Genomic DNA, 48,932 nt, shown 5'->3' on the forward strand with positions numbered 1-48,932 from the left:
GGGGCGGCTATCGACCCACCCCCCGGCCCGGCGTCCTCGGTGCGGTTCGTGTGGACCACCCTGGGATGTTTCCGGGGGGGGGTGCGGGGGGGGGGGGGGGGCGCCCCCCCCCCCCCCCACCGCCGCGTGCTGTGACCGGCACCTGTCTGTGATCGGCCGGTCCTCCGTGGGTGATCACAGCCAATTGCATAAACCTGCGTCTGAACGTATAGTCATGCCGTCTAGAGGAGGATTCCATGGCGGTACGTGCGGCAGTGGCCGGAGCGAGCGGATACGCGGGCGGGGAACTGCTGCGTCTGCTCCTGGCGCACCCCGAGATCGAGACAGGCGCCCTGACCGGCAACTCGAACGCCGGGCAGCGGCTCGGTGCGCTCCAGCCGCACCTGCTGCCGCTCGCCGACCGGGTGCTTCAGGAGACCACGGCCGAGGTGCTGGCGGGGCACGACGTCGTCTTCCTCGCCCTGCCGCACGGGCAGTCCGCCGCCGTCGCCGAGCAGCTCGGCCCGGATGTGCTGGTCGTCGACATGGGCGCCGACTTCCGGCTGAAGGACGCCGGCGACTGGGAGCGGTTCTACGGCTCCCCGCACGCCGGCACCTGGCCGTACGGCCTCCCCGAACTTCCGGGTGCCCGCGCCGCGCTGGAGGGGTCCAAGCGCATCGCGGTGCCCGGTTGCTACCCGACCGCCGTCTCGCTGGCCCTCTTCCCGGCCTACACCGCCGCCCTCGCCGAGCCCGAGGCCGTGATCGTCGCCGCCTCCGGCACGTCCGGCGCGGGCAAGGCGCCCAAGCCGCATCTGCTGGGCAGCGAGGTCATGGGCTCCATGACGCCGTACGGCGTCGGCGGCGGCCACCGGCACACCCCCGAGATGATCCAGAACCTCAGCGCGGCCGCGGGGGAGACCGTGAGCGTCTCCTTCACACCGACCCTCGCCCCGATGCCCCGCGGCATCCTCGCCACCTGCACCGCCAAGGCGAAGCCCGGCGTCACCGCCGAGTCCGTCCGGGCCGCCTACGAGAAGGCCTTCGCCGACGAGCCCTTCGTCCGCCTCCTCCCCGAGGGGCAGTGGCCGGCCACGGCGTCCGTCTACGGTTCGAACGCCGTTCAGGTGCAGGTCGCGTTCGACGCCGCCGCGCACCGCATCATCGCGATCAGCGCCATCGACAACCTCACCAAGGGAACGGCCGGCGGCGCCGTCCAGAGCATGAACATCGCCCTCGGGTTCCACGAGAACACCGGGCTTTCCACGATCGGAGTCGCACCGTGAGCGTCACGGCAGCCAAGGGGTTCCGGGCGGCGGGTATCGCCGCCGGGATCAAGGAGAACGGCAACCCGGACCTGGCCCTCGTGGTCAACGACGGGCCCCGCCGCGCCGCCGCGGGCGTCTTCACCTCCAACCGTGTCAAGGCCGCACCGGTCCTGTGGTCCGAGCAGGTCCTCAAGAGCGGCCAGGTCTCCACGGTCGTCCTCAACTCCGGTGGCGCCAACGCCTGTACGGGACCGAAGGGCTTCCAGGACACCCACGCCACCGCCGAGAAGGTGGCCGAGGTGCTCGACCGGGGCGCCATCGAGGTCGCCGTCTGCTCCACCGGGCTCATCGGCGTCCTGCTCCCCATGGACAAGCTGCTCCCGGGCGTCGAGACCGCCGCGGCCCAGCTCTCCGAGCACGGCGGCGAGAAGGCCGCCATCGCCATCAAGACCACCGACACCGTCCACAAGACGTCCGTCGTGACGAAGGACGGCTGGACCGTCGGCGGCATGGCCAAGGGCGCGGGCATGCTCGCGCCGGGCCTGGCCACCATGCTGGTCGTCCTCACCACCGACGCGGCCCTCGACGACGACGTACTGGACAGCGCGCTCCGGGCGGCGACGCGCACGACCTTCGACCGCGTCGACTCCGACGGCTGCATGTCCACCAACGACACCGTGCTGCTGCTCGCCTCCGGCTCCTCCGGGGTCACCCCGGAGTACGCGGAGTTCGCCGAGGCCGTACGGAGCGTCTGCGACGACCTCGGTCAGCAGCTCATCCGGGACGCCGAGGGCGCCAGCAAGGACATCAAGGTCGAGGTGATCAACGCCGCGAGCGAGGACGACGCCGTAGAGGTGGGCCGCTCCATCGCCCGCAACAACCTCCTCAAGTGCGCCATCCATGGCGAGGACCCCAACTGGGGCCGCGTCCTGTCCGCCATCGGCACCACGTCCGCCGCCTTCGAGCCGGACCAGCTCAACGTGGCCATCAACGGCGTCTGGGTCTGCAAGAACGGCGGCGTCGGCGAGGACCGCGAGAAGGTCGACATGCGCTACCGCGAGGTGCACATCGTCGCCGACCTCGCGGCCGGCGCCGAGACCGCCACCATCTGGACCAACGACCTGACCGCCGACTACGTCCACGAGAACAGCGCGTACTCCTCATGAGCAACACACCCGCGCGGAAGCACACCGCGCTCCCCAAGGCCCAGATCCTCATCGAGGCGCTGCCCTGGCTGGTCCGGCACAACGGCAAGACCGTCGTCATCAAGTTCGGCGGCAACGCCATGGTCGACGAGGAGCTGAAGGCCGCCTTCGCCCAGGACGTCGTCTTCCTGCACCACGCCGGGCTCAAGCCGGTCGTCGTGCACGGCGGCGGCCCGCAGATCAGCGCCGCCCTCGACAAGCACGGCATCGTCAGCGAGTTCAAGGCGGGCCTGAGGGTCACGACCGAGGACGCCATGGACGTCGTACGGATGGTGCTGGCCGGGCAGGTGCAGCGGGAGCTGGTCAACCTGCTCAACGAGCACGGGCCGCTCGCCGTCGGCCTCACCGGCGAGGACGCGCACACCATCACCGCCACCAAGCACCAGCCCGAGATCGACGGCGAGCTGGTCGACATCGGTCGGGTGGGCGAGATCACCGACATCGACACGGGCGCGATCGAGGCCCTGCTCGCCGACGGCCGGATCCCGGTCGTCTCGTCGATCGCCCGGAGCCAGGACGACGGACATGTCTACAACGTCAATGCTGATACGGCGGCTGCGGCACTCGCTGCCGCGCTGGGTGCCGAAACCCTCATGGTCCTCACGGACGTCGAGGGCCTCTACGAGGACTGGCCCCACTCCGACGAGGTGATCAGCCGCCTCACGGCTTCCCAACTGGAGAAGCTGCTGCCGGAGTTGAGCTCCGGCATGGTGCCGAAGATGGAGGGCTGTCTGCACGCCGTGCGGGGCGGCGTGACCACGGCCCGGGTCATCGACGGCCGGGTCCAGCACTCGATCCTGCTGGAGATCTTCACGGATGAAGGGATCGGCACGATGGTCGTGCCGGACGCGCCGGAGGGGGACGCGCCATGACCGCGAACCAGGAGTACGCCCAGCGGTGGCAGGGCTCGCTGATGAACAACTACGGCACCCCGCGGCTCCCTCTCGTACGCGGTGCGGGCCTGAAGGTCTGGGACGCCGAGGACAGGCAGTACTTCGACTGGGTCGGCGGCATCGCGACCAACGCGCTCGGCCACGCCCACCCGGCGATCGTCGAGGCCGTGACGCGGCAGATCGGTTCCCTCGGCCACATCTCCAACTTCTTCATGGCCGAGCCGACCGTCGCCCTCGCCGAACGGCTGCTCCAGCTCTTCGGCCGGGACGGCAAGGTCTTCTTCTGCAACTCCGGCGCCGAGGCCAACGAGGCCGCGTTCAAGATCGGCCGGCTGACCGGGCGGACGCATGTGGTGGCCACCGAGGGCGCCTTCCACGGCCGCACGATGGGCGCCCTCGCGATGACCGGCCAGCCCGGCAAGCGGGAGCCGTTCCTGCCGCTGCCCGGGGACGTCACCCACGTGCCGTTCGGCGACGCGCAGGCGCTGGCCGCCGCGGTCACGGAGGAGACGGCTCTGGTGATCATCGAGCCGATCCAGGGCGAGCTCGGCGTCGTGGTGCCGCCCGCCGGCTATCTGAAGGCGGCGCGGGCGATCACGGCCTCGACGGGGGCGCTGCTCGTCCTCGACGAGGTGCAGACCGGCATCGGCCGTACCGGGCACTGGTTCGAGTACCAGGCCCACGAGGGCGTGCTGCCGGACGTCGTCACCCTCGCCAAGCAGCTCGGCGGCGGGCTGCCGCTGGGTGCGACGGTCGCCTTCGGGCGGGCGGCGGAGCTGCTGCAGCCCGGCCACCACGGGACCACCTTCGGTGGGAACCCGGTCGCGTGTGCCGCGGGGCTGGCGGTGCTGGACACCGTCGCGGACGAGGGGCTGCTGGAGAACGTCAAGCGGCAGAGCGAGAAGCTGCGCGACGGGATCGAGGCCCTTGGGCACCCGCTGATCGACCATGTCCGGGGTGCGGGGCTGCTCCTGGGTATCGTGCTCACCGAGCCGCTCGCCGCCAAGGTGCAGCAGGCGGCTCAGGACGCCGGTTTCCTGGTGAACGCGCCCGCCCCCGATGTCGTACGGCTCATGCCGCCGCTGAACCTCGGTGACGACGAAGTGGAGGCGCTTCTTCACGGGCTTCCCGGCATCCTTGACGTGGCCGACGGGGACGGATGATCCGGGGAATGAGACGACGATGAGTCAGGCGCAGGACCACGAGCACAACGGGGCCGCCGGGGCTGCCGTGCCGCAGACCCGGACCGCGCGCCACCGCCGGATCGTGGACATCCTCAACCGGCAGCCGGTGCGGTCGCAGAGCCAGCTCGCGAAGCTGCTCGCCGACGACGGGCTGAGCGTCACGCAGGCGACGCTCTCCCGGGATCTGGACGAGCTGAACGCGGTGAAGATCCGCAACAACGACGGTGACCTCATCTACGCGGTGCCGAGCGAGGGCGGGTTCCGTACGCCGCGGGCGCCGCTGGGGGAGTCGGCGAAGGAGGAGCGGATGCGGCGGCTGTCGCAGGAGCTGCTCATCTCGGCGGAGGCTTCGGCGAATCTCGTGGTCCTGCGTACCCCTCCGGGGGCGGCGCAGTTTCTGGCCTCGGCCATTGACCAGGCCGAACTGCACGACATCTTGGGGACGATCGCCGGTGACGACACGTTGCTGCTGATCAGCCGGAATCCTACGGGGGGTCAGGCTTTGGCCGATCATTTGTTGAGGTTGGCTCAGAACGGCCACTGAGTGGGGTGGTGGGGGTTGTTTGCCGACTGCGGGTGGTTCGTGGCTGGTCGCGCAGTTCCCCGCGCCCCTTGGGGCATTGCCCTGCCCCCTGCTCACCCGAGCCGCGCCGCCAGTCCCCCCGTGCACCGCACCTCGTCGCCCGCCGTGATCAGCAGGGCCTCCACCCCGGGCAGTGACTCCAGCCACCGCAACCCCTGTCGTGAACCCATCGCGAAGGCCGCTGTCGCCCAGCAGTCCGCCCAGGTCAGTTCGGGGGCCACCACCGTCACGGCCACCAGGTCCGTCACCGCGGAGCGGCCCGTGCGGGGGTCGACGATGTGGGTGCCGCGTTCTGCCGTGCCGGAGGTGGCCACCGCCAGTTCGGCCAGGCCGGCGGCGGAGATGACCGCCGCAAGACCGCCGGGGCGCTGCGGGTCGGAGATGCCGACCCGCCAGGGGCGCTGCGGGCCCGGCACGCCGAGGAGCTGCACGTCGCCGCCGCCGTTCACGCTCACGCCCGTCACACCGGGGACGTCCGCCAGGCGGCGGGCCGCGCGTTCGACCGACCAGCCCTTGACGATGCCGGTCGGGTCGAGGCGGCCCTCGTACGTCGTACTGAACCAGCCCTCGCTGCGCCGCTCCGCCTCCGCGCCCAGGTCGAGGACCTCGGCGACCTCCGGGGCACAGTCGTCGACGGTCAGCTCGCCGCGGACCAGCCGGGAGATCTGGCTGTCGTCGCGGTATGTGCTGAACACCTCGTCGACCCGGTGCAGCCCGGCGACCGCCTCTTCCAGTGCCGAGCGCACGGCACCGGGATCCCCGCCGCGGACGTCAAAGGAGAAGACCGTCCCCATGACCTCCTCCGCATGACGTACCGCGGCGGGAGCTTGTGTCGGTTCCGCCACCGTGTCAGCCACCGGCCTGGTCCAGCGCGGCCTGGAGGGATTCCTTGTAGCCGGCGCTGGTGTACGTGGCTCCGGAGACAGCGTCGATGTCGGCGCTGCCGGCGGTCACGGCGGCTTGGTTGAGCTTGGGTACGGCGTCGGCGGTGATCTGGTCGCTGCGGCCGCCCTTGGGGGCCTGGATGGTCTCGGCCTTGGTGATCTTCCCGCCGCTGACGGTGATCCGGACCTGGACCGGCCCGTACTGGGTCTGCGCGACGCTGCCGTTGACGACGGTGGCCTGGGCGCCGCCCGAATCCTGGGCGCCGCCGCCCGAACCCTGCGAACCGGAACCCTGCGAGGAGCCGGCGCTCGCCTTCATCTTGTCGATCGCCGACTGGAGGGATTCCTTGTAGCCGGCGCTGGTGTACGTGGCTCCGGAGACGGCGTCGATGTCGGCGCTGCCGGCGGTCACGGCGGCTTGGTTGAGCTTGGGTACGGCGTTGGCGGTGATCTGGTCGCTGCGGCCGCCCTTGGGCGCCTGGACGGCCTCCGCCTGGGCGATCTTGCCGTTGTTCATGGTCAGCCGTACCTGCACGGCCCCGTACTGGGTCTGCGCCGCGTCACCGGTGACCGTGCCGGACCCGGCCGCCTGGGCGCCGCCCTGGGGCGAGGCCGCCGCCGGGGGTGCCGCGCCGCCCGCCGCCTGCGCGGAGCCCGGGTCGGACGCCGGCTTCAGCGACAGCAGCAGCACGATCCCGGACACGGTGGCGGCACCCGCCAGCACGACCCGCCGGATGGGGTGACTCTTCCTCATGGCTTCTACAGCTCCCGAAGTCTTGAAGTCCCGTCGCTCACATCTCGAACGACTCGTGATGGATGCGGCGGGCAGGCACACCCGCGCCGCGCAGTGCTTCGTAGACGGACTGCGCGAAGCCGGCCGGCCCGCACATGAACACGTCGTGCTTGTCGATGTCCGGCAGCTTCTGGCGCAGCCGGTCCGCCGAGATGTCGGGCCGCTCGCCGTCCGGGCTGTTGACCGCGTACATCAGCCGGGCCCCGCGCTCGTCGGCGATCGCCGCGAGCTCGTCCCACAGCGCCAGGTCCTGGGTGCTGTTGGCCCGGTAGAGCAGGGTGATGTCACCGGCCGCCCCCGGCAGCGTCTCGAACAGGGCCCGCATCGGCGTGATGCCGACCCCGCCCGCCACCAGCAGCACCTTGCCCCGGCTGCGGCGCTGGGCGGTCATGGCGCCGTAGGGGCCCTCCGCCCACACCTTGGTGCCGGGCTTGAGGTCGCGCAGCCGGGAGGTGTGGTCGCCGATCGCCTTGACGGTGATCCGCAGCATGTCGGGGCGGGGCGCCGCCGACAGAGAGTACGGGTGCGAGCTGAACCGCATGCCCGGCGCCTTGAACCGCCACCGGAAGAAGTGCCCGGCCTGGGCGCCCATGCGGTGCAGCTTGCGCCCGCCGATCAGCACCGAGACGATGCCCGGCGTCTCCTCGATGACCGCCTCGACGTACATCCGGTGCCGCAGGTTGAGGCGGATCGGGGTGAGGATCCGGTACCAGACGACGGCCGCGGTCACGGCGCCGTACAGGCCGTACCAGAAGGTCTTCGCGGCGGGCTCGACGGCGAACTCGTTACCGGTGCTGATCTGGTGCCAGAACGTCAGGAACACGGCCGCGTACGTCAGCAGGTGCACGTGGTACCAGGTGTCGTACGGGATCCGGCGGCGGATGCCCCCGATCGAGATGAACGCGATGAGGAACAGCAGGCCGGTGCCGATGGCCGCCTTGCCCATGTCCGGCAGGGTGTTGACCGAGTCGATGGTCTGCTGGACGACGTCGCCGAGCGTCTTGCCGGCCTGGAGCGCGTACGCCCACATCGTGAGGAAGACATGCGCGATGACCAGGCAGACCGTGTAGCGCCCGCTCATCGCGTGCCAGCGTGCCACCCGGTCCGAGCCGACCCGCCGCTCCAGCGCGGGCACCCGCGCCATCTGGAGCACCACGAGCGCCATCAGATACCCGGCGAGCAGACCGGTGATCCGGCCCGCGGCCAGGATCTTGGCCGTGTTGTCGGCGAGGGACGGAGTGTTGTCCCACCACAGCCACAGCACCGCCGCCGCGCCCGCCCATAGGGCGACGACCAGCGGAACGGCCGGGGAGCGGCGCGGGCGGATGCGGCGCATCGTCTGGCGTCGAGCGGCACGGCCGCCCGCGAGCGTGGTGGTCACGGTTCCTCCGGGAGCGGGAGCAAGGGGGGTGGCGTGGTCCCTTGGCCCAGAGATACGTGTGAGGAGGTCCGTGTGTTCAGTGGTGCGCGCTCAGTACCGGGTGATGGCCGTCGGCCCGTTCGCCGTCCCGATCGCGATGTGCGGTTTGTGCCGCGGATCGGCCCATGTGAGGATCCGCCGCATCGCGTCCCGCGACACCGACACACACCCGGCCGTCGCCCCGCGCCCCTTCACATGGAGGAAGATCCCGGCCCCGCGGCCCTTCACCGGGCGGTCGTAGTTGAAGCCGATGACGAGGGCGTGCGCGTACAGCGCGCCGTAGGAGACGAGGTGCTCGGACTCGGCGGCCCGGCAGTCGCGGGCCCGCGGTTCGCTCCACCGGTTGTACGCGCGGGAGTCGTTGTCCTGGCACCACCAGGAGTCCTTGTGGACACGGCGGTACTTGTACCTCGTCCCGCGTGGCGCCGCCTCGATGCCGAAGGCGTACGGCAGTCCGTACAGCCCCGTCGGCGTCGTGTTCGTGCCCTGCTTGCGCCTGCTGCCCTCGGCGAGCCCCTTCGCGCCGAAGCGGGCCCGCGCCGAACCGGTCTTCACCCAGCGCCCGTCGACCCGGTCCCACCACGTGACCGTCCCCGACGTCGAGCCGGCCTTCGGCGCGACCGCGGTGATGAGCTGGGCGCCGCCCCCGGTGTCGGCCATCCGCGCGGGCAGCGGCTTCGGTGGCGCACCGCCGGGCGCGGCACCGAGGACGAGCAGGGACGCGGACGCGAGGGCGAGGACACCGGGGCGCATGGCTCAGACGCTAGACGGCGGCAGCGGCAACGGCAGCCCGGGTAGGCCATCCAGGCTGGTCGCGATGTGCTCCTTCTTGGCGAAGTACGCGCTGAGCGAGTCGTCGTCCTCCCGGGCGAACCGCTTGCCGTGCAGGTCGCGGTCCTCGTCGTACGTCATCAGGGGCACCGCGTACCCGCAGGAGTCACGAATGAGTTCGGCCCGCACCACGATGATCGCGCGCAGGCCGTGCTGGGAGGGGTCGATGTCGGGGAAGTGGCCGAGCAGTTCCGTGAACCGCGGGTCGTCCCGGAAGACGGCCTCCCCGCGGCCGTGCACCCGGACGATGTTGGGCGGTCCCTGGAAGGCGCACCACATGAGGGTGATCCGGCCGTTCTCCCGCAGATGCGCGACGGTCTCGGCGTTGGAGCCGGCGAAGTCGAGGTAGGCCAGCGTGAGTTCGTCGAGGACGGCGAACGAACCCCTCAGGCCCTTGGGGGAGAGGTTGACCGTGCCGTCGGCGGCCAGGGGAGCGGTCGCGGTGAAGAAGAGCGGCTGCTCTTCGATGAACGTGCGGAGCCTGCCGTCTATGCGTTCGTAAGTCTTTCCCACGTCCACCGAGTATGGACGCGGGTCGTTCGTTTGTCTAAGGAATTACCCGGGTGATTCCGAGTGTCTTGCGAGTGTCCTCCGATGAGTGTCTTTCGGGTGACCAGGGCCGCCCCGGCCGGCGTGCCAACAGGGCGGCCCTGGCTGCCTGTCACGTCACTGGGTGAGCGTGCAGGCGGCGAAGGCCTCCAGCCCTTCGGGCTTGGCTGCGGCGCGGCCGATGGCGGTCTCGATGCGGTTGAGGGCGGCGACGCGCTTGTCTTCCAGGGGGCCGAGGATGGCGTTCTGGACGAAGTTGGGTCCGCCTTGGCCGACGGTGTCGACGAGGCGCTGGTTGGCCTCGTTGATCTGGGTCTGGAGCTGGGCGAGGTTGCGGTCGACCTCGGCCTGTGCGGACGCCGGGATCGCCGGCAGCTGGCCGGTCACGTCCGGGCACGAGATGGTGCCGACACCGGCGTTCCCCGCGTTGCCCGCGCCGTTTCCGGCGTTGCCCGCGTCGTTCCCGGTCTCCTCGCCCGCGGCGCCGCCCGCACCGGCACCGGCTCCTTGGCCGGCGCCCGCCTCCGCGCCGGCCCCGGCTTCCTCGCCTGCGCCTGCGTCCGCCTCCGCGCCGCCGTCGGCGTTGAGGCTGCACGCGGCGAAGGCCTCCAGCCCTTCGGGCTTGGCTGCGGCGCGGCCGATGGCGGTCTCGATGCGGTTGAGGGCGGCGACGCGCTTGTCTTCCAGGGGGCCGAGGATGGCGTTCTGGACGAAGTTGGGTCCGCCTTGGCCGACGGTGTCGACGAGGCGCTGGTTGGCCTCGTTGATCTGGGTCTGGAGCTGGGCGAGGTTGCGGTCGACCTCGGCCTGTGCGGACGCCGGGATCGCCGGCAGCTGGCCGGTCACGTCCGGGCACGAGATGGTGCCGGGGCCGGCCAGTGTGCGGGCGCTGGTGTCGCCGCTCTTCGAAGACGCCGTCGTCTCTCCGGCGAGTGCGAAGCCGGCGATCACCGTGCCGGACAGCGCCACCGCGGCGGCGCCGCCGATGAACGCGACGCGACGCTTGTTGTACTTCGGAAGAGCCCTGGACATGCGGATGCCTCACTCGGGTTCGGGAGTGTCGTCGTTTACAAACGCGGCGCCTGCGTTCGGCGAGAGGTACGGGTAAGCGATTTCCCGCGTTCAATGGAGGCTCGGATTTCCGCAGCCGCGGGCCCAGATTGACGAATCATGCAGGGCTCTGCATAATCATGCATGTCGATGTGGCGAGTGCGCGCACTGGCCTGACGACCGCCTCCCCGTTCACGCCACGGGGAGGCGGTGCCACACCCGGACCCTCCCGAGGAGCACAGCGAGTGAGCAGCAACAGCGGTGACGTACGGCTCTGGGGCGGCCGTTTCGCCGACGGTCCCGCCGAGGCCCTGGCCAAGCTGTCGGCCTCCGTCCACTTCGACTGGCGGCTGGCGCCGTACGACATCGCCGGTTCCCGCGCCCACGCGCGCGTGCTGCACAAGGCGGGTCTGCTCACGACGGACGAGCTGACCCGGATGATCGCCGGGCTCGACCAGCTCGAAGCGGACGTCGCCGACGGCTCCTTCGTGGGCACGATCGCCGACGAGGACGTGCACACCGCGCTGGAGCGGGGCCTGCTGGAGCGACTCGGCCCCGACCTCGGCGGCAAGCTGCGCGCCGGCCGCTCCCGCAACGACCAGGTCGCGACCCTCTTCCGGATGTACCTGCGTGACCACGCCCGCATCATCGGCGGCCTGATCGCCGACCTCCAGGACGCGCTGATCGGTCTCGCGGAGGCCCACCCGGACGTGGCGATGCCCGGCCGCACCCACCTCCAGCACGCCCAGCCGGTGCTCTTCGCCCACCATGTCCTGGCGCATGTGCAGTCCCTGTCCCGGGACGCCGAGCGCCTGCGCCAGTGGGACGAGCGCACGGCGGTCTCCCCGTACGGCTCGGGCGCCCTGGCCGGCTCCTCCCTCGGCCTGGACCCGGAGGCGGTGGCCAAGGACCTCGGCTTCGAGCACGGGTCGGCGGGCAACTCGATCGACGGGACGGCGTCGCGCGACTTCGTCGCCGAGTTCGCCTTCATCACCGCGATGATCGGCGTGAACCTCTCCCGGATCGCCGAGGAGGTCATCATCTGGAACACGAAGGAGTTCTCCTTCGTGACCTTGCACGACGCGTTCTCCACGGGCTCGTCGATCATGCCGCAGAAGAAGAACCCGGACATCGCTGAGCTGGCCCGCGGCAAGAGCGGCCGCCTCATCGGCAATCTGACGGGCCTGATGGCGACCCTGAAGGCGCTGCCCCTCGCCTACAACCGCGACCTCCAGGAGGACAAGGAGCCGGTCTTCGACTCCTGCGACCAGCTCGAGATCCTGCTGCCCGCCTTCACCGGCATGATGGCCACCCTCACCGTCAACCGCGAGCGCATGGAGGAACTGGCCCCCGCCGGCTTCTCCCTGGCCACCGACATCGCCGAGTGGCTGGTCAAGCAGGGCGTTCCGTTCCGCGTCGCGCACGAGGTCGCCGGCGAGTGCGTGAAGGTCGCCGAGGCGGAGGGCAAGGAGCTGGACGACCTGACGGACGAGCAGTTCGCGAAGATCTCGGCTCACTTGACGCCGGAGGTGCGGACGGTCCTGAACGTGCCGGGGGCGCTGGCGTCGCGGAACGGCCGGGGTGGTACCGCGCCGAGCGCGGTCGCGGTGCAGTTGGCGGAGGTCAAAGCGGACGTGGCGGCCCAGCACGAGTGGGCGGCCGCCAAGAAGCAGGGCTGAGGGCAACAACGCCCTTCACCCCGACCCCTGAGGCGAAGGTCATCACGGGTTACGTTGGTCGCAAGCCGTACCGGAACCGACCGAACGGAGCCCGCGATGCCCTTCGCCCGACTGGCAACAGCGACTACCCCCACCTGCCACATCGGCCTCGGCCTCGCCGCGATCGGTCGCCCCGGCTACATCAACCTCGGCCGAGACGAAGACCTCGGAGAGAACCGCAGCGTCGAAACGCTGCGCACCCGCACCCACGAACTCCTCGACGCCGCCTACGCCCAGGGCGTCCGCTACTTCGACGCGGCCCGCTCCTACGGCCGCTCCGAGGAGTTCCTGGCCGACTGGCTGAACACTCGCCCCGACGTCGACGACGTGGTCATCGGCAGCAAATGGGGCTACACCTACACCGCCGACTGGACCACCGACGCCGAGAAGCACGAGGTCAAGGACCACAGCCTCCAGGCGTACGAGCGTCAGCGCGCCGAGTCCGACGCCCTGCTCGGCGACCGGCTCGACCTCTACCAGATCCACTCGGTGACCCCGGACAGCCCCGCCCTCACCGACAAGGACCTGCACGCGAGGCTCGCCGAGGCCGCCGCCCAGGGCCTCACCGTCGGCTTCTCCACCAGCGGCCCCGCCCAGGCCGACGCCATCCGCGCCGCCCTCGCCGTGACCGTCGACGGCGAGCCCCTCTTCCGTACCGTCCAGTCGACGTACAACGTCCTGGAGACCTCGGCCGCCCCCGCCCTCGCCGAGGCCCATGACGCCGGGCTCACGGTGATCGTCAAGGAGGGCATGGCCAACGGCCGCCTCGCGGACCCGCACGCGCCGGACGCGCTGAAGGCCGTGGCCGAGGAGACGTCCCTGGGCTGCGACGCCGTCGCCCTCGCGCTGATCCTGCGCCAACCCTGGGCCGGTGTGGTCCTGTCCGGCGCGGCGACGACCGTACAGCTCGCGTCCAACCTGCACGCCGCCGTCGTCGACCTCGACGAGGAGCAGGTGGAGCGGCTCGCGGCGCTCGTGGAGGAGCCGGGCGCGTACTGGGAGCGGCGCGGGCAGTTGCCCTGGCACTGACGTACACCCCCCGCAGATCGGCGGAGACGCACCAGCTCTGAGTCACGCGCGCCCAGCCTGAGACATGAATGTCTCACATGCGCTACTCTCGTCTCATGGCCGTCGATCGTGACCACGTACTGCGCACCGCCGCAGCCCTGCTGACCCGCAAATCCACCGCGACCATGGACGAGGTCGCCAAGGCGGCCGGGATCAGCAGGGCCACGCTGCACCGGCACTTCGCCGGGCGCGACGCGCTCGTGCGGGCGCTGGAGTCGCTCGGCATCGCGGAGTGCGAGGCCGCACTGGACGCGGCCCGCCTGGACGAGGGTGCGGCGCGGGACGCCGTGCACCGGCTGGTCCGCGAGATCGAGCCCTCGGCCGCACTGCTCGCCTTCCTCTACACCGAGAACCAGCTCTTCGAGGGCGAGGAGCAGAACGCGGGCTGGGCGCGCATCGACGACCGCGTCGCCGCGCTGTTCCGGCGCGGCCAGCAGAGCGGCGAGTTCCGCATCGACCTCACCCCGGCCTGGCTCACCGAGGCGCTCTACGGCCTGCTCGGCTCCGGCGCCTGGGCGGTCGCCGAGGGCCGGGTCGCCCGCAACGACTTCACCCACATGATCGTCGAGCTGCTGCTCGGCGGCGCGCTGCGGCAGCACACCACCGCACAGAGAGAGGAATCATGACCAGCACCCTGCAGCCGGCGACCACGACCGAGGCGGTGACCAAGCGCCCCGGCCGCTGGCTCGCGCTGTCCGTCCTCGTGCTCGCCGTGCTGCTGGTGGCCGTGGACGCGACCGTCCTCGGCCTCGCGACCCCCTACATCAGCGAGGACCTGAAGCCCTCGGGCACCCAGCTCCTGTGGATCGGCGACGTCTACTCCTTCGTGATCGCCGGTCTGCTGGTGTCGATGGGCAGCCTGGGCGACCGCATCGGCCGTAAGCGGATCCTGCTCGTCGGCGCCACGGCGTTCGGCGCGATATCCGTGCTCAACGCCTATGCGACGACACCGGAGTTGATGATCGTCGCCCGGGCCCTGCTCGGTGTCGCGGGCGCGACCCTGATGCCGGCGACCCTCGCCCTGATCCGCAACCTCTTCCACGACCCGCGCGAACGCAGCCTCGCCGTCGGCATCTGGGGCGCCACCGCCTCCGCCGGTACGGCCGTCGGCCCGATCGCCGGCGGCTTCCTGCTGGAGCACTTCTGGTGGGGCTCGGTCTTCCTGATCAACCTGCCGGTGATGGCGGTCCTGGTCGTCGTCGGCATCAAGCTGCTGCCCGAGTCGCGCAACCCGAACCCCGGCCCCTGGGACATGATCAGCGTCGCCCTGTCGCTGGTCGGCATGATCGGCATCGTGTACGCCGTGAAGGAAGCGGCCGCACACGGCTTCACCTGGCCGACCCTCGCCGCCGGCCTGCTGGGCGCGGCAGCGCTGTACGGCTTCGTCCGCCGCCAGCTCACGCTGCCGACCCCGCTGCTCGACATGCGGCTGTTCCGCAGCCGTGGCTTCAGCGGCGCGGTACTGGCCGACCTTCTGACCATCCTCGGCCTGTCCGGCCTGGTGTTCTTCCTCTCGCAGTTCCTGCAACTCGTGCAGGGCCGGGGTCCGTTGGAGGCGGGTCTGGCCGAACTGCCCGCCGCGATCGGCGCGGTGGCGGCCGGTCTGATCGCCGGCCGCGCGGCCCGCCGCTTCTCGGTACGGGCCGTGGTCTCCGGCGGCCTCGCGGCGATCGGCCTCGCCCTGGCCGTGCTGACGGTGATCGACCGCTCCACGGGCTATCCGCTCCTCGGAGCCGCCCTCCTGGTGGTCGGCGTCGGCGCGGGCTTCTCGTTCACGGTGACCTCGGACGTGATCCTGTCCTCGGTTCCGAAGGAACAGGCGGGCGCGGCGTCGGCGGTGTCGGAGACGGCGTACGAGCTGGGCGCGGCGCTCGGCATCGCGGTGCTGGGTTCGATCGTGACGGGCGTGTACCGCGACTTCACGGGCCCGGCGGGAACTCCGCCCGAGGCCCACGAGTCGCTGGGCGGCGCGGTGGAGGCCGCGGCGGGGATGCCGGCGCAGACGTCCGGGGTGATGCTGGATGCGGCGCGGAGTTCCTTCGTGGACGGGCTTGCACTCGCGTCGGGAGCCGGAGCGGCCGTACTGCTCGCGGCGGCACTGGCAGCATGGTTCCTCCTCCACGGCCAACGGCTGGACAACGCCCCGTAAGGGGCGCGGGGCTGTATCGATTTGCGGCTCCGCCGCGTGGGCGCGAGCAACCACACACAACCCGCAGCCGCCGTAGCACCGAAACCACCCCCCACCTTGGGCTTTAAGCCCCTTTTCGCCCTCACCTGATGCCCTTGGGCCCATGACCAAACAACTCGAAGAAGCCCTCTTCGAAGTCAAGCGAGTCATAGTCGGCCAGGACCGCATGGTGGAACGCATGTTCACCGCGATCCTGGCCAGAGGCCACTGCCTCCTGGAGGGCGTACCGGGCGTGGCCAAGACGCTCGCCGCGAAGACCCTCGCCCATGTCGTCGGCGGCCGGTTCGCCCGCCTCCAGTTCACCCCCGACCTGGTCCCCTCCGACATCACCGGCACCCGTATCTACCGCCCCTCCCAGGAGGCGTTCGACATCGAGCCGGGCCCGGTGATCGCCAACGTCGTCCTCGCCGACGAGATCAACCGCGCCCCCGCCAAGGTGCAGTCCGCACTGCTGGAGGTGATGGGCGAGCACCAGGTCTCCATCGGCGGTACCACCCTGCCCGTCCCCGAGCCGTTCCTCGTCCTGGCCACCCAGAACCCGATCGAGTCCGAGGGCGTCTACCGCCTGCCCGAGGCCCAGCGCGACCGCTTCCTGCTCAAGGTGGAGGTCCCCGCCCCCACCGAGCTGGAGGAGCTGGCCATCCTCTACCGGATGAGCGTCGACCCGCCCAGCCCGCGCCGGATCCTCACCCCCGAGCGGCTGGTCGCCCTCCAGCGCACCGCCGACGAGGTGTTCGTGCACCACGCCGTCGCCGAGTACGCCGTACGGCTCGTCATCGCGACCCGAGAACTCGCCGGGCCGGAAAGCCGGTTGGCGCACGGTGCCGGGCCGCGCGCCACGCTCGGCCTGGTCGCCGCCGCCCGCGCCCTGGCGCTGCTGCGCGGCCGGGGCTACGTCCTCCCCGAGGACGTGGGCGACCTGGCGCACGAGGTCATCGCGCACCGTCTGGTCCTCTCCTTCGACGCGCTGGCCGACGGCATCGCACCCGGCGAGATAGTCGACGAGGTCCTCGCGGCGGTGGAACAGCCCCGGATCAGCCCGCGCCAGGCCGCCGAGGAGGCCGTCGCATGACCCCCACGCTGAGCGAACTCACCCCCGAACAGGCCCTGAAACACCTGGAGTTGCTGTTCACCCGGCACCCGCACGGCCTCCTGCAGGGCGACCACTCCTCCCTGCTGCCCGGCGCCGGCAGCGAGGTCTCGGAGACCCGGCCGTACGTCATCGGCGACGACGTGCGCCGTATGGACTGGAACGCCACCGCCCGCACCACCGTCCCGCACGTCCGCCTCACCCTCGCCGACCGCGAACTGACCACCTGGATCGTGCTCGACGCCTCCGCGAGCATGGACTTCGGCACCGCCCGGATGGAGAAGCGGGACCTGGCGGTGGGCGCGGCGGCGGCCGTCGCGTTCCTGACGGAGCGGGCCGGGAACCGGCTGGGCGCGCAGCTCACGGGGCCGTACGGCATCCGGCGCATCCCGCCCCGCACCGGGCGCCGGCATCTGCTGACGATCCTGCGCGCAGCCCTCGACCGGCCGCGCGTCGCGCCCGGCGTCCCCGAGCACACGCTCGCCGACGCCCTGGGCGCCCTGCGGGAGCTGCCTGCGCCCGGACTCGTCGCGGTCGTCTCGGACTTCCTGGAGACCGGCTGGGAACGGCCTCTGCGCACCGTGGCCCAGCGCCACCAGGTCCTCGCCGTCGAGACCGTCGATCCGCGCGAGCTGGAACTGCCCGACGTCGGGATGCTCACGGTCGTCGACCCGGAGACCGGACGCCGGCGCGAGGTCCCCACCCACGCCCGGCGGCTGCGTGAGCGCTATGCCGCCGCCGCGCTGGAGCAGCGGGCCCTGATCAAGCGGTCCATCCGCCGCGCGGGCGCCGCGCACCTCAGGCTGCGGACCGACCGGGACTGGGTGCGGGACGTCGTGCGGTACGTCGAGGACCAGCGGCGCCGGGCGGGAGGCGGTGCCGCGTGATGCCCGCCCAGGCGGGAGAGGAGGGGCCATGGGCCTGAGTTCGCCGGGCTGGCTGCTGCTTCTGATACCCCTCGCGGTGCTGATCGCGGCCTATGTGCTGACGCAGCGCAGGCGGGGCCGGTACGCCGTCCGCTTCACCAACCTCGACCTGCTGGACAAGGTGGCGCCCGCTCGGCCGGGCTGGCGCAAGCACCTGCCCGCCGGGGTCTTCTGCGCCACCCTCGCCCTGCTGGTGGTCGGCTTCGCCCGGCCCACCGCCGACGTCCAGGTGCCGCGCGAGCGGGCCACCATCATGGTCGCCTTCGACGTCTCCGGCTCGATGGAGGCCACCGACGTCGAACCCACCCGCATGGAGGCCGCCCAGCGCGCCGCCCTGACCTTCGTCGACCGGCTGCCCGAGCGGTTCAACGTCGGGCTCGTGCCGTTCAGCGGCACCACCACGGTCGCGGTCCCGCCGACCACCGACCGCGAGGTGCTGCGCCGGGCCATCGAACTGCTCACCCCCGGCCAGGCCACGGCCATCGGCGACGCGGTCATCGCCTCGCGCGACGCGATCCGGCGCCTCGACCGGGAAGCCGAGACCGATCCGCCGCCCGCCCATGTCGTCCTGCTCTCCGACGGCGCCAACACCGCCGGCCGCTCGGTGGAGTCGGCGGCCGAGGAGATCGCCGCCGACCGCATCCCGGTCTCCACCATCGCCTACGGCACCGAGGGCGGGATCGTCGAGCTGCCGGGCGGCAACGTCCTGCGGGTCCCCGTCGACGGCCCCGCCCTGGAGGACCTGGCCGACCGCACCGGCGGCGACTACCACGAGGCCGCCTCCGGAGCGGAGCTGGAGGCCGTGTACGAGGACATCGGCAGCTCCGTCGGCCATCGCACCGAGGAACGCGAGATCTGGCAGTGGTTCGTGGCCGGCGGTCTCGTCACGGCGCTGCTGGCGGCCGCGATGTCGCTGCTGTGGTTCTCGCGGATTCCATGACCGACAACTGCACAGACCGAGTAGGCTTCCAGGCGCCGGGAGGTTCCCGGTGGCGATCCGTCGAGGAACCAGAGACCACATGCATCCGCCTCGGTTGGTGCATCACCGTTCGTGCGGGGCTCTCTGGGGAGTCGGCGGATCGGAGCTGTCGCCGCGGACTGCGGGGCGACGGCCGATCGGCTGAGACTGCCCAGCCTGGGCTCCAGCCGTGTCTGTTGGATACGGCGGAGAGCGAACTGTCCTACTCGGGGACCTGTAGGCAACGAGTAGGAAGCAGCAAGGACAGTGACCGACGACCGATACGTCAACGACTGCTCCAGCACGGCCGCGCGGCCCGACACTCTCGTAGGGCTCGGCAAACCGCGCGGCCCGTCGTTCCTGCCGGGCCGGCCACCACAGCCGCTGCCGCCGGCCGAACCCACACCGCCGACCACGCCACTCGCGGCCCCCTCGTACGCCACCCCCAAGCCATCGCCCCCACGCCCACGCGGCACCACGCGCCCCTTCCTGGCCACGATCCTTGCCGCCGTCCTCGCGGGCGGAGCCGCCGGATACGCGGCCGGCGCACTCGGCGACGACGAGCCCGCCGCCCCGGCCGCCGCCCGCGCCTCCGGCGATCTGGAGACCGTGGCCGCGAGGGTCCTGCCCAGCGTGGTCTCGGTCCGGACGGGCGACGGACAGGGCTCCGGGTTCGTCTTCGACGAGCGGGGCAGAATCCTCACCAACGCCCATGTCGTGGCCGGGAGTTCACAGGTGTCGGTGGAACTGCAGGACGGTCGCCGGCTGAGCGCTGAGGTGATCGGCGACGACCCCGCGCACGACGTGGCCGTACTGGAACCCGAGACCTCGCGCGGGCTGCGGGCCGCCGACCTGGCCACCGGCACCCGTCCCGCCGTCGGCGACACCGTCCTCGCCATCGGCTCCCCGCTCGGCCTCAGCGGCACCGTCACCTCCGGCATCGTCAGCGCCCTCGACCGCGCCGTGCGCCTCGGCGACGACGGCGGACAGCGCCGCGCCCTGCAGACCGACGCCTCGATCAACCCGGGCAACTCCGGCGGGCCGCTGGTCGACGACGACGGACGGGTCATCGGCATCAACACGGCCATCGCGACGTTGGACCAACAGAGGGCCGGCTCCATCGGCATCGGCTTCGCCATCCCCGTGGCCGACGCGGCGGCCGCCGCCCGGACCATCATCGACGGAGGATGACAGGGGGCCGATCATGCGACTGCTCGTGGTCGAGGACGAGGAGGACCTGGTCGTCGCGCTCAAGGTCGGGCTGGTCAGGGGCGGCTACGCCGTCGACGTCGCCCCGGACGTCGACACCGCCACCGAGAAGCTCGCCGTCAACGACTACGACCTGGTCCTGCTCGACCTGAACCTCCCCGACGGCGACGGCTTCCAGGTCTGCCGGGACATCCGCGCCACCCCCGGCGGCCCCCGCATCCTCATGCTGACCGCCCGCGACCGCCTCGCCGACCGGGTGCGCGGCCTCGACGAGGGCGCCGACGACTACCTCGTCAAACCCTTCGCCCTGCCCGAACTCCTCGCCCGCATCCGCGCCCTGCTGCGCCGCGAGGACGGTGGCACGGCGGTCGTCGAGGTCGGCGAACTCCGGCTGGACACCGCCCGCTTCGAGGCCCACCGCGGCGCCCGCAGGCTGCCGCTCACCCCCAAGGAGTTCGCCGTCCTGCACTACCTGATGACCCGCCCGGGCCGCGTCGTCCCCGCCGAGGAACTCCTCGAACACGTCTGGGACGAGCACGCCGACCCGTTCACCAACACCGTGCGCGTCACGGTGGGCTCCCTGCGCCGCAAGGTCACCGGGGAGGAGGAACCGCTGATCGAGACGGTGATACGGCAGGGCTACCGGCTGAAGGAGACGCCATGAAGCTGCGCTCGCCCAAGCTGCCCTCGCTGAAGCCGCTGAGGCGGATCGGGCTGCCCGCCTTCACCCACACCATCCGCTTCCGCCTCACCGTCCTGTACTCCGGCCTGCTGTTCGTCCTCACCGCCCTGGTCCTCGGGGGCACCTACCTCGCCGTCGAGCGAAGCAGCGAGGCGCACCCCGTCACCAAGCAGTTCTCCGTGACGAAGATCGTGAACGGGCAGGAGGTCGGCGAGTTCGACGCGGTCAAGGTCGCCGAGGTCGAGGCCGCCGTGAACTACGAGACCCTGGCCAACCTGCGCCGCTTCTCCTTCGCCGTCCTCGGCGGCGTCGCCGCGGCCAGCCTCGCCCTGGGCTGGATCCTCTCCGGCCGCGCCCTGCGCCCCGTGCGCGAGATCTCCCGTACGGCCGCCGAGATCCAGGCCACCGACCTCTCCCAGCGCATCCGTCTGCAGGGCCCGAAGGACGAGCTGCGCGACCTCGCCGACACCGTCGACTCCATGCTCGACCGGCTCGACGAGGCCTTCCGCGCCCAGCGCCAGCTCATCGACGACGCCTCGCACGAACTGCGCAGCCCGCTCGCCATCATCCGCGCCAACCTCGACGCCGTACTGACCGCCGACGACTCGGATGAGGAGGAGCGCCGTACGGCGGCACGCAGCGTCGACCGTGCGACCACCCGGATGACCCGGCTCGTCGAGGACCTCCTGGCCACCGCCCGCCGCAACGCGCCCGCCTTCACCGACGCCGACGTCGATCTGGCGGCCGTCGCCGACGAGGCGTGCGAGGAGTTCACCCCGCTCGCCGCCGACCGGCGGCTCACCCTGCGCCGCCGCCTCTCGCCCGGCCTCACCGCCATCGGCGACCACGACGCCCTGCGCCGGGCCGTCGGCAACCTGCTCTCCAACGCCGTACGCCTCGCCCCGCCCGGCACGGTGATCACGGTCGCCGCGGGCCGCTCCGGCTCCTGGCTCTGGACCTCCGTACAGGACGAGGGCCCCGGCATCCTCGACGACGACCAGTCCCGCGTCTTCGACCGGTTCTGGCGGGCGAAGACGGGCGGCGGCCGGCGCGACCGGCACGCGGGCCTCGGCCTGGCGATCGTCCGCCAGATCGTGGAGTCGCACGGCGGTCAGGTGCGGCTGTTCTCGAAGGTGGGGGAGGGCTCGACGTTCGTACTGTGGCTGCCGGCGCCGGGCGCGGAACACCCGAACGGCGGGCCACCCGAGGGGCGACCCGCCGGGTGAGCCGGTGCTACGCCGCTTCCTTGGCCTTGCTGGCGTACATGTCCACGTACTCCTGCCCCGACAGTCGCATGACCTCGGCCATCACCGAGTCGGTCACCGCCCGCAGCACATAACGGTCCCGGTCCATCCCCTCGTACCGGGAGAACTCCATCGCCTCACCGAACCGCACCGTCACCTTGCGCGGCCGCGGCATGCCTGCTCCGCCCGGCTGGATCTTGTCCGTGCCGATCATGGCGAACGGCACGACGGGCGCCCCGGTCATCAGCGTCAGGCGGGCGATGCCGGTACGGCCCCGGTAGAGCCGTCCGTCGGGGGAGCGCGTGCCCTCGGGGTAGATGCCGAAGACCTTGCCCTCCTCCAGGATCCGGCGGCCGGTCATCAGCGCCGCCACCCCGCCCCGGCCGCCGTCCCGGTCCACCGGGATCATGCCGACGCCGGTGAAGAACCAGGCCATGAGGCGGCCCTTGAAGCCCTTGCCGGTGACGTACTCGTCCTTGCCGATGAAGAAGACCTGACGGTCGCAGACCAGCGGAAGGATCATCGAGTCGATGAACGTGAGGTGGTTGCCGGCCAGGATGACCGGGCCGTCGCCCGGGATGTGCTCCGCGCCCTCCACCTGCGGGCGGAACATCAGGCGCATGATCGGTCCGAGCACTGCCTTGATGAGCGCGAAGCGGGACAACGGGCCCTCCGGTGTCAAGGGATTCGTATAAGTCTGTGCAGGTGAGGACGATACTCGCGGTCCCGGGGGTCCCGCACATCGGGTGCGCCGACTTCACCGAGGTCTTACTCGCTGTTGACGCACGTTTACCTGCGGTGACGCGCTGTGGGCCGCCCGTAACGCGGTGGCAACGATGTGACGGACATCGCTCGGACATCGCTCGGGCCCTCTCCCACAAGACATCAGGTGTCACCCGCGAGTTCCGCACCAGGACTCCCTTCTGTCATGCACCCGCACCTACGATCGGCCCGCATCGATGAGGAGAAGGCAGGAAGGGCGTTCATGGGAACCCAGGAGAACGAGCAGACGGCCGGAACCGGACGGCGGATGCTTCTCGGCGCGGCCGTGCTCGGCGCGGGCGGCGCGGTCCTCGGGCTGTCCGGCACGGCGCGGGCCGCGGAGGCCCGGCACGGAGGTGGCGGCATGAAGAGCCTGCCCAAGCCGACGATCATCGGCCATCGCGGCGCCAGCGGCTACCGTCCCGAGCACACCCTCGGCTCCTACGAGCTGGCACTCGACATGGGTGCCGACATCGTCGAGGCGGGCGACCTGGTGCCCACCAAGGACGGCCACCTGGTCTGCCGGCACGAGCCGGAGATCGGCGGCACGACCGATGTCGCGGACCACCCCGAGTTCGCCGACCGCAAGAAGACGAAGCTGCTCGACGGCGTCTCCACCACCGGCTGGTTCACCGAGGACTTCACGCTCGCCGAGCTGAAGACCCTGCGCGCCGTCGAGCGCATCCCGGCCAACCGTCCGCACAACACGCTCTACAACGGCCGCTGGGAGGTTCCCACCTTCGAGGAGGTCCTGAAGTGGCAGGACGAGCAGACCCGGCGGCGCGGCAAGCAGGTCTGGATCTACCCCGAGCTCAAGCACCCCACCTACTTCCGCAAGCAGGGCCTCGCCCTGGAGGAGCGGATCGCCAAGGTGCTGCACAAGCACCGCAAGGACCGGCGCAACTCGCCGGTCATCATCCAGTCCTTCGAGCCGACCAGCGTCCAGCGCCTGAACAAGCTCGTCGACAACCCGCTGGTCGTCCTGCTCTCCGGCCCGGCCTCCCGCCCCTGGGACTTCGTCGAGACGGGTGACCCGCGCACCGTCGCCGACCTGATCAAGCCGGCCGGCCTGCGCGAGATCGCCTCCTACGCCCAGGGCATCGGCTGCACCCTGGACCTGATCATCCCGAAGGACGCGGACGGCAACCTCACCACGCCCACCACGCTGGTGGCCGACGCGCACAAGGTCGGCCTGGTCCTGCACCCCTGGACGCTGCGCAACGAGAACCCGTTCCTCCCCGCGAACTTCCGCAAGGGCACCGACGAGGACGCCTACGGCGACGTCTTCGGCGCCTACAAGGCGTACTTCGCGACCGGCATCGACGGCGTCTTCACCGACCAGCCCGACACGGGCCTGCTGGCCCGCGAGGACTTCGTCAACGGCTGAGCCCCGCGCCCCGATTGGGGTGAGCGTCGGCCGCCCGGGCAACCTCGCGCCCGGGCGGCCGCGTCGTGCCGCATATGACGCACGACCTGGTTGCCGCCCTGCGCCCGCTGCTCGTCGCGGAGGCCTGCGCCGAGGCCCCCGGCTCCGGAGCCGAGCCCGGTGACCTGGAACAGGCGGTCTGGCTGCGCCTCCTGGAACGCCTCCAGTCGGACGGCCCACCCGCGGACCCCCAGCGCTGGCTGCGCGGCGCCGTCCGCGCGGAGGCCCGCCGCTGCCGCCGAAGAACGCGCCGCGAACGGCCGTACGACACCGAGCCCGCCGCCGAAGCCGACCGCCACGACCCGGAACACCTCGCCCTCGCCGCCGCCCGCCGGCGCGCCCTGCGCGAAGCGGTGCGCCGCCTGCCCGGGCGCTGCCCGCGTCTCATGGAGGCCCTGCTCTCCCCGGAGGACCTGACATACCGGGAAATCGCGGGGGAGTTGGGTATCTCACAGGGCAGTCTCGGCCCGGAACGTTCCAGATGCCTGGGATGTCTGCACCGATTGCTCACACCGGAGGTTGCGGCACGCAGTGCGCGGGGATAGGAGTGAGGGACAACAGGCGATCAGGTGAGCGGGAGGCGTGCGCACATGGGCATGAGCGTGACCATCTCGGCGGCGACCGAGCAGGACGCGGAGCAGATCTTCAGGCTTCAGTACCTGTGCTTCCAGAGCGAAGCGGCGCTGTACGGCAACTACCGCATCGACCCGCTGGTCCAGACCCTGGACTCGGTCCGTGCGGAGGTGGCCGCCGACTGTGTCTTCGTGGCCAGGCTGGGCGAGGAGGTGGTCGGCTCCGTGCGCGGCAGCGTCACCGACGACGGTTCGGCCGCCATCGGCAAGCTCTGCGTCCACCCCCGCCTCCAGGGCCATGGCATCGGGGCCCGCCTCCTGCGCGCCGCCGAGTCGGCCCTCACCGAACAGCGCGGTGCCACCAGGTTCCGCCTGGAGGCCGGCCACCGCAGCGAGGGCAACCTGCGCCTCTACCGCAAGGTGGGCTACGAGGCGGTGGGCACGTCGAAGGGCGCGGACGGGGTACCGATGATCGTCCTGGAGAAGTTGGCGGGGACGTACGCCACTACCGCGTGACGGTCCGTGCCTTGCGGAGCCAGTACAGGGCCGACAGGGGCAGCAGTACCGGGATGAACAGATACCCCATGCCGTAGTCGGACCACACGGTCGCGTCGGGGAACGCCGAGGGCTCCACCAGGGTCCAGGTGCCGACGACCAGAACACCCGCGAGCTCGGCGGCGCAGCACACCAGCGCCGCCCTGCGGGCCTTTTCGCCGCCCCTGACCAGGGTGTACGTGATGAACCCGTAGACCAGACCCGCGACCGCCGACAGCGCGTACGCGAGCGGCGCCCGGTCGAACTCCGTCGCGATCTGGTACGCCGAGCGCGACACCGCCCCGACCACCATCACGCCGTACAGCCACACCAGCAGCATTCCGGGCCCGCTGATCAGCCGCGTCGGCTTCTGCTGAGTCGCCGCCACGTCAGCCTCCCCAGATGTCATAGAGCCGCACCTCGAGGACGGCCAGCACGACACCGCCGGCGGCGACCGTCACCGAACCCCACTTGGACCGCTCGGCCAGCGACATGAAGCCCGCGGCCGGGACGCACGCGAAGGCGCCCAGCAGATACGCCACGAAGATCGTCGTGCCCTGCTCCGGCTTCTCGCCCCGCGCCAGCAGCACGATCCCGGCCACGAGCTGCACCAGGGCCAGCACCGTCACCACGGCCATCCCGATGAAGTGCCAGTCCTTCGTGGGCTGGTCACGGTATGCGGCCCAGCCGCACCAGGCGGCGAGCAGCAGCGCGGCGACGCCGGTCACGAGCGTCAGGGCAGCAAGCATGCGGCGAGCCTATTACGGGCCAAAAGGGCTGGTGCGGCCACCCCCGACGAGCACCGTAGGGTCGAGGGCATGAAGCTCCGTGCACAAGCTCTCCTGTTCGACAACGACGGCACACTCGTCTCCTCCCTCGACTCCGTGGACCGCTGCTGGGCGCGCTGGGCCGAGGAGTACGGCATCACGGAAGAGTTCGCCGGGGTCGAGCTGCACGGACGCCCGGCCGTCGAGATAGTCGCCGAGCTGCTGCCCGCGCACGTGGTCCCGCAGGCCCTCGCGCGCATCGAGACGCTGGAGGTCGAGGACGTACCCAACGACGGTGTCCATCTGCTGCCCGGCACCAAGGCGTTCCTCGACTCGCTGCCCGGCGATCGCTGGGCCGTCGTCACCTCCGCCACCCGCCGCCTCGCCGAGGCCCGGCTCGACGCCGTCGGCATCCTCCCCAAGACGATGGTCACCGCCGACGACATCACCCGCGGCAAACCCGACCCCGAGCCCTACCTCCTCGCCGCCCGCGAACTCGGCGTCGACCCGGCCCACTGCGTCGTCTTCGAGGACGCCCCCGCCGGTCTCGCGGCCGGCCGCGCCGCCGGAATGACGACCGTGGCGTTGACCACAACCCACCAGGCCCACGAACTGGACGCCGACCTCGTCGTCAAGAACCTGTCGGCCTTGTCCACGCTGGTCATCGACGGGAGCGTGGAGATCTCCGTGCGCGGCTGAGGGCCGTCCGCCGCCTGTCCACCGCCGTCCAGTATGCGGACAGCGGCGGCGGGTAAGGACCGTACGTCTGGTTTACTGATCGCATGACCACGACGAGCTACCGCATCCCTGCGACCGAGGCGACCATGACGCCCGGTGCTCGTTGTATGTGTCGAATGTGCGCCTTCTAGAGGGCCCCTGCACCACTTTTGAGCCTCGCGCCCCGAAGCGAGCCGCCGTGGCATGTCCGTACGCCGTATCGCGTATGTGACCACGCTGCCCCGCGCACACCTTTCCCTCCCGTACCAGGGCACACCCACGCCCGCGTACTCGACAGTGATGGAAACCCAGTGATCACCACAACGGGCCTGACCAAGGTCTACCGCTCGCGCGGCCGAGAGGTCACCGCCCTCGACGGCGTCGATCTGCACGTCCGCGAAGGCGAGGTGTACGGCGTCATCGGCCAGTCCGGCGCCGGCAAGTCCTCGCTCATCCGCTGCGTCAACCTGCTGGAGCGCCCCACCTCCGGGACGGTCACCGTCGCCGGACAGGACCTCACCGCCCTGGCCGGCGGCGGACCCCGGGCCGGCAAGGAGCTGCGCCGGGCGCGCAGCCGTATCGGCATGGTCTTCCAGCACTTCAACCTGCTGTCCTCCCGCACCGTCCAGGACAACGTCGAACTCCCGCTGGAGATCCTCGGCAAGTCCGGCAAGGAGCGCTCCCGCAAGGCGCTCGAACTGCTCGACCTGGTCGGACTCGCCGACAAGGCCAAGGCCTACCCCGCCCAGCTCTCCGGCGGCCAGAAGCAGCGCGTCGGCATCGCGCGCGCCCTGGCCGGCGACCCCAAGGTGCTGCTCTCCGACGAGGCCACCAGCGCCCTCGACCCGGAGACCACCCGCTCCATCCTGCAACTGCTGCGCGATCTCAACCGGCAACTCGGCCTCACCGTCCTGCTCATCACCCACGAGATGGACGTGGTGAAGTCGATCTGCGACTCGGCCGCGCTCATGGAGGCCGGCCGCATCGTCGAGTCCGGCACGGTCAGCGAGCTGCTCGCGACCCCCGGCTCCGAACTGGCCGCCGCGCTCTTCCCGGTGAGCGGCGAGACCTCCGGCGACGACCGCACCGTCGTCGACGTCACCTTCCACGGCGAGGCCGCCACCCAGCCGGTCATCTCCCAGCTCTCGCGCACCTACAACATCGACATATCGATCCTCGGTGCCGCCATCGACACCGTCGGCGGCCTCCAGGTCGGCCGGATGCGCATCGAACTGCCCGGCCGCTACGAGGACAACGTCGTGCCGATCGGCTTCCTGCGCGAACAGGGTCTGCAGATCGACGTACTGGGCCAGGAGCCCGTTCTGCTCAAGGAGGGTGTCAAGTGACCTGGACCGATTGGTCCGAGATGTGGCCCCTGCTGGAGCAGGCGTGTTGGGACACCCTCTACATGGTCGGCTGGTCCACCCTCATCGCCGTCGTCGGCGGGCTCCCGCTCGGCATCCTCCTCGTCCTCACCGACAAGGGCGGCCTGCTCCAGAACGTCCTCGCCAACAAGGTCATCGGGCAGGTCGTGAACGTCGCCCGGTCGATGCCGTTCATCATCCTGATGGTCGCGCTGATGAGCTTCACGCGCTGGGTCACCGGCACGACCATCGGCCGCGAGGCCGCCATCGTGCCGCTCGCCATCGGCGCGATCCCGTTCTTCGCACGCCTCGTCGAGACGGCGGTCCGCGAAGTGGACGGCGGGCTCGTCGAGGCCGTGCAGTCGATGGGCGGCAACACCTGGACCGTCGTACGCAAGGTCCTCGTACCCGAGTCCCTGCCGTCCCTCATCGCCGGCACCACGACCACGATCGTCGCCCTCATCGGCTACTCGGCGATGGCCGGCACGGTCGGCGCGGGCGGCCTCGGCGACATCGCCATCCGCTACGGCTACCAGCGCTTCGAGACCGAGCTGATGTGGCTCACGGTCGCGATCCTCGCCGTCGTCATCTCCCTGATCCAGTTCGCCGGCGACTACGCGGCCCGCTCCCTGCACCGCCGCGGCGGACGCTCGGGCCCGGCACCGAAGCTGCGACTGCTGAAGGCGTCAGCGGCGACGAGCAAGACCGCCTAGGTCCCCCTGAACTCCCCGAACACCCATGTCGGGGTCGCACCACCCATAAGGAAAGGCACTTTTCGTGCGTAACACCGCCAAGATCACCACTGCCGCCCTCGCCGTCGGAGCCCTCACCCTCGGGCTCACCGCGTGCGGCGCGGACCAGGACTCCGGCTCCTCCGACGCGAGCGCCCCGCTGACCGTCGCCGCCACGCCCACCCCGCAGGGCGAAATCCTCACCTACATCAAGGACAAGCTTGCGAAGAAGGCCGGCCTCGACCTCGAGGTCAAGGAGTTCACCGACTACGTGACGCCGAACACGGCCGTCCAGCAGGGTGAGGTCGACGCCAACTACTTCCAGCACCAGCCGTACCTGGACGACTTCAACAAGAAGAACGGCACCGACATCGTCGCCGTGCCGAACGCCACCGTGCACCTGGAGCCGCTCGGCGTGTACTCCCAGGGCGTCAAGAAGCTCGCGGACCTGGCCAAGGGCGCCACGGTCGCCCTGCCGAACGACACCACCAACGAGGCCCGCGCGCTGAAGCTGCTGGAAGCCAACGGAGTGATCGAGCTCAAGGCGGGCGCCGGCTACGCGGCGACCCCCAAGGACATCGCCGCCAACCCCAAGAACCTCCAGTTCAAGGAGCTCGAGGCGGCCCAGCTCCCGCGCTCGCTCGGGGACGTCGACGCCGCCGTCATCAACGGCAACTACGCCCTGGAGGCCGACCTCAGCCCGGCCGAGAACGCCATCGCCGCCGAGTCGCCCGAGGGAAACCCCTACGGCAACTTCCTCGCCGTGAAGAAGGGCAACGAGAGCGACCCGCGCGTCAAGAAGCTCGCCGAGCTGCTGACCTCGCCCGAGGTGAAGAAGTTCATCGAGGACAAGTACGACGGCGCCGTCGTCGCGGCGTTCTGACACGTCACCTTCGTCTGACGGTGCGTATACCGCGTATCGCCACGCACGGGGTCCACTCGCTCACTTGGTGTGGACCCCGTGGTGCGGTTCAGTGCTTTCATGCTGCATGCTGGGCAGTTCAGCAGGCCCTGAAGGTTTCCGAAGGTTACGGAGCGGCGCATGACTAGCACCTTCCCCAACATCTCCATCAGCACGGAGCGGTTGGTGCTGCGCCCCCTCGACGAGGACGACGTGCCCGCGCTGGCCGAGATGATGAACGACGAGCAGGTCGGCGCCTGGACCGACGTCCCCCAGCCCTTCACCGAGGACGGCGCCCGCACCTGGATCACCGAGTACGCCCCCACCGAGCGGCAGGCGGGCCGGGGGCTCGACCTCGCCGTCACCGAATTCCTCACCCAGCGCCTGGTCGGCGTCGTCCAGCTCGCCAGGACGAACTGGCATGTGCGCTCGACGGAGCTGTCGTACATCGTCGCCCCCTGGGCCCGCGGCGAGGGCTACGCCTCCGAGGCCGCGCTGGCCACCGCCCAATGGCTGTTCACCGACCAGAAGTTCGAGCGCATCGAGCTGCGCACGGCCGCCGACAACACCGCCTCCCAGCAGGTCGCCCAGAAGATCGGCTGTATCAGCGAGGGCGTCCTGCGTAACGCGTGCATAGCGCACGTCCGCACCGAGGACGGCACCTGGACCGACCTGCGCACCGACTTCATCGTCTGGAGCCTCCTCCCGGAGGACCTCGACGGCGCCGGGGAGCAACTCGCCGACACCGGCGGCTTCACCTCGTTCGGCGAGTGGAACTGACGGGAAACGAACCCTCGGGCACCAACGGTGCCGTAACGGCGACCGGGTACCCTCACGGAGCCTGGCCCTCGGGCCGCCCCATGACGACCTGCGCAGACTCTGGAGACTGACGACGATGGCCGACCGCGTCACGGTGATCGGCTGGGACGGCTCGCCGCTGACCGCCGCGGCGCGCTCCGCCCTCGGCGCCGCCACGCTCGTGGCCGGTGCCGCCCACCACTTGGCGCTGGCCGAGGTACCGCCCGCCGCCGAGCGCATCAGGCTCGGCAGCGTCGCCCTCGCCGCCCGCCGGATCGCCGCCCACCGGGGCAGCGCGGTCGTGCTCGCCGACGGCGACCCCGGCTTCTTCGGCGTCGTACGGACCTTGCGCGCACCCGAGTTCGGCCTGGAGGTCGAGGTCGTCCCCGCGGTCTCCTCGGTCGCCGCCGCCTTCGCCCGGGCCGGTATGCCCTGGGACGACGCACAGGTGGTCGTCGCACACCGCCGCACGCTGCGACGCGCGGTGAATGTGTGCCGCGCCCACACCAAGGTCGCCGTCCTCACCTCACCCGGCGCCGGGCCCGCCGAACTCGGCCTGCTCCTGGAGGGCGTCCACCGCACCTTCGTGATCTGCGAGGAACTGGGCACCGAACGCGAGCAGGTCACCGTCGTCACCTCCGACAAGGCCGCCGACCACTCCTGGCGCGACCCGAACGTCGTCATCGTCATCGGCGGCTCCGCCGGCGCGACGGGCTCCGGCGGCTGGCTCGCCGGACGCGACCCGAGCGGCGGCCCGCGCGGCTGGACGCTGCCCGCCGAGGCCTACGGCGGCCTCATGGGCGAGAGCGAACTGGAACCGCTGCGCGCCGCCCAACTCGCCCGGCTCGGCCCGCGCGTCGGCGACCTGGTGTGGGACATCGGCTGCGCCAGCGGCGCCTTCGCCACCGAGGCCGCCCGGGCCGGCGCCGCCGTCCTCGCCGTCGACCGCGACCCGCAGGCCTGCGCCCGCACCGAGGCCAACGCGCGCGCCTTCGGCGTCCAGCTCCAGATCGTCCACGGCACCGCCCCGCACATCCTGGAGAACCTCCCCGAACCGGACGTGGTACGCGTCGGCGGCGGGGGAGCGGCCGTCGTCTCCGCCGTCGCCGACCGGCGCCCGCAGCGCATCGTCACGCACGCCGCGACCCGCGACGCCGCCGAACTCATCGGCCGCGACCTCACGTCGCACGGATACGACGTCGAGTGCGCCCTGCTGCAGTCCGTCGAACTCGACACGCGGGCCTGGACGGAGCGCGAGCGCAGTGTCGCGTTCCTGCTCAGCGCGGTACTGCCCGACCGCGGTGCGTGACGGTGAAGCCGTCCCCGTGATCCTGTTGTCGTACCGCGCGCGGTAGGCTGGCCGATCGTTGTACCGCACGCGGTCGCCCGGCACTTCGTCGGTCAATGTCCGGAAAAACACGCCCCGTTTGGGGTGGGTGTGGTACGGCGGAACCGGAGGACGCGCAACGTGGCGCAGTCCACAGCGGCCCGTCGCGGATCAACCTGTCGCGACGGCCGAACGGCCACGACAATGCCACTCAATGGCTTTGTCGCCTTTTTGGGGCGAGTCGTTCGTGCCGCTGGGCAGGCACGCTCGTTCTTCACTGCGGGGGCGGTCGGTGCGCCGTCCCGGTGAGCTGGTCGTACAAGCACTAACCGATGGGCGAGGGGTACGCATGACCGACACCGGCCAGGTCCCGGGCGAGGGACTGCCGGAGAGCGCAGGCACGGCGGAGCAGCCGGGCGTCCCCGCGGCGCACGGTGCGTACCCCTACCTCTCCGAGACCACCGCCGAGGACGAAGACCTGCTGATGCCCGGTACCCAGGGAGCCTGGGGCAACGAGGTCCCGCCGCCCGCGCCGGAGCCGCTCGTCGAGGCCGTGCACGAGCCGGGCCCGCACGAGATCTCCGGCCGCGACAGCGGCTCGGTCGACCTCAACGACGTGCGCCTCCCGGGCCCCTCGGCGCCCACGGCCCCCACGACGCCGATCCCGCCGATCACCCCCAGGCGACCCCTTCACCTGGGCCCGCCCATCCCCGATGCCTCCGCCAGCCCGGTCCGCTCCCTCGCCGACCGCGGCGCCGTCGGCGCACCGGCCCGCCAGCCCGCCGCGGCCCCGGCCGGCCCCGAATACCTCGACGCGACGGCCCCGCAGCCGACGACGCCCTGGCCGTCCGCCCCCGTGCCGGTCGGCTCCGGGGCGCAGGCTGCGGAAACGGTTGTTCCGGCGGAGCACCCCATGGTCGCGGCCCAGGCGGCCGCATCCCGGCCCGCAACCGAGGCGAGCGCGGTGCCTGCACCGCAGGAGGGTGCGTACGGCGGACAGGAGCCGTCGGCTGTTGACGCGGGGGGCGTCGGCGGGGGCGTGCCTGCGCCGGACGCCGTTCCGGGAGGCGATGGAGGTGCGGGGGCTGTGGCCGGGGCCGGTGTCGGTGACGGTGTTGGTGCTGTGGCCGGGGCCGGTGCCGCTGACGGTGTGGGTGCTGTGGCCGGTGCTGGTGCCGGTGCTGTGGCCGCTCCCGGGGCCGAGCAGGCTGCCGGGGAGGTGCCGGTGAGCGAAGGCGGGGCAAGTGCTGGGCCGGTTCCCGGTGGTGTCGGCGCGGTTCCCGGTGATGCCGGGCCGGTTCCCGGTGGTGACGGTGGCCAGGATGCCGCGTCGGCTGCGGTTGTCGGTGAGGCTCCGGAGGGCGGACAGGGCGGACAGGGCGGACAGGGCGCCGAGGGCGGACAGGTTCCCGCCGGTGTCGAGGTTGCCGGGGCGGTAGCGCCCGGCGCTGAGGTGCCTGTTGCTCAGCCCGCGCAGGTCGTCGAGGCGCCCGCTGCCGAGGAGGCTCAGGTCGCCGAGGTGCCGGCCGCCGAGGCGCCCACCGCTGACGCGGGCCAGGTCCCCGAGGGTGCTGCCCCCGAGGCCGTTCAGATCGTCGACGGCGCCGCCCCCGAGGGCGAGTCGCTACCCGAGACACCTGCCCCGGAGGCCGCGCAGGCGCCGGGCACGCCCGCTCCGGACGGCGTCCAGGTCCCCGTAGCCGCCGGCCCCGAGGCTGTCGCGCAGGCGCCGGGCACGCCCGCTCCGGGCGCCGTCCAGGTCCCCGTAGCCGCCGCGCCCGAAGCTGTCGCACAGGCACAGGCACAGGCACAGGCGCCGGAGCCCGCCGACCCGCAGGCGGCCCCTACACCCGGAGTGGCCCCGACCCCCGAGGCCGCCCAGACCCCCGAGGCCGCTCAACCCCACGCGGACCCCACCCCGGTTCACGCCCAAGTGCCCCCGAAGACGGCCCCGGAGGCGGCCCCCATTCCGGACGCCCCCCAGGCCCCGCAGCCCCCCGAGTCCGAGCAGGCCGTACCGGCCCCGCAGCTCGCCGCCGGCGCCACGGCTCCCGCCGCCGGCGCCCCCACTCCCGTCGACGCCGCCCCCGCGGCCGTAGCTCCCCAAGAGCCCCCACAGCCCACGGACGCCGACCCGGCCACCCAGCAGCACGCCCAGCAGCAGGCCGCCGAGCCCGCCGCCTCCGTCGAGCAGCCCGCACAGGACCCGCAGCAGGCGCAGGCCGCCGAGGCCGTCCCGGACCCGAACCTCGCGCAGGCACCGCAGTCGGCGCAGGTGAGCGCTTCGACGGACGGCGACGCGGAAGCCCCCGTGGCGGCCCCCGCGACACAGGCCCCGGACGCCGCCGAACCGGCCGAGGCCCAGCCACTCGCCGCAGCCGCGGCCGCCGCCCCCGATGCCGCCGACCCGCACCCGGCCCCGGCGGCGGCCGCCCCCACGGAGGCCGTACCGGCAGACGCCCCCGAGCCCTTCGTCGCCGAACCCGCCGGCCCTCAGCTCTGGACCCAGCCGCAGCCGCAGCCCGGGCAGGTCGCCGAGGACCCGGCCCAGCCGCCCGTCGAGCCCGCGCAGGCCGGTGAGGGTGAGGTCACGGTCGTCCTTCCGGGCGGTGTCTCCCAGGAAGCCGCGCCCGAGCCGTCGCTCGGCCGGTTCGTGCAGGTCGAGGGCTCGGTGCCGACCACCCCGCACCTCGCCCCGACCCCGGCCCAGCCGACCGCGCTGCCCGTCGAGGAGGGCCCGGGCCCCGTCCCCACGGTCCCCGCGCCCCGCGAGGGCGACCCCGAAGTCGCACAGCAGGCGGACGACCTGGACACCCGGGCCGCCGAACAGGAAGACCAGGCGGAAGAGAGCACGGCCGTGGCCGAGGAAGCGCGCCAGTCCACCGGCCCGGCGGCGCCCGGCTACGACGACGCCGAGCGCGACGCCGTGCTCAAGGTCATGCGCGAGCGCCGTGACATCCGCAACGGTTTCCGCAGCGACCCCATCCCGCACGAGGTGCTGCTCCGGGTCCTGGAGGCCGCCCACACCGCGCCCTCCGTGGGCCACTCGCAGCCCTGGGACTTCGTCGTCATCCGCTCCGCGGACACCCGGCGCACCATGCACGAGCTGGCCATGCGCCAGCGCGAGGCGTACGCCAAGTCCCTCCCCAAGGGCCGGGCGAAGCAGTTCAAGGAACTGAAGATCGAGGCCATTCTCGACACCCCGGTGAACATCGTCGTCACCGCCGACCCGACCCGCGGCGGCCGCCACACCCTCGGCCGGCACACCCAGCCGCAGATGGCGCCGTACTCCGCCGCGCTCGCCGTCGAGAACCTCTGGCTCGCCGCCCGCGCCGAGGGCCTCGGCGTCGGCTGGGTCAGCTTCTTCGACGAGCGTGAGATGGTCCGCGCGCTGGGGCTGCCCGAGCACCTCGAGGTCATCGCCTACCTGTGCGTGGGCTACGTCGACGAGTTCCCGGACGAGCCCGAGCTGATGCAGGCCGGCTGGTCCAAGCGCCGGCCGCTGTCGTGGGTCGTGCACGAGGAGACGTACGGCCGTCGCGCCCTGCCCGGCGAGGAGCCGCACGACCTGCTCGCCGAGACCGTCGCTCAGATCCGGCCGCTGGACGCCAAGGCGCTCGGCGAGGCCTGGGAGCGGCAGAAGCGGATGACCAAGCCGGCCGGCGCGCTCGGCATGCTGGAGATCATCTCCGCCCAGTTGTCCGGCCTGTCCCGGCAGTGCCCGCCGCCGATCCCGGAGCCCGCGGCCGTCGCGATCTTCGCCGGCGACCACGGGGTGCACGCCCAGGGCGTCACCCCCTGGCCCCAGGAGGTGACGGCCCAGATGGTCGCCAACTTCCTCGGCGGCGGCGCGGTCTGCAACGCCTTCGCGGGCCAGGTGGGCGCCGAGGTCTGCGTCGTGGACGTGGGCGTGGCGGCCGACCTCCCCGCCACCCCAGGGCTCCTGCCCCGCAAGGTCCGCGCGGGCACCTCCGACATGACGACCGGTCCCGCGATGACCCGCGAGGAGGCCAAGCAGGCCATCGAGGTCGGCATCGAGACCGCCCGCGACCTGGTGGCGGCCGGCAACAAGGCCCTGCTGACCGGCGAGATGGGCATCGCCAACACGACCGCGTCGGCCGCGCTCATCTCCGTCTTCACGGGCGCGGACCCGGCCGAGGTCACCGGCCGTGGCACCGGCATCAACGACGAGACCCTCGCCCGCAAGACCGAGATCGTCCGCCGCGCCATCGAACTCCACCAGCCCGACCCGGCCGACCCCATCGGCGTCCTCGCGGCGATCGGCGGCTTCGAACACGCCGCGCTGGTCGGCCTCCTGCTGGGCGGCGCGTCGCTGCGTACGCCGGTGATCCTGGACGGCGTCAGCGCCGGCGCCGCGGCCCTGGTCGCCCGCGCCATCGCTCCCGAGGTCCTGGCCGCCTGCATCGCGGGCCACCGCAGCGCCGAACCCGGCCACGTGGCGGCCCTGAACAAGCTCGGCCTGCGCCCCCTGGTCGACCTCGACCTCCGCCTCGGCGAGGGCACGGGCGCGCTCCTGGCCCTGCCGCTGGTGCAGAGCACGGCGAGGGCGATGCACGAGGTGGCGACGTTCGATTCAGCGGGGGTAACCGAGAAGTAGCGGGAGCCAAGGAGCAATGGGGGGACTGCAGCTCCGGTCTCCTCTGTAGCCGGCCGGTGGTTGTGGGCAGTCGTTCCGCTGGGGCGGAACGGGTGGGCACAACCACCCACAGCCGTGCACACGGCGACGATGCCCAGCCACCGGACACCTGACCCGGCCAAACCCCGCGCCACTTAAAATGCCCACGTCAGGGCTATCGCACCGCCGCCTCAAGAGGAGCCGCACCCTCATGGCCGAACACCCCGCCTACCCCGTAGGCCTCCGCCTCACCGGCCGCCGGGTCGTCGTCCTCGGCGGCGGCCAGGTCGCCCAGCGCCGCCTCCCGGCCCTCATCGCAGCGGGCGCCGACATCGTCCTCGTATCCCCCGAGGCGACCCCCTCGGTCGAGGCGATGGCGGACGCGGGCGAACTCACCTGGCACAAGCGCCGATACGAGGACGGCGACCTCGCGAACGCCTGGTACGCCCTGATCGCCACCGGCGACAAGGAGGCGAACACCCGCGCCTCCGCCGAAGCGGAGCGCCACCGCGTCTGGTGCGTCCGCTCCGACGACGCCGACGCCGCGACCGCCTGGACCCCGGCCACCGGCCACAGCGAGGGCGTCACCGTGGCCGTCCTCACCACGGACGCCCGCGGCCGCGACCCCCGCCACACCGCCGCCATCCGCGACGCGGTCGTCGAGGGCCTGCGCGACGGCACCCTCGTCGCCCCGCACCACCGCACCCGCACCCCCGGCGTCGCCCTGGTCGGCGGCGGCCCCGGCGACCCGGACCTGATCACCGTGCGCGGCCGCCGCCTGCTCGCCGAGGCCGACGTGGTCATCACCGACCACCTGGGCCCGCGCGACCTGCTCGCGGAGCTGCCGCCGAGCGTCGAGGTGATCGACGCCGCGAAGCTGCCGTACGGCAGGTTCATGGCCCAGGAGGCCATCAACAACGCCCTGATCGAGCACGCCAAGCAGGGCAGGTCCGTCGTACGCCTCAAGGGCGGCGACCCCTTCGTCTACGGCCGTGGCATGGAGGAGGTCCAGGCGCTGGCCGAGGCCGGCGTCCCGTGCACCGTCGTGCCCGGCATCTCCAGCTCGATCTCGGTCCCGGGCGCCGCCGGCATCCCGGTCACCCACCGGGGCGTCGCCCATGAGTTCACGGTGGTCAGCGGCCATATCGCGCCCGACGACGAGCGCTCCCTGGTCGACTGGCCGTCCCTCGCCAAGCTCACCGGCACGCTGGTGATCCTCATGGGCGTCGGCACCATCGGGAAGGTCGCCGAGACGCTCATCGCCCACGGCAAGTCCCCGGACACGCCCGTCGCCCTGGTCCAGGAGGGCACCACGGCCGCCCAGCGCCGGGTCGACGCGACCCTGGCGACGGCCGGTGCGGCGGTAGTCGACCACGAGGTGAAGCCGCCGGCGGTCATCGTCATCGGCGAGGTCGTGAACGTGGGACCGAGCGCCTCCGAGTAACCGCGGGTAACACAACTCGTCCCGAACCGTTGGCACCACACCCAGGACAAGGCAGTATCACCCTGTGGCCGATCTCATCACCGTCGATGACCCCGCCGACCCCCGCCTGCGCGACTACACGGGCCTGACCGACGTCGAACTGCGCCGCAAGCGCGAACCGGCCGAGGGCCTGTTCATCGCCGAGGGCGAGAAGGTCATCAGACGTGCGAAGGAAGCCGGCTACGAGATGCGGTCGATGCTGCTCTCGGCCAAGTGGGTCGACGTCATGCGCGACGTCATCGACGAGCTCCCGGCCCCGGTCTACGCGGTCAGCCCGGACCTCGCCGAGCAGGTCACCGGCTATCACGTGCACCGCGGCGCGCTCGCGTCGATGCAGCGCAAGCCGCTGCCGACGGCGAGCGAGCTGCTGCACAGCGCCCGGCGCGTGGTGGTCATGGAGTCGGTCAACGACCACACCAACATCGGCGCCATCTTCCGCTCCGCGGCGGCCCTCGGCATGGACGCGGTCCTGCTCTCGCCGGACTGCGCGGACCCGCTGTACCGCCGTAGCGTCAAGGTCTCCATGGGCGCCGTCTTCTCCGTGCCGTACGCCCGCCTGGACACCTGGCCCAAGGGCCTGGAGTCGGTCCGCGAGGCCGGCTTCACCCTCCTCGCCCTCACCCCGGACGAGAAGGCCAAGACCCTCGACGAGGCCGCCCCGCACCGGATGGACCGGGTCGCGCTGATGCTCGGCGCCGAGGGCGACGGCCTGTCCACCCAGGCCCTCGTCGCCGCCGACGAATGGGTCCGCATCCCCATGGCCCACGGCGTCGACTCCCTCAACGTCGGCGCGGCGGCCGCGGTCGCCTTCTACGCGGTGGCCACGGGCCGCCCGCAGATCTAGGAGCCCGCGGGTGAGCCAGGGTCAGGCCGTCGTCGCGGTCCTGCTGCGCGCCGGCCGCCTCCTCGCCATCCGGCGCGGTCCGGGCGTCGCTCGCCCTGGCTACTGGCAACCCGTGAGCGGCAGGATCGAGCCGGGGGAGACCGAGCGGGAAGCGGTCGTCCGGGAGGTCCGAGAGGAGGTCGGCCTGACCGTCGTCCCCCTGGCCAAGGTCTGGGAGTCGGAGACGGACGACGGCCGCTTCCGCCTCCACTGGTGGACGGCACGCGCCGACACCGGCGACGTGATCCCCGACCCGGACGAGGTCGGCGAGGCCCGCTGGGTCACACCGCGGGAGTTCCTGTCCCTCGACCCGGTGTTCGAGGGCGACCGGGAGTTCTTCGAACGGATCCTGCCGCACCTGTGAGCCCCGGCCGCCCGAGAGCCGTCCGGACTCCGTGAGGCCTGGCCGCCCCGCCCGAGAGCCGTCGGCTAGCCGTGGCCCTCGTACGTCGACCCGTACCGCTCGGACACCATGTCCCCGTCCAGCGGCTCGTAGCCCGGATCCACCTGACCCTGGCTCGGTGGTACGACACCCTTGTCGTCGCCGAGCCCGCGGTCCGGGCCCTGGCAGCCCTGCGCCGCCGCGATGCCGAGCGCCACGAGCAGGGTCACCACGACGAACACGAACAGCCGCTGCCTGAGCAACTGGGGGTTGGCGGGCCGTCGTCCCGTCCCCGTGTTGCGGGGCGCCGGACGTCCCTTGCCGCCCCGCGCCGCGGGCCGTCCGCCGTTGACCGGGCGGGGGATGCTGCGGGAGGAGGGCGCGGGCGGCCGGGTCCCGGACCGGGAGGACGCCGTACCGCTGTGCGGAACGCCGCCGCCCCTCGACGGGGCCGCGTCACGGGCGGGACCGGGGACGCGCGGGGTGCCGTTGCCGCCGCGCGGCATACCGGTGCTGCGCGGCGGGGGAGCGCCCTGGGCACGTCGCTGGGCGCGCTGCTGTTCGGCGTAGGTGTCGGCGAGCCGCCCGGTGGGCCGGTCCGCCTCTCCGGAACGCGGCGCGGGCGGCCGTACGTCCGCGAATCCCTGCGCCTCCCGGGCCGCGATCTCCTTCAGACGCAGCGACAGCTGGAGCGTGCTGGGCCGGTCCTCCGGGTCCTTGGCCAGACAGGCCCGCACGAGCGGGGCCAGGGCGTCCGGTACGCCGTGGAGCTGGGGCTCCTCGTGCACGACGCGGTACAGCATCACCTCTGAACTGCCGTGCCCGAAGGGCGAGTCACCCATCGACGCGTACGCCAGCGTGGCGCCGAGGGAGAACACGTCCGTGGCCGGGGTGACCGCGGCGCCGCGCACCTGCTCGGGCGCCAGGAAGCCGGGGGAGCCGACCGCCGTGCCGACGTGGGTGAGGGTGGAGGCCCCCGTCGCCCAGGCGATCCCGAAGTCGATGATCCGCGGGCCCTTGGGGGACAGCAGGATGTTGGAGGGCTTGAGATCGCGGTGGACGACACCCGCCTCATGCACCGCGACGAGCCCCTCGGACAGCGCGGCCCCGACGGCGGCGACCTCCGCGGCGCCGAGCGCGCCCTCGTCGACGACTTTGTCGTGCAGGGAGGGACCGGGGACGTACTGAGTGGCGAACCACGGCCGCTCCGCCTCCAGGTCGGCGGCCACGAGCCGTGCCGTGCACCCGCCGCGAATCCGCCGAGCCGCCGAGACCTCACGTGCGAAGCGCGAGCGGAACTCCTGATCCTCCGCCAGGTCGGGCCGGATCACCTTGAGCGCGACCCGCTGCCCCTTCTTGTCGGAGCCCAGGTAGACGACGCCCATTCCGCCCGCGCCCAGCCGTCTGTGAAGCCTGAACGAGCCGACGACGCGCGGGTCCTCGCGCCTCAGGCGCATCATCGCCATGTTCATCCCCGCTGCCCGGTCCGTGTGACGAGCCACAGCTTACGTTTCCGTGGGCCGCCGTGCGCAGAGGCCGCGCCCTCTCGGGCCGATGGATTGTCAGTGGTGGGTGGGAGACTTGAAGGGTGGTCAGAGGATGGGTGAGCAGGGCGACTTCGGCGTTTCCCGGCCCCCAACCAACCGTCACAGAAGGGGGATTGGGCCCGTGAAGGGTGATCGCGTGGAGATAGTCGTGGACGCGGGTGACACGACGCGCACGTATGAGGTGGTGGCGAGCAGGGCGGGCCGCCGGGTGGAGACGGCGGTGCGTCGAGGTGTCGTGGAAGTGAGCGAAGTCACCCGGAGCGGTTCGGTGGTCCGTACGGCCCGCTTCATGGCGAACCGGGTCCTGGCGCTGGTCGAGCAGCCCGTGCCGAGGGAGGACGGCTCGGAGAAAAACACGGAGTAGAGCACGGAGCAGAGCACGGGATGGAACACGGGGAGAGCCCGCAGAAAGCGGGGCACACCGGACGCCCCCTCGGGGAAGACCCCGAGACCTGGGACCTCGTCTCCACCCAGGGGAGTACTCCGCAGGTGATGGCTCATCCTCCGGGAGGCCCGGTAATCGGTACGAGGGCATGACGTGCCGGAGGGGCCGCGCGCCTAGATTTGAGGTCAAGCGGCGGGTGCAGCACTCGTCCCCCGAGGTCAGACACCCGCCGCTGCCAACGACAACTGACAAAGGTCAGGAGAGGACCATGGCCCAGACGGCATCGCGGACACTGATCCGCACGCAGGAGCGCACGGTGCTGCGCCCCCGCCGTCAGGGTCGCCGTCACCCCCTGGTGGCGACGCTCATGGCCCTTCCCCTGGCGGCCCTTCTCCTCCTCGTCTTCGACGGCTGGGAGACAGTGGCCACACAAGCGTCGTCCGTGGGTGTGATGCTGGGGCGCTGAGCGGCGACCCCAGGCCCGGAAGAGCGGTCCGGGCGGGGACATCCACCCATGAAACCCCGTGGGGACGGGGGTGCGGCGGACGGCACAAATGCCGGCGTAGCTGGGGAGCTACGCCGGCATTGCTTTTGCCTCCGGAGGCGCACTCCAGTCCGGGCCCGGCCGCCAGCGGCCCCTTCTCGACACCGGCTCAGGCAATCTCGGCCCGTCCCCAGCCCAAGGCCGGGACCGAGCCCCGCCGACCTGCAGGGGACGCCCCCCTTTCAGCGCTGGCCCGCATCCCGCAGCCCATCGGACGCCAGGGAAGATGGCCGCGCCGTCCCGAGCGCCACCCACCCACAACGACTGCCACCTTTCAGGCCGACCCGCACTCTCAACTCGTCGGGTGTCCGAGGCCGGGTGCGGAGACCGTCCCGAGCCCTCACCCACCCGCAGCGGATGCCACCTTTCAGCACCGACCCGCACTCAGCCCGTGGGGCGTCTGAGGACAAGGCCGCACCACCCCGAGCCCCCAGTGCTGGCCCGCACCATCCGGCTCGTGGGGTGTTCGACGACGAGGCCGCACCGTCCCGAGCCCCCACCCACCCGCAGAGGACGCCACCTCCAGTACCGGCCCGCACCATCCAGCCCGTCGGGCGTCTGAGGACGAGGCCGCACCATCCCAAGCCCCCACCCACCCCCAGGGGGCGCCACCCTCCAGCACCGGCCCCCAGCCCCCACCACCAGCCCGTCCGGCGTTTGAGGACAAGGCCCGTTCAGGGCCGGTAGGCGGGGTCTGGGGGCGCAGCCCCCAGCAGGTCCGGTCCGCGTCGGTGCCCGGTGTCTGGACAGTCGCGGTGTCAGATGATCCGGCGCCGGCGACGCAGTCACCCCGTACTCTCGCCCCAGACCTCCGCACACAAGGAACGCCCGTGACCCCGAATCCGCTCCTGCCCGACCTCACCGTACGAGTCCGAGTCGAGGCCCACTCCCGCACGTCCGCCTGCCCCTGCGGAGCAACCGTCACGCTCGCCGACCGCCCCGACGCCACCGTCGTCCGCCACGCCGGCACCGTCGCCAAGGCCCACGCCCCCGACATCACCCCGGACGACCTGGCACCCCGGCTCGCCGCGGCCACACACCTCCCCGGGCTCCTCCTGCCGCCGCTCGGCGACCTCCCCCTCGAACTGCATGGCCGACTCGTGACCCTCTGGCCGTACGGCGCCCCTGTGGACCCGGAAGACCCCGACGCGGCCCCCTGGGAAGCCGCGGCCACCCTGCTCGCCCGCCTCCACCGCACCCCCGCCCCCGTTCCGCTGCCCGCCATGCGAGGCCCCGCCAAAGCCGCCCATGCCATCGCCCGCCTCCGGGTCGCCGGCCAGGGCAGCCTCGCCGCCGACATCGTTCTGCGCGCCTGGGACACCCTCCCCGCCTGGGCCCGCGCCGAGGCCCCCCAGCCCGACGACACCACCCTCTGCCACGGCGACCTCCACCTCGGCCAGCTCGTCCGTCACCCGGCCCCGGACGGGGCGTGGCTGCTCATCGACGTCGACGACCTCGGCGTGGGCGTGCCCGGCTGGGATCTCGGGCGGCCGGCCGCCTGGTTCGCCTGTGGGCTGCTTCCGGCCGACGAGTGGACCCGGTTCCTGGACGCGTACCGCGCCGCCCGCGGCCCGGCCGTCCCCGCCACCGGCGACCCCTGGCCCGCCCTGGACGTCCCCGCCCGCGCCCTCACCGTGCAGAGCGCCGCCCGCGCGGTCACCAAGGCCCTGGCCGCAGGGCGCCCCCTGGACGAGGTCGAGCAGGCCCTCGTCGACGCCTGTGACCGAATGGCCTCCGTCCCCCAGGAGTTGGCCCACGAACACGCAAAGTAGGGTGCAACCGACCGCAGCCGGACAGAGTCTGTCCTGGCGATAGGCGAAGCAGGACCGACCGGCGAGGAGTTGAGCCGACCATGCAGTGTCCGAAGTGCCATGCGCCGATGCACACCTACAACCGCAACGGTGTCCAGATCGAGCAGTGCAGTGGCTGCCGCGGGATCTTTCTCGACTACGGCGAGCTGGAGGCGCTGACCCGCCTGGAGTCCCAGTGGTCCCAGCCCGCCCCGCCGCCCCCGGCCGCTCCCCAGTCCTACCCGGCCGCCGCCCCGCAGGCCCCCGCCTGGGGCGCCCCGCACGGCGGCCACCACGGCGGTCACTACGGCCGCCGTCGCCACAAGAGCTTCGGCCACATGCTGTTCTCCAGCTAGCCGCACCGGAACGACGAAGCCCCCGGTCGATGACCGGGGGCTTCGATGTGTGGACGATACTGGGATTGAACCAGTGACCTCTTCCGTGTCAGGGAAGCGCTCTCCCGCTGAGCTAATCGTCCTCGGGACCACGATCACTGCATGGAGCGGATCATGGGCAATGCGTGCGCGATACTGGGATTGAACCAGTGACCTCTTCCGTGTCAGGGAAGCGCTCTCCCGCTGAGCTAATCGCGCCAGGGATCCGAAGATCCAGTGGACGATACTGGGATTGAACCAGTGACCTCTTCCGTGTCAGGGAAGCGCTCTCCCGCTGAGCTAATCGTCCTTGGAGGTGGAGACGGGATTTGAACCCGTGTAGACGGCTTTGCAGGCCGTTGCCTCGCCTCTCGGCCACTCCACCAGGAGTGTAGGGGCTCGGGAAGATCCCCTGTTCCTTCGAGCGGACGACGAGGCTCGAACTCGCGACCTCAACCTTGGCAAGGTTGCGCTCTACCAACTGAGCTACGTCCGCTTGTCGTTTCGTTCCGCTCCCGCGGCCCGGCGACGAGTTGAACTCTAGCGGATTCCGGGGCCAGTACAAAAACGCGTTTGTGCAGCGTGCTGCGCTGCACCTGCTCAGCGACCCGGGGAACCCCACCGAAGGGACATGGCCAGGTCACCCGTGAGACACCCACCATAGACTCGACTGCGTGCCCGACCTCGCTCCTCTCGCCCGCTTCGGCGGCCGCGTCGCCACCGGCCTCCTCGACGTCACCAGCGATCCCGCGGCCCTGGACTCCAGTGGTTTCTGGGCCGTCTGCGCCGACTTCGAGGGCGGCCTGACCTGCGCCCGCTTCCGGGACGTACGGGAAGAACCCGTGCCCGCCCCGGTACCGGGGGCGTGGGCGGGCCCCGCGGAGGGTGACTGGACGTCGTCCCTCGACCGCGCAGCGTACACGGCGGGCGTACGGCGCATCCGTGAGCACATCGCGGCCGGCGAGGTCTATCAGGCCAACCTGTGCCGGGTGCTGAGCGCGCCGATCGGGCCGGACGCCGACGTGGACGCGCTCACCGCGCTGCTGGCCCGCGGCAACCCGGCGCCGTATGCAGGAACGATCCGGCTGCCGGAGCACGGGGTGGAGACGGCCACCGCCTCCCCCGAGCTGTTCCTGCGGCGTGACGGGCGCGTCGTCGAGTCCGGGCCGATCAAGGGCACCGGACGCACCGAGGCGGATCTGCTGGAGAAGGACTTCGCCGAGAACGTGATGATCGTGGACCTGGTGCGCAACGACATCGGGCGGGTCTGCGCCACCGGGACGGTGACCGTGCCCGATCTGTGTGCCGTGGAGAAGCACCCGGGGCTCGTTCATCTGGTGTCCACCGTGCGCGGCGAGCTGCGTCCCGGCGCAGGCTGGCCCGAACTGCTCGACGCCGCCTTCCCGCCCGGCTCGGTCACCGGCGCGCCCAAGTCGAGTGCCCTGCGGATCATCGACGCGCTGGAGACGGCGCCCCGCGGGCCGTACTGCGGCGGCATCGGGTGGGTCGACGCCGACCGCGGCACCGGCGAGCTGGCCGTCGGGATCCGTACCTTCTGGATCGACCGGGAGGCGGGGGTGCTGCGGTTCGGGACCGGGGCCGGGATCACCTGGGGGTCGGACCCGGAGGGGGAGTGGCGGGAGACCGAGCTCAAGGCGTCGCGGCTGCTCGCGGTAGCGTCGGGGGCGTACGAGGAGAGTGGAGAGGGACTGCAATCGTGAAGATCTGGCTCGACGGCGGGCTCCAGGACATCGAGTCCGCCCGCGTCTCCGTCTTCGACCACGGCCTGACCGTGGGCGACGGCATCTTCGAGACGGTCAAGGCGGTGGACGGCCGTCCGTTCGCACTGACCCGGCACCTCGACCGGCTGACCCGCTCGGCGCTCGGCCTCGGCCTGCCCGAGCCCGACCACGACGAGGTCCGCCGCGCCTGCGCCGCCGTGATGGAGGCCAACCCGATGCCGCTCGGCCGGCTGCGCATCACCTACACCGGTGGCCACGGCCCCCTCGGCTCCGACCGCGGCGAGCACGGCCCGACCCTCGTCGTCGCCCTCGGCGAGACCACCCGCCGGCCCGACTCCACGGCCGTGATCACCGTGCCCTGGACCCGCAACGAGCGCGGCGCCCTCACCGGCCTGAAGACCACCTCGTACGCCGAGAACGTCGTCGCCCTCGCCCGCGCCCACCGACACGGCGCGACGGAAGCCCTGTTCGCGAACACCGTCGGCCGGCTCTGCGAGGGCACCGGCTCGAACGTGTTCGTCGTCCTGGACGGCGAGATCCACACCCCGCCGGTCGCCTCGGGCTGTCTCGCGGGCATCACGCGCGCGCTCACGGTCGAGTGGACCGGCGCCCGGGAGACCGATCTGCCGCTGGACGCGCTGGAGCAGGCCGAGGAGATCTTCCTCACCTCCACCCTGCGGGACGTCCAGGCCGTGCACCGCGTGGACGACCACGAACTGCCCGGCGCACCGGGCCCGGTGACCGCCAAGGCCATGCGGATCTTCGAGGAGCGGTCCGGGGACGACCTGGATCCGTAAGGGCGCGGAAAAATGGGCTGCCCCGGGCCGTCGCGGTGGGTAGAACACCCCTGATGACCACGACCCTGCGGCCCACCGAGCCGCTTCAGCACAACGCGGACGGCACGCGCTCACGCCGCTACCAGGTGTGCGTGAACAGCCGTCCCGTCGGCGGAGTACGCCTCGCCACGCACCCCGAGTACGGCCCGGCCACGGCCCGTGTCACAGAGCTGTACATCGAGGAGCCGGACCGCAGGCGGGGCCGCGGCACGGTGGCCGCGCTGGCCGCCGAGGAGGTCCTGCGCGGCTGGGGCTGCAAGCGCGTCGAGGTGTCCGTGCCGGGCGACGCCGCGGGCGCGCTCCGGCTCGCCCAGGCCCTCGGCTACGTCCTGCGCAGCCGCAACATGACCAAGCAGCTGGACGGCACCGCGCCCGGCCTGCCCGCCGGCACCGCGCCCCGGCCCATGACCGAGGCGGAGTACGGGCCTTGGCTGGCCCATGAGCGCGAGGAGTTCGCCCGCGACCTGATCGGGCGGGGCGTCCCCGCCGACGAGGCCTACCGGAAGGCCGACAGCGGACACGCGAAGTACCTGCCGGACGGCCTGGCCACCGAGAACACGCTGATCAGCGTGCTGGAACACGAGGGCAACCCGGTCGGCACGCTGTGGCTGGGGCTGTGGCCCGAGACGGCGTACGTCCTGGACGTCGAGACCGAGGAAGGCCTCCGCGGCCGCGGCCACGGGCGCGCCCTGATGCTGCTGGCCGAGGTCCAGGCGATCGCGGCCGGCAAGGACCGCATAGGCCTGCATGTCTTAGCCGACAACGCTCCGGCCGAGCGTCTGTACGAGTCACTCGGCTACGAGACCACCGCGTACAACCTGGGCAAGGACCTGCTCTGAAGCAGGTCGGGCGAAGCCCGCTGGGGTTCGGCGGCGCCCTGGAGGGACGCGGGGCTGTGTCGACACGCGGCTGCCACCGCACGGGGCGCGACCGACCACGACACGTGTCCGCAGACGACGGACGGCGCATCGCAGCCCCGTGGCGGAGCCGCTGATCGACACCGCCGGCGGAGCGCTCACGCCCCGGGGCCCTCGGCCAGCAGCCGGTCCGCGATCTGCTCGATGCGCTCGCGCAGCCCCTCCTGGCTCTTGCCGCCGTCGAGCCGCTCGCCGCCGATCACATACGTCGGCGTGCCGGTCACGCCGATCGCCTTGCCCTCGGCCTGGTCGGCGTCGACGATCAGGATGTGCCGGCCGTCGATCAGCGCGGTGTCGAACTCCTCCGCGTCCAGCCCGAGTTCCCGGGCCACCTCGACCAGGAGGGGTTCTCCCTTACGGTCCAGCTCCTCGACCCGGGCCAGCACCGCCTCGACGTACGGCCACCCCTGCCCCTGCTCCAGGGCCTCCTCGGCGGCCTGCGCGGCGGCGAAGGCGTGCTTGTGCTTCTCCAGCGGGAAGTGCCGCAGCCGCAGCTCCAGCCGGTCGCCGTAGCGGGCGCGCAGGGCACGGAGATCGTCCAGGGCACTGCGGCAGTCGGGGCACTGCAGCTCGCACCAGACGTCGAGGACGGGGGCGGCGGGACGGTCGGGGGAGGAGTCGCTCATGGGCCCAGTCTCCCAGCCCCGGCGCGCACGACCCAATCCGACCTGGGGCTTCGCCCGGGGGCGGCCCTAGGGGTACGCCGCTGACCGGGACCTGCGGAGGAGGCGACCCGGAGATGTCCCTGATGTCGGGCCGAGGCATGGCAGGGCGGGGGTGCCACGGTGCAGGATGGAAGGGACGAAGTGTCCTGACTCGACCCAGCATGCCTGGAGGCCCGGATGATTGCCGAGACCGTCTGTTCAGCCGTCGCCGCGGCCGGCCTGGGCATCGCGGCGGTCACGGCGTACCGCAAGCGTTTCCTCGCGGCCACCCGCATCGCCGCGTACTCCCTGGTGCCCCTCGGCCTGGTGATGACCGGGGTCGTCGAATGGCTGGCGGACACCGCGTTCAGCCCGACGGCCTGGGCGGGCTTCGGAGTGCTCGGCCTGTCCTGGGCGCTGTTCGCGACCACCCGCGCGGTCGAGCGCCGCCGTGGCGGCACCCGCAAGGAGCGCAAGGAGGCCCGCGCGGCCGCGCAGCGCGAGGCAGTGGCCCCGGCGGCGTCGGCGCCCTCGCTGGGCTCGGGCTCCAAGCGGGAGTCGACCAAGCCCGCGACCGCCCCTCGGTCGGAGGCCGCGGACGACTTCAGCGACATCGAGGCCATCCTCAAGAAGCACGGCATATGACCCGTGCCGGCTCCCGCACGCGGGACTGAAACGACACACGGGGTCGCCGCCCGGCCGTAAATGATCACGACTCGGACCGGACATCACGGAATCCGACGAACTCCCGCTCATTCCGGGCGTGTTGATCGCGCGGTGCGCTGCGATTGCGCCATCATCGCCGCGAGATGCTGGACACGACACAGAGCGAGGCCGCGCCAGCTCAGGACGAGCCTCGCGGGTGCCTCTTCGCCCTTTCCCAGCCACCGCTGATGATCTTCCTTGCGGTGATCGGGTGTCTGCTGCTCATGGCTGCGCTGCACGATCTGCTGCTGCTCTGAGCCGTACCCGCGGCCCCCGGCGCCACCCGCCGGGGCCCGCGTCGACACACGGGCCGAGTCGGGCCGTACGGCGGTCGTGCCGGCCGACGGAGGCGTCCTCGCCAGGGGCCTAGGGCCTGTTGCGAAAGTGGATCTTGTTCGTTGATGATCACGTCCCGTGGGACGTGGGGATCTGACGAACGGCCA

General features: G+C 71.9%; 48 protein-coding genes and 5 tRNA genes. 37 read left to right on the forward strand and 16 right to left on the reverse strand.

The window, feature by feature from the left end; all coding sequences use genetic code 11:
- Positions 1 to 236 precede the first annotated feature (236 nt).
- Genes argC through ACP4J3_RS45240 form a run of 5 tightly spaced genes read left to right on the forward strand, consistent with a single transcriptional unit; the run spans position 237 to position 5,073 of the window.
- Positions 237 to 1,265, forward strand: coding sequence for an N-acetyl-gamma-glutamyl-phosphate reductase (gene argC, locus ACP4J3_RS45220; RefSeq protein ID WP_426543115.1), 1,029 nt, complete (start codon positions 237 to 239; stop codon positions 1,263 to 1,265).
- Positions 1,262 to 2,413 carry a bifunctional glutamate N-acetyltransferase/amino-acid acetyltransferase ArgJ gene (gene argJ, locus ACP4J3_RS45225; RefSeq protein WP_426543117.1) on the forward strand — a complete coding sequence of 384 codons (1,152 nt, stop codon included), beginning with the start codon at positions 1,262 to 1,264 and terminating at the stop codon, positions 2,411 to 2,413. The genes argC and argJ overlap by 4 nt, the downstream gene beginning before the upstream one ends.
- A complete protein-coding gene (gene argB, locus ACP4J3_RS45230) occupies positions 2,410 to 3,324 on the forward strand; it encodes an acetylglutamate kinase (RefSeq protein WP_426543119.1) in 915 nt (304 codons plus the stop codon). Before argJ ends, argB begins: the two co-directional genes overlap by 4 nt.
- Complete coding sequence (locus tag ACP4J3_RS45235; RefSeq protein ID WP_426543121.1) at positions 3,321 to 4,508, forward strand: acetylornithine transaminase; 1,188 nt, start codon at positions 3,321 to 3,323, stop codon at positions 4,506 to 4,508. Before argB ends, ACP4J3_RS45235 begins: the two co-directional genes overlap by 4 nt.
- Positions 4,509 to 4,527: 19 nt before the next feature.
- Positions 4,528 to 5,073 carry an arginine repressor gene (locus ACP4J3_RS45240; RefSeq protein ID WP_426543123.1) on the forward strand — a complete coding sequence of 182 codons (546 nt, stop codon included), beginning with the start codon at positions 4,528 to 4,530 and terminating at the stop codon, positions 5,071 to 5,073.
- Positions 5,074 to 5,165: 92 nt separating this feature from the next.
- Here ACP4J3_RS45240 and ACP4J3_RS45245 read toward each other — a convergent pair whose 3' ends face one another.
- The 6 genes from ACP4J3_RS45245 to ACP4J3_RS45270 all read right to left on the reverse strand — a co-directional run bounded on the left by ACP4J3_RS45245 (position 5,166) and on the right by ACP4J3_RS45270 (position 10,621).
- Entirely contained in the window at positions 5,166 to 5,906 is a 741-nt protein-coding gene (locus ACP4J3_RS45245; RefSeq protein WP_426543125.1) for an FAD:protein FMN transferase, read from the reverse strand.
- Positions 5,907 to 5,961: 55 nt separating this feature from the next.
- On the reverse strand, positions 5,962 to 6,750 hold the full coding sequence (locus ACP4J3_RS45250) for an FMN-binding protein (RefSeq protein WP_426543127.1): 789 nt from the start codon (positions 6,748 to 6,750) through the stop codon (positions 5,962 to 5,964).
- Positions 6,751 to 6,787: 37 nt separating this feature from the next.
- Complete coding sequence (locus ACP4J3_RS45255) at positions 6,788 to 8,170, reverse strand: ferredoxin reductase family protein (protein ID WP_426543129.1); 1,383 nt, start codon at positions 8,168 to 8,170, stop codon at positions 6,788 to 6,790.
- Positions 8,171 to 8,260: 90 nt separating this feature from the next.
- Positions 8,261 to 8,962 carry a L,D-transpeptidase family protein gene (locus ACP4J3_RS45260; protein ID WP_426543131.1) on the reverse strand — a complete coding sequence of 234 codons (702 nt, stop codon included), beginning with the start codon at positions 8,960 to 8,962 and terminating at the stop codon, positions 8,261 to 8,263.
- Positions 8,963 to 8,965: 3 nt separating this feature from the next.
- A complete protein-coding gene (locus ACP4J3_RS45265) occupies positions 8,966 to 9,553 on the reverse strand; it encodes a pyridoxamine 5'-phosphate oxidase family protein (RefSeq protein ID WP_426543133.1) in 588 nt (195 codons plus the stop codon).
- Positions 9,554 to 9,706: 153 nt separating this feature from the next.
- Positions 9,707 to 10,621 (reverse strand): hypothetical protein, encoded by a 915-nt coding sequence (locus ACP4J3_RS45270; RefSeq protein WP_426543135.1) that lies wholly within the window; start codon positions 10,619 to 10,621, stop codon positions 9,707 to 9,709.
- Positions 10,622 to 10,884: 263 nt separating this feature from the next.
- On the opposite strand from ACP4J3_RS45270, the gene argH reads away from it, so the two are divergent.
- From argH to ACP4J3_RS45320, 10 genes are all read left to right on the forward strand, one after another.
- A complete protein-coding gene (gene argH, locus ACP4J3_RS45275; protein ID WP_426543137.1) occupies positions 10,885 to 12,318 on the forward strand; it encodes an argininosuccinate lyase in 1,434 nt (477 codons plus the stop codon).
- A 96-nt stretch (positions 12,319 to 12,414) separates the two neighbouring features.
- On the forward strand, positions 12,415 to 13,386 hold the full coding sequence (locus ACP4J3_RS45280) for an aldo/keto reductase (RefSeq protein ID WP_426543139.1): 972 nt from the start codon (positions 12,415 to 12,417) through the stop codon (positions 13,384 to 13,386).
- A gap of 95 nt (positions 13,387 to 13,481) precedes the next feature.
- The gene (locus ACP4J3_RS45285) at positions 13,482 to 14,051 is read left to right on the forward strand and encodes a TetR/AcrR family transcriptional regulator (RefSeq protein ID WP_426543141.1); all 570 of its coding nucleotides are present in this window, start codon (positions 13,482 to 13,484) and stop codon (positions 14,049 to 14,051) included.
- Positions 14,048 to 15,574 carry an MFS transporter gene (locus ACP4J3_RS45290; protein ID WP_426543143.1) on the forward strand — a complete coding sequence of 509 codons (1,527 nt, stop codon included), beginning with the start codon at positions 14,048 to 14,050 and terminating at the stop codon, positions 15,572 to 15,574. The genes ACP4J3_RS45285 and ACP4J3_RS45290 overlap by 4 nt, the downstream gene beginning before the upstream one ends.
- Positions 15,575 to 15,716: 142 nt before the next feature.
- Positions 15,717 to 16,685: an AAA family ATPase gene (locus ACP4J3_RS45295; protein ID WP_426543145.1), complete on the forward strand. Its 969-nt coding sequence runs from the start codon at positions 15,717 to 15,719 to the stop codon at positions 16,683 to 16,685.
- Complete coding sequence (locus tag ACP4J3_RS45300; protein ID WP_426543147.1) at positions 16,682 to 17,590, forward strand: DUF58 domain-containing protein; 909 nt, start codon at positions 16,682 to 16,684, stop codon at positions 17,588 to 17,590. The genes ACP4J3_RS45295 and ACP4J3_RS45300 overlap by 4 nt, the downstream gene beginning before the upstream one ends.
- A 28-nt stretch (positions 17,591 to 17,618) precedes the next feature.
- Positions 17,619 to 18,569 carry a VWA domain-containing protein gene (locus ACP4J3_RS45305; protein WP_426543149.1) on the forward strand — a complete coding sequence of 317 codons (951 nt, stop codon included), beginning with the start codon at positions 17,619 to 17,621 and terminating at the stop codon, positions 18,567 to 18,569.
- A gap of 285 nt (positions 18,570 to 18,854) precedes the next feature.
- The gene (locus tag ACP4J3_RS45310; RefSeq protein ID WP_426543151.1) at positions 18,855 to 19,778 is read left to right on the forward strand and encodes a S1C family serine protease; all 924 of its coding nucleotides are present in this window, start codon (positions 18,855 to 18,857) and stop codon (positions 19,776 to 19,778) included.
- Between the two features lie 13 nt (positions 19,779 to 19,791).
- Complete coding sequence (locus ACP4J3_RS45315; protein WP_426543153.1) at positions 19,792 to 20,460, forward strand: response regulator transcription factor; 669 nt, start codon at positions 19,792 to 19,794, stop codon at positions 20,458 to 20,460.
- Positions 20,457 to 21,704: a sensor histidine kinase gene (locus ACP4J3_RS45320; protein ID WP_426543155.1), complete on the forward strand. Its 1,248-nt coding sequence runs from the start codon at positions 20,457 to 20,459 to the stop codon at positions 21,702 to 21,704. The genes ACP4J3_RS45315 and ACP4J3_RS45320 overlap by 4 nt, the downstream gene beginning before the upstream one ends.
- Before the next feature lie 7 nt (positions 21,705 to 21,711).
- On the opposite strand, the gene ACP4J3_RS45325 is transcribed toward ACP4J3_RS45320, so the two are convergent.
- The gene (locus ACP4J3_RS45325; RefSeq protein ID WP_426543157.1) at positions 21,712 to 22,386 is read right to left on the reverse strand and encodes a lysophospholipid acyltransferase family protein; all 675 of its coding nucleotides are present in this window, start codon (positions 22,384 to 22,386) and stop codon (positions 21,712 to 21,714) included.
- 321 nt (positions 22,387 to 22,707) lie between these two features.
- On the opposite strand from ACP4J3_RS45325, the gene ACP4J3_RS45330 reads away from it, so the two are divergent.
- The 3 genes from ACP4J3_RS45330 (at position 22,708) to ACP4J3_RS45340 (ending at position 24,998) form a co-directional block, all read left to right on the forward strand.
- A complete protein-coding gene (locus tag ACP4J3_RS45330; RefSeq protein WP_426543159.1) occupies positions 22,708 to 23,871 on the forward strand; it encodes a glycerophosphodiester phosphodiesterase in 1,164 nt (387 codons plus the stop codon).
- A 74-nt stretch (positions 23,872 to 23,945) separates the two neighbouring features.
- On the forward strand, positions 23,946 to 24,455 hold the full coding sequence (locus ACP4J3_RS45335) for a sigma-70 family RNA polymerase sigma factor (RefSeq protein WP_426543161.1): 510 nt from the start codon (positions 23,946 to 23,948) through the stop codon (positions 24,453 to 24,455).
- 45 nt (positions 24,456 to 24,500) lie between these two features.
- Complete coding sequence (locus ACP4J3_RS45340) at positions 24,501 to 24,998, forward strand: GNAT family N-acetyltransferase (RefSeq protein ID WP_426543163.1); 498 nt, start codon at positions 24,501 to 24,503, stop codon at positions 24,996 to 24,998.
- Here the strand turns inward: ACP4J3_RS45340 and ACP4J3_RS45345 are convergent.
- Both ACP4J3_RS45345 and ACP4J3_RS45350 read right to left on the reverse strand, forming a co-directional pair.
- Entirely contained in the window at positions 24,988 to 25,425 is a 438-nt protein-coding gene (locus ACP4J3_RS45345; protein WP_426543165.1) for a hypothetical protein, read from the reverse strand. The two genes, ACP4J3_RS45340 and ACP4J3_RS45345, sit on opposite strands and share 11 nt — an antisense overlap.
- Positions 25,406 to 25,765: a hypothetical protein gene (locus tag ACP4J3_RS45350; RefSeq protein ID WP_426543167.1), complete on the reverse strand. Its 360-nt coding sequence runs from the start codon at positions 25,763 to 25,765 to the stop codon at positions 25,406 to 25,408. The genes ACP4J3_RS45345 and ACP4J3_RS45350 overlap by 20 nt, the downstream gene beginning before the upstream one ends.
- Before the next feature lie 69 nt (positions 25,766 to 25,834).
- On the opposite strand from ACP4J3_RS45350, the gene ACP4J3_RS45355 reads away from it, so the two are divergent.
- From ACP4J3_RS45355 to ACP4J3_RS45400, 10 genes are all read left to right on the forward strand, one after another.
- Positions 25,835 to 26,482, forward strand: coding sequence for an HAD family hydrolase (locus ACP4J3_RS45355; RefSeq protein ID WP_426543169.1), 648 nt, complete (start codon positions 25,835 to 25,837; stop codon positions 26,480 to 26,482).
- Positions 26,483 to 26,811: 329 nt separating this feature from the next.
- The gene (locus ACP4J3_RS45360) at positions 26,812 to 27,846 is read left to right on the forward strand and encodes a methionine ABC transporter ATP-binding protein (protein ID WP_426543171.1); all 1,035 of its coding nucleotides are present in this window, start codon (positions 26,812 to 26,814) and stop codon (positions 27,844 to 27,846) included.
- Positions 27,847 to 27,866: 20 nt separating this feature from the next.
- Positions 27,867 to 28,577, forward strand: coding sequence for a methionine ABC transporter permease (locus ACP4J3_RS45365; RefSeq protein WP_426543203.1), 711 nt, complete (start codon positions 27,867 to 27,869; stop codon positions 28,575 to 28,577).
- 64 nt (positions 28,578 to 28,641) lie between these two features.
- Positions 28,642 to 29,478, forward strand: coding sequence for a MetQ/NlpA family ABC transporter substrate-binding protein (locus ACP4J3_RS45370; RefSeq protein WP_426543173.1), 837 nt, complete (start codon positions 28,642 to 28,644; stop codon positions 29,476 to 29,478).
- 159 nt (positions 29,479 to 29,637) lie between these two features.
- Positions 29,638 to 30,276 carry a GNAT family N-acetyltransferase gene (locus tag ACP4J3_RS45375; protein ID WP_426543175.1) on the forward strand — a complete coding sequence of 213 codons (639 nt, stop codon included), beginning with the start codon at positions 29,638 to 29,640 and terminating at the stop codon, positions 30,274 to 30,276.
- 115 nt (positions 30,277 to 30,391) lie between these two features.
- Positions 30,392 to 31,603: a precorrin-6y C5,15-methyltransferase (decarboxylating) subunit CbiE gene (gene cbiE / locus ACP4J3_RS45380; RefSeq protein WP_426543177.1), complete on the forward strand. Its 1,212-nt coding sequence runs from the start codon at positions 30,392 to 30,394 to the stop codon at positions 31,601 to 31,603.
- Positions 31,604 to 31,970: 367 nt separating this feature from the next.
- Positions 31,971 to 36,239 (forward strand): nicotinate-nucleotide--dimethylbenzimidazole phosphoribosyltransferase, encoded by a 4,269-nt coding sequence (gene cobT, locus ACP4J3_RS45385; protein WP_426543179.1) that lies wholly within the window; start codon positions 31,971 to 31,973, stop codon positions 36,237 to 36,239.
- 229 nt (positions 36,240 to 36,468) lie between these two features.
- Positions 36,469 to 37,701, forward strand: coding sequence for a uroporphyrinogen-III C-methyltransferase (gene cobA / locus ACP4J3_RS45390; RefSeq protein ID WP_426543181.1), 1,233 nt, complete (start codon positions 36,469 to 36,471; stop codon positions 37,699 to 37,701).
- A 64-nt stretch (positions 37,702 to 37,765) separates the two neighbouring features.
- Positions 37,766 to 38,584, forward strand: a complete 819-nt coding sequence (locus ACP4J3_RS45395; RefSeq protein WP_426543183.1) for a TrmH family RNA methyltransferase — start codon at positions 37,766 to 37,768, stop codon at positions 38,582 to 38,584.
- A 10-nt stretch (positions 38,585 to 38,594) separates the two neighbouring features.
- The gene (locus ACP4J3_RS45400) at positions 38,595 to 38,987 is read left to right on the forward strand and encodes an NUDIX domain-containing protein (protein WP_426543185.1); all 393 of its coding nucleotides are present in this window, start codon (positions 38,595 to 38,597) and stop codon (positions 38,985 to 38,987) included.
- Positions 38,988 to 39,052: 65 nt separating this feature from the next.
- Here the strand turns inward: ACP4J3_RS45400 and ACP4J3_RS45405 are convergent, their stop codons facing one another.
- Entirely contained in the window at positions 39,053 to 40,477 is a 1,425-nt protein-coding gene (locus ACP4J3_RS45405) for a protein kinase domain-containing protein (RefSeq protein WP_426543205.1), read from the reverse strand.
- A gap of 196 nt (positions 40,478 to 40,673) precedes the next feature.
- Here ACP4J3_RS45405 and ACP4J3_RS45410 point away from each other — a divergent pair, with 196 nt between their 5' ends.
- From ACP4J3_RS45410 to ACP4J3_RS45425, 4 genes are all read left to right on the forward strand, one after another.
- Positions 40,674 to 40,916 (forward strand): hypothetical protein, encoded by a 243-nt coding sequence (locus ACP4J3_RS45410; RefSeq protein ID WP_426543187.1) that lies wholly within the window; start codon positions 40,674 to 40,676, stop codon positions 40,914 to 40,916.
- A gap of 289 nt (positions 40,917 to 41,205) precedes the next feature.
- A complete protein-coding gene (locus tag ACP4J3_RS45415; protein WP_426543189.1) occupies positions 41,206 to 41,403 on the forward strand; it encodes a hypothetical protein in 198 nt (65 codons plus the stop codon).
- Between the two features lie 908 nt (positions 41,404 to 42,311).
- Positions 42,312 to 43,253, forward strand: a complete 942-nt coding sequence (locus ACP4J3_RS45420) for a phosphotransferase family protein (protein ID WP_426543191.1) — start codon at positions 42,312 to 42,314, stop codon at positions 43,251 to 43,253.
- A gap of 80 nt (positions 43,254 to 43,333) precedes the next feature.
- Positions 43,334 to 43,627 carry a zf-TFIIB domain-containing protein gene (locus ACP4J3_RS45425; RefSeq protein ID WP_194048167.1) on the forward strand — a complete coding sequence of 98 codons (294 nt, stop codon included), beginning with the start codon at positions 43,334 to 43,336 and terminating at the stop codon, positions 43,625 to 43,627.
- Positions 43,628 to 43,677: 50 nt separating this feature from the next.
- Here the strand turns inward: ACP4J3_RS45425 and ACP4J3_RS45430 are convergent.
- The 5 genes from ACP4J3_RS45430 to ACP4J3_RS45450 all read right to left on the reverse strand — a co-directional run bounded on the left by ACP4J3_RS45430 (position 43,678) and on the right by ACP4J3_RS45450 (position 44,141).
- Positions 43,678 to 43,749, reverse strand: a tRNA-Val gene (locus tag ACP4J3_RS45430).
- Positions 43,750 to 43,792: 43 nt separating this feature from the next.
- Positions 43,793 to 43,864: transfer RNA gene (locus ACP4J3_RS45435), tRNA-Val, on the reverse strand.
- Positions 43,865 to 43,883: 19 nt separating this feature from the next.
- Positions 43,884 to 43,955: transfer RNA gene (locus ACP4J3_RS45440), tRNA-Val, on the reverse strand.
- A 1-nt stretch (position 43,956) separates the two neighbouring features.
- Positions 43,957 to 44,030: transfer RNA gene (locus tag ACP4J3_RS45445), tRNA-Cys, on the reverse strand.
- Between the two features lie 38 nt (positions 44,031 to 44,068).
- Positions 44,069 to 44,141 (reverse strand) — tRNA-Gly (locus ACP4J3_RS45450).
- Between the two features lie 178 nt (positions 44,142 to 44,319).
- Here ACP4J3_RS45450 and ACP4J3_RS45455 point away from each other — a divergent pair.
- From ACP4J3_RS45455 to ACP4J3_RS45465, 3 genes are read left to right on the forward strand one after another with little or no spacing between them, the layout of a single operon-like run.
- Complete coding sequence (locus ACP4J3_RS45455) at positions 44,320 to 45,366, forward strand: chorismate-binding protein (RefSeq protein WP_426543193.1); 1,047 nt, start codon at positions 44,320 to 44,322, stop codon at positions 45,364 to 45,366.
- Positions 45,363 to 46,184, forward strand: a complete 822-nt coding sequence (locus ACP4J3_RS45460) for an aminotransferase class IV (RefSeq protein ID WP_426543195.1) — start codon at positions 45,363 to 45,365, stop codon at positions 46,182 to 46,184. The genes ACP4J3_RS45455 and ACP4J3_RS45460 overlap by 4 nt, the downstream gene beginning before the upstream one ends.
- Before the next feature lie 53 nt (positions 46,185 to 46,237).
- Entirely contained in the window at positions 46,238 to 47,062 is an 825-nt protein-coding gene (locus tag ACP4J3_RS45465) for a GNAT family N-acetyltransferase (RefSeq protein WP_426543197.1), read from the forward strand.
- A gap of 176 nt (positions 47,063 to 47,238) precedes the next feature.
- Here the strand turns inward: ACP4J3_RS45465 and ACP4J3_RS45470 are convergent, their stop codons facing one another.
- Positions 47,239 to 47,766, reverse strand: coding sequence for a DsbA family protein (locus ACP4J3_RS45470; RefSeq protein ID WP_426543199.1), 528 nt, complete (start codon positions 47,764 to 47,766; stop codon positions 47,239 to 47,241).
- Positions 47,767 to 47,982: 216 nt separating this feature from the next.
- On the opposite strand from ACP4J3_RS45470, the gene ACP4J3_RS45475 reads away from it, so the two are divergent.
- Both ACP4J3_RS45475 and ACP4J3_RS45480 read left to right on the forward strand, forming a co-directional pair.
- On the forward strand, positions 47,983 to 48,429 hold the full coding sequence (locus ACP4J3_RS45475; protein WP_426543201.1) for a hypothetical protein: 447 nt from the start codon (positions 47,983 to 47,985) through the stop codon (positions 48,427 to 48,429).
- Between the two features lie 164 nt (positions 48,430 to 48,593).
- The gene (locus ACP4J3_RS45480; RefSeq protein WP_167366237.1) at positions 48,594 to 48,746 is read left to right on the forward strand and encodes a hypothetical protein; all 153 of its coding nucleotides are present in this window, start codon (positions 48,594 to 48,596) and stop codon (positions 48,744 to 48,746) included.
- The last annotated feature ends 186 nt before the right edge of the window (positions 48,747 to 48,932 follow it).

This window comes from Streptomyces sp. UG1 (assembly GCF_049974585.1).
Taxonomy (GTDB): Bacteria; Actinomycetota; Actinomycetes; order Streptomycetales; family Streptomycetaceae; genus Streptomyces.

Excerpts from the sequence above, each read along its gene's own strand:
- ACP4J3_RS45480 (WP_167366237.1), top strand. The coding sequence starts at position 48,594 with ATGCTGGACACGACACAGAGCGAGGCCGCGCCAGCTCAGGACGAGCCT.
- argB (WP_426543119.1), top strand. The coding sequence starts at position 2,410 with ATGAGCAACACACCCGCGCGGAAGCACACCGCGCTCCCCAAGGCCCAG.
- ACP4J3_RS45235 (WP_426543121.1), top strand. The coding sequence starts at position 3,321 with ATGACCGCGAACCAGGAGTACGCCCAGCGGTGGCAGGGCTCGCTGATG.
- ACP4J3_RS45300 (WP_426543147.1), top strand. The coding sequence starts at position 16,682 with ATGACCCCCACGCTGAGCGAACTCACCCCCGAACAGGCCCTGAAACAC.
- ACP4J3_RS45470 (WP_426543199.1), bottom strand. The coding sequence starts at position 47,766 with ATGAGCGACTCCTCCCCCGACCGTCCCGCCGCCCCCGTCCTCGACGTC.
- ACP4J3_RS45415 (WP_426543189.1), top strand. The coding sequence starts at position 41,206 with ATGGCCCAGACGGCATCGCGGACACTGATCCGCACGCAGGAGCGCACG.
- ACP4J3_RS45355 (WP_426543169.1), top strand. The coding sequence starts at position 25,835 with ATGAAGCTCCGTGCACAAGCTCTCCTGTTCGACAACGACGGCACACTC.
- ACP4J3_RS45365 (WP_426543203.1), top strand. The coding sequence starts at position 27,867 with ATGTGGCCCCTGCTGGAGCAGGCGTGTTGGGACACCCTCTACATGGTC.
- ACP4J3_RS45280 (WP_426543139.1), top strand. The coding sequence starts at position 12,415 with ATGCCCTTCGCCCGACTGGCAACAGCGACTACCCCCACCTGCCACATC.
- ACP4J3_RS45290 (WP_426543143.1), top strand. The coding sequence starts at position 14,048 with ATGACCAGCACCCTGCAGCCGGCGACCACGACCGAGGCGGTGACCAAG.
- ACP4J3_RS45475 (WP_426543201.1), top strand. The coding sequence starts at position 47,983 with ATGATTGCCGAGACCGTCTGTTCAGCCGTCGCCGCGGCCGGCCTGGGC.
- argC (WP_426543115.1), top strand. The coding sequence starts at position 237 with ATGGCGGTACGTGCGGCAGTGGCCGGAGCGAGCGGATACGCGGGCGGG.
- ACP4J3_RS45340 (WP_426543163.1), top strand. The coding sequence starts at position 24,501 with ATGGGCATGAGCGTGACCATCTCGGCGGCGACCGAGCAGGACGCGGAG.
- cobT (WP_426543179.1), top strand. The coding sequence starts at position 31,971 with ATGACCGACACCGGCCAGGTCCCGGGCGAGGGACTGCCGGAGAGCGCA.
- ACP4J3_RS45350 (WP_426543167.1), bottom strand. The coding sequence starts at position 25,765 with ATGCTTGCTGCCCTGACGCTCGTGACCGGCGTCGCCGCGCTGCTGCTC.
- cobA (WP_426543181.1), top strand. The coding sequence starts at position 36,469 with ATGGCCGAACACCCCGCCTACCCCGTAGGCCTCCGCCTCACCGGCCGC.
- ACP4J3_RS45250 (WP_426543127.1), bottom strand. The coding sequence starts at position 6,750 with ATGAGGAAGAGTCACCCCATCCGGCGGGTCGTGCTGGCGGGTGCCGCC.
- ACP4J3_RS45270 (WP_426543135.1), bottom strand. The coding sequence starts at position 10,621 with ATGTCCAGGGCTCTTCCGAAGTACAACAAGCGTCGCGTCGCGTTCATC.
- ACP4J3_RS45330 (WP_426543159.1), top strand. The coding sequence starts at position 22,708 with ATGGGAACCCAGGAGAACGAGCAGACGGCCGGAACCGGACGGCGGATG.
- ACP4J3_RS45240 (WP_426543123.1), top strand. The coding sequence starts at position 4,528 with ATGAGTCAGGCGCAGGACCACGAGCACAACGGGGCCGCCGGGGCTGCC.
- ACP4J3_RS45260 (WP_426543131.1), bottom strand. The coding sequence starts at position 8,962 with ATGCGCCCCGGTGTCCTCGCCCTCGCGTCCGCGTCCCTGCTCGTCCTC.
- ACP4J3_RS45285 (WP_426543141.1), top strand. The coding sequence starts at position 13,482 with ATGGCCGTCGATCGTGACCACGTACTGCGCACCGCCGCAGCCCTGCTG.
- ACP4J3_RS45425 (WP_194048167.1), top strand. The coding sequence starts at position 43,334 with ATGCAGTGTCCGAAGTGCCATGCGCCGATGCACACCTACAACCGCAAC.
- ACP4J3_RS45335 (WP_426543161.1), top strand. The coding sequence starts at position 23,946 with ATGACGCACGACCTGGTTGCCGCCCTGCGCCCGCTGCTCGTCGCGGAG.
- ACP4J3_RS45295 (WP_426543145.1), top strand. The coding sequence starts at position 15,717 with ATGACCAAACAACTCGAAGAAGCCCTCTTCGAAGTCAAGCGAGTCATA.
- ACP4J3_RS45315 (WP_426543153.1), top strand. The coding sequence starts at position 19,792 with ATGCGACTGCTCGTGGTCGAGGACGAGGAGGACCTGGTCGTCGCGCTC.
- ACP4J3_RS45405 (WP_426543205.1), bottom strand. The coding sequence starts at position 40,477 with ATGAACATGGCGATGATGCGCCTGAGGCGCGAGGACCCGCGCGTCGTC.
- ACP4J3_RS45465 (WP_426543197.1), top strand. The coding sequence starts at position 46,238 with ATGACCACGACCCTGCGGCCCACCGAGCCGCTTCAGCACAACGCGGAC.
- cbiE (WP_426543177.1), top strand. The coding sequence starts at position 30,392 with ATGGCCGACCGCGTCACGGTGATCGGCTGGGACGGCTCGCCGCTGACC.
- ACP4J3_RS45320 (WP_426543155.1), top strand. The coding sequence starts at position 20,457 with ATGAAGCTGCGCTCGCCCAAGCTGCCCTCGCTGAAGCCGCTGAGGCGG.
- ACP4J3_RS45245 (WP_426543125.1), bottom strand. The coding sequence starts at position 5,906 with ATGGGGACGGTCTTCTCCTTTGACGTCCGCGGCGGGGATCCCGGTGCC.
- ACP4J3_RS45305 (WP_426543149.1), top strand. The coding sequence starts at position 17,619 with ATGGGCCTGAGTTCGCCGGGCTGGCTGCTGCTTCTGATACCCCTCGCG.
- ACP4J3_RS45345 (WP_426543165.1), bottom strand. The coding sequence starts at position 25,425 with ATGACATCTGGGGAGGCTGACGTGGCGGCGACTCAGCAGAAGCCGACG.
- ACP4J3_RS45375 (WP_426543175.1), top strand. The coding sequence starts at position 29,638 with ATGACTAGCACCTTCCCCAACATCTCCATCAGCACGGAGCGGTTGGTG.